The organism is Croceitalea sp. MTPC5 (assembly GCF_036985505.1).
Lineage (GTDB): Bacteria > Bacteroidota > Bacteroidia > Flavobacteriales > Flavobacteriaceae > Croceitalea.
Genome location: NZ_BTGQ01000002.1, coordinates 346,030 through 403,700, shown reverse-complemented (window position 1 = coordinate 403,700; position 57,671 = coordinate 346,030). Strand labels below are relative to the sequence as shown.

Sequence of the window (57,671 nt, the reverse complement as noted above, 5' to 3'; positions counted from 1 at the left end):
CGATTGAATATTTTATATTCAGATCCAACGCCCCGTAACTATATTACGCCCGTAGAACCTTTTCCAACATCCGCCGCATCACCAAATGGAAAACCTTTGGAAGAACGTATTCTTTTGGATGTGTTCAATTTAGATAGGCTGAACCTCTATAATGATGTGCAACCGGGCGGGGATGGATTCTTTGATTATGTGCCGGGCATTACGGTCGATACCCAAACAGGTAGGATTATCTTTACGAAGGTAGAACCATTTGGTGAATTTCTGTTCGACTTACTAGGTGGTGGGGTGTATGATGTTGATAATGACCAAGGTTATAATGCCAACCAAACACGCTATGTATTTCGTAATATGTATGCCAAAACGAAAGCGGCCTCGCTACAAGATGCACAGAAGAACCGTTTTCAAATCAAGGGTAGGTATAAGTCACAGGGCAATAATGGCATACCCATAGGTGCTTTTAATGTGCCCCGCGGATCTGTTCGTGTAACGGCGGGTGGTAGACAGCTGCAAGAAGGTATTGATTATACGGTCAACTATCAAGCAGGTACCGTGCAATTGTTGGATCCCAGTTTGGAGGCATCAAATACCCCGATAAATATTTCCGTAGAGAACAATGCCGTTTTCGGGCAACAAACCAGGCGTTTTACGGGAATCAACGTAGAGCATAAAATAAACGAAAATTTCGTGCTAGGTGCCACACTCTTGAACTTAAATGAGCGACCCTTGACCCAAAAATCAAATTTTGGCGTTGAACCGGTAAACAATACGATATTTGGTTTTAATGGTAATTTTAGTTCAGAGGTGCCCTTTTTAACGAGACTGGCGAACAAACTACCCAATATTGATACTGATGTACCCTCAAATATTTCCATACGGGGTGAAGTGGCCGTTTTGAAACCAAATTCACCTAGAAATGCCGATTTTGAGGGCGAGACCACTACGTACTTAGATGATTTTGAAGGTGCCCAGGCATTAATCGATATTCGTTCATCTTTAGGTTGGTCCCTTGCCAGTCCGCCTGTAGGTGTTCCGCAAAGTGAGGATGGAATCAATATAGGTTTTGAAAGGGCTAAAATGGCTTGGTATACCATTGATCCTATTTTTTATACCAATCAACGCCCAGATGGTGTTACCGATAATGATATTTCATTGAATACGACCCGTAGGGTATTCATAGATGAGGTCTTTCCGCAAGTTGACATAGCCCAGGGGCAAACTACGGTTCAGGGCACGCTGGATATTGCCTATTATCCGAATCAAAAAGGACCGTACAATGCCAATGATCAATTTGGGCAAAACCCCCAAGATAACTGGGCGGGTATTATGCGTTCGTTGAGCAGTACGAACTTTGAGCAATCGAATGTCGAATTTGTTCAGTTCTGGGTTTTAGACCCTTATGTTGATGGAGAGACCACCGGGTCAAATTCTGGGGAATTGGTATTGAACCTGGGTAATATCTCTGAAGATATTTTACCCGATGGCCGCAAACAATATGAGAATGGGCTGCCGAGTTCTACTTCGACAGAGACCCCAAGGGCGACCATATGGGGTCAAGTGCCCTCAACGCAATCTTTGGTATATGCTTTTGACGCCGATGAAACGAATAGGGCATTGCAAGATATCGGTTACGATGGCTTTGATGATGCCGCTGAAGCAACAATTTACAACGGCCCTGCAGAAGATCCAGCATTGGATAACTATGTGTACTACTTAAACCGCGAAGGAGGGATATTAGAACGTTATATTGATTTCAATAACCCTGATGGTAACTCGCCAGTTGAGGTTACCAATACCAATCGTGGTTCTACCACATTGCCCGATGTTGAAGACGTGGATCGTGACCTAACTATGAATACAATTAATAGTTACTTCGAATATCGCATACCAATAGGGCCGAATACCACTATAGATGATCAGTATGTAACCGATATTCGTGTAGGTCAAACGCCAACCTTACCCAATAATACTCAATTGAATCGAAGATGGATACAGTATAAAATTCCCTTGAGCAATTTTACCAGTGAAGTTGGGGATATAGCGGATTTTAGGTCCATCAGTTTTATGCGAATGTATATGACTGGTTTTACTGATGATATTGTATTGCGATTTGCAACATTGGATTTGGTGAGAGGTGATTGGCGAACATTCACGAGAACACTTCAACCGGATGGGGAAGATCCTGCGAATGATAATTTAACCAGCGTTGATGTAAATACTGTAAATATTGAAGAAAATAGTGGGCGCACACCAATTCCTTATGTGTTACCACCAGGTGTGATTCGTGAACAGCTAAATAACAATAATACCATAATCCGTCAAAATGAACAATCACTTTCTTTTTTAATAGAGGGCCTAGAACCTACAGATTCTAGAGGGGTTTTTAAAAATGTAAATATTGACGTACGACAGTATGAACGTATAAAAATGTTTATGCATGCCGAAAAGATTAACGAAAACGATGTGCTTGGTAGTAACAATGAAACAGAAAACCCGCCTCTAGTTGGGTTTTTAAGAGTTGGAACGGATTTTTCTGAAAATTTTTACCAAATAGAACTGCCATTGCAATTCACCTCATTTGGTTCCTCTTCTGCAGAGGATATCTGGCCAGATGTTAATGAAATTGATATTTCTTTGGCTAATCTTAATAAAATAAAATCATTACGGCTATCGCAAAGTATAAACGGAATTCCTCTGAGTGAATTAAGATTTTTTGATATTCTAGGAAGAGACGTTATAGAGGTTAATGAATTTGATGATCGGGAATTAGGGGTGTTGAGAGTCGGGATTAAGGGTAATCCATCGCTTGGTAGTATTCGCTCAATGATGATAGGGGTGAAAAACAATGCGGATTCCGATGTAAGGGGTGAGGTCTGGTTCAATGAGCTTAGATTGGCAGGTCTTGAGAATAATGGCGGTTGGGCGGCAACTGCGGCTATAGATGCAAATATGGCCGATTTTGCGAATGTCACTGCTACGGGTAGTATAAGTACTTCGGGTTTCGGCTCCATAGATCAGATGCCTAATGAAAGGGCGCGTGAAGATGCCATGTCTTACGACGTGGTAACCAATGTAAATGTTGGGCAATTGTTTCCTAAGAAATGGGGTCTTCAAATTCCCTTTAATTACGGTATTTCAGAAACATTGATTACCCCAGAATTCGATCCGGTATATGACGACCTTAAATTAGACGATTTGGTTGCGGCCGCTGCTACCCCTGACGAGGCTGAAACAACACGTGAGCAGGCAGAAGATTACACCAAGCGTACCAGTATCAATTTAATTGGGCTTCGCAAGAACCGTGGCGAAGAAGCAGACGAGAATTTCTATGATATCGAAAATTTCACGTTTAACTACTCTTATAATGAGACCGATCATAGGGATTTCGAGATAGCCGATTTACAAGATCAAAATGTGACTACGGGTTTTGTTTACAACCATAACTTTAAACCGGCACCGGTAGCCCCTTTTGCTAAAAAAGACTCTTTGTTTACCGGCGATTATTGGAAATGGTTAAAAGAATTGAATTTCAATCTATTGCCTACGAGTGTATCGTTGAATGCGAACTACAACCGATCGTTCAACCAGCAACGTTTTCGTGATGTTTTGGAACCTGGGGTCGAATCTTTGGATTTACCGCTATTGCAACAACGAAATTACCTGTTCAATTGGCAATATGCATTGAACTACAGCCTTTCGAAGTCTTTACGGGTCAATTTGACGGCATCGAATAACAACATCGTTAGAAATTATTTCAATATTGACGATGATCCCGACTCAGGTATTAATGAGGTCCTTGATTTATGGGACGGTTTCTTCGATGTTGGTGAGCCCAATCGCCATGCCCAGCAAATGCAGTTGAACTATGAATTGCCATTTGATAAATTTCCTTTTTTAAATTTTATCAATGCGCAATATACGTACACCAGTAACTTTGATTGGCAACGGGGGGGTGACGCATTGGCAGAGGTAGCCGAGGTTGAGTTAGGGGAAGGGGCCCAGATTAATACGGTACAAAACGCAAGTACCCATAATCTGACCGCGAACCTTACCATGCAAAGCTTTTATGATTTCTTGGGATTGAAAAAACGTACGGGCAAAGGTGCAACGCGTCCGGCAGTGCGAAGGGACAAAGCTGGCAATACGGCCGATGGCAAAGATGAAAAACCAAAAAAGAAAACCAGTAAGGGCTTAAATACGGCCATCGATATATTGACTATGGTCAAAAGGATCAATGTCAATTATAGCGAAAATAGGGGTAAGGTATTGCCTGGTTATACCCAATCAATCGGTTTTATCGGTACGACCAGGCCATCGTTGGGTTTTGTCTTCGGTAGCCAAAGTGATGTGCGTTTTGAAGCTGCCCGAAGGGGTTGGCTGACCACCTTTTCCGGATTTAATTCGCAATTTTTACAGAATACATCCAAACAACTTAATATTACGGCTACGGCCCAACCAACACAAGACCTGACCATTGACCTCACGGCAGACCGGCAAATTACGAACAGTTTACAAGAGACTTTCGAGGTGATTCCTGATTTGGAAAATGGAGGCTTGCAATACAATCCATTATTAGGTAACAATTTTGGTAACTTCAGTATCTCTACGGTTATGATCGGTACTGTATTTTCGAAGAGTGATGAATTCAGTTCGGCGATTTTTGATGAACTTAAAGACAATAGGTTGACCATCGCAAATCGAATTGTTTCCGATCGCAATGTCAACGTAACCGAAGTTGATGAAGATGGTTTTCCGGTAGGGTATGGTAAAACGAGTCAAGATGTATTGCTGCCCGCCTTTTTCGCGGCTATAACGGGGCAAGACGTCAATAGGGTCAATCTTGATGCTTTTCGTGAGATACCTATTCCCAATTGGAATATCAAGTTCACCGGTTTTATGAAGAACAAATGGTTTAAGAAAAAATTCAAACGTTTTTCGATACAACATGGGTATCGTTCTGCCTATAGTATAAATTCTTTTCAGACCAACTTAGAACGCAATCAACTGCTCAAAGACGGTTTAGCCCCGGTAAATTCAGAAACTGGAAATATTTTATCGGAAAACATTATTAATAACGTGGTATTGACCGATCAATTCAATCCGCTGGTTAGAATGGATTTTGAAATGAAGAATTCCCTTAGCCTATTGGCAGAGGTACGAACGGATCGAACCTTCTCTTTGAGTTTTGACAATAACCTATTAACGGAAATCAATGGTAAGGAATATACCCTTGGCTTGGGGTATCGTTTTAAAGATGTCAAGTTCGTTACCAATATTGGTGGGGAGCGAACACGATTAAAGGGGGATTTGAATTTAAAGGCAGACCTGTCGTTAAGGGATAATATTACGATTATCAGAAACCTTGATATTGACAACAATCAAATAACGGCAGGCCAAGATCTTTGGTCCATTAAATTCACGGCCGATTATGCGTTGAGCAAAAGTTTGAATGCCCTGTTTTTTTACGATCATTCTTTTTCGCAGTTCAAGGTGTCCACGGCATTTCCCCAGACTACGATAAATGCGGGCTTCACTATTAGGTATAATTTCGGCAACTAATATTGGGCGTCATTTGAATAAGCACATTCATGCTTTGTAAACAGGCAAGATAAGTTTATAGATACTACATTTAAACCCATTTTGTTGTAAATAATGGATTTTGCCTTCGGGTAAAGCTTTAAAAAAGTCGTTGCTTATCGGTGTTGTTTTTAATTCATCAAAAATCTTTGAGACGAATTTTTAATATTTTACATTTGCTTTAGTGCTAAACCATGCAAAAATGAATATACCCTCAGAATTAAAGTACACCAAAGACCACGAATGGATTAGAATCGAAGGAGATATTGCTGTAGTGGGAATTACGGATTTTGCCCAGGGAGAGTTGGGTGATATTGTTTACGTTGAAGTGGAAACCGTAGATGAAACATTGGACAAAGAAGAAGTTTTCGGTACTGTTGAAGCGGTGAAGACGGTTTCAGATTTGTTCTTGCCCTTGAGCGGTGAGATTATGGAGTTCAATGAAGGTTTGGAAGATGAACCCGAAAAGGTCAATACAGATCCTTATGGCGAAGGTTGGATGATCAAAATCAAAATTTCTGACACTACCGAAATCGATGATTTAATGACCGACTTGGAATACAAAGAATTAGTGGGTGCCTAAAAAGCATTTTTTTACGATTTTGTTTATAAGCTGGATGGTGTTGATTACACTGCTCAGCTTATTTTCTTTTCCCGGGGATGGAGAACAAAAAATATGGTTTCCCCATTTGGATAAATTTGTTCATGCCGGTTTTCATTGTGGTATCGTTATTTTGGGTTCTTTGTCCTTTAAAAAGAGTGGGGCCTCATTAAACACCATTTTTCTTGGAATTTTCATCTTTTCAGCCCTTTATGGCATACTAATTGAGTTTTTACAGTATGTCATGCCTTATGGTCGGGCCGCTGAAATTTGGGATGTTCTGGCGAATCTAACAGGGGCTTCGTTAGGTGTTTTACTCATTAAAAAGTACTTTTCACGCATTGGGAAGTTAAAATGACTCATTATAATTGCCTATATTTCGAATTAATAATTAAATTAGCGAATACTAAAAATTAAAGCACATGGAGCCAAAGAAAAATCCAAAAGCCGATGTAGGTAGAAATAGCAGCCTTTACTTTGTTATTGGCCTTGCAGTGGTAATGTTAATTGTTTGGAGGGGTTTAGAGTGGAAAAAATATGATAAGGGCAATGATTATGATTTTGCCTTGAACGTTGAAGATCAGTTGGACGAGGAAGTTCCAATGACGGAACAAATCAAAACGCCACCACCGCCACCGCCACCTGCCGCGCCGGAAGTAATCGAGGTTGTTGAGGATGAAGAGGAAGTTGAGGAAACGGTTATCGAATCAACCGAGACTAGCCAAGAAGAAGAGGTGATGGAAGTGGAAGAGGTAGAGATGGAAGAAGTGGAAGAAGACATCTCCGTTCCGTTCGCAGTAATTGAAGATGTTCCTGTGTTTCCGGGTTGTGAAGGCGCCAGTAATAAGAAAGCATGTTTTCAGGAAATGATTCAAAAACACATCCGTAAAAATTTCCGTTATCCTGAGATTGCCCAAGAAATGGGTGTTCAAGGTCGTGTTAGTGTTGTTTTCGTGATTCAAAAAGATGGAAGCATCGGTAACATTAGAATGCGTGGACCTGACAAGAACCTTGAGGCAGAGGCATTACGTATTATCAACAAGCTGCCTAAAATGACGCCAGGTAAGCAACGTGGTCGTGCCGTAAAGGTTCCTTTTAGTATTCCGATCAATTTCAAATTACAGTAGCAAAAGCTATTTAGTTCTATAACAGAAAGCCCTTGTCAATGACAAGGGCTTTCTGTTTTTTTGATAATGGCATAAAGACCGTGAATCGGTTGCAAATGATACGTGCCGACCTTATCTTTGTGGGCCCTTTAGGGATGCTATGAAATAGGTTGGGCCTGACATTATGGTATTGTCGATGGTTTGAAGAACCATTACTGACCTAGAGAAAAGAGATATAACGAATGAAGACTGCCACTGGCGAAATAAAAAAATCAAACTGGTCCTTGGTTTTTGCTGATTTTAAAGAGCTCACGAAAGTGAGGCTTGCGGTGAGTGTCGTTTTTTCTTCAATTGCAGGTTACTTTCTTGGTGCCTACGAAGTCAGTTTGTTTTCCATACTGCTTTTGGCTTTTGGGGGATATTGCATGGTTGGTGCCTCCAATGCCTATAATCAGATTATAGAAAAAGATCTCGATGCATTGATGGACCGAACAAGAAATCGGCCGATACCGGCTGGTAGGATGTCGGTGAACACTGCCCTGACGATAGCGATTGTTTTGACGGTATTGGGGGTTTTCGCATTGTATTTCCTGAATCCTCAAACTGCATTGTTCGGTGCGATTTCAATCTTTCTATATACGAGTGTATATACCCCTTTAAAAACAAAAACACCACTTGCCGTATTTGTTGGTGCGATTCCCGGTGCCATCCCTTTTATGTTGGGATGGGTGGCTGCTACCAATGATTTCGGTATTGAACCGGGAACATTGTTTATGATTCAGTTTTTTTGGCAATTCCCCCATTTTTGGGCACTAGGTTGGATGTTGGATGATGATTATAAAAATGGGGGATTTAAAATGTTGCCCACTGGTAGAAAGGACACCGGCACGATTTTACAGATTATTTTATACACTATTTGGATGATCGTGATTTCAATAATGCCCGCTTTTGGTTTTACGGGAAGGCTGCAATTATCCGTAACGGCAGCCATAGTTGTTTTTGTAATGGGGTTTGCAATGCTTGTTTTTGCCTTTGGTTTGTATGGGAAAAGGGATAATAAATCGGCACGTAAACTAATGCTGGCCAGTGTTATCTATATCACATTGATGCAAATCGTATTTGTGGTGGATAAGTTTGGCACTACCCTATTTTGAAGACTTGAAATAATTGATTGATCGGAATTTTTCGGAAAAAAGGAATCGAATTAGTTAAGAATTAAAGATTATGGATTTAACCCAAGGTACCATAGAAGAGAAGAACAGAAGGGCAAAAAAAATGATGCTTTGGTTTGGTATAGTCAGCCTTATCATGGGGTTTGCCGGTTGGACGAGTGCCTATGTCGTTAGCAGTAAAAGAGAAGATTGGCTTGATAATATTGCTTTGCCAAAAGCTTTTTTCATTAGTACCGTACTAATAGTGTTGAGCAGTTTTACCTATATCATGGCGAAAAAGGCTGTACAGGGGAATCAACAGAAGAAGTCTGGAAACTGGTTGCTCTCGACTTTAATACTTGGTATTGCCTTTATCGTACTTCAATTTATAGGGTTTTCACAAATGTTGGATAGTGGTTACTATTTTACAGGGCCCACCAGCAATATAAAAATGTCTTATGTTTTCTTAATTGCCTTTGTCCATATTTTGCATGTGGTCGCAGGTTTGATTTCATTACTGGTGGTTATCGTGCAACAGCATAAGGGGCGGTACACCCCAAAAAATCTTTTAGGCATGGAATTAGGTGCTACGTTTTGGCATTTTTTGGATATTTTGTGGGTTTATCTAATCCTATTTATGTTTTTTGTGAAATAATTTTTAGAAACATCGGTTTTCTAAACAAATTGACTTTTTCCAATACGTCAAAAGATGTATTTTTGCTAAAGTTTTATTAAAACGAATGTTTTTATGGATACAACGGTAACTACCGATAGTGAAGAAAATGTTTGGGGAGGTGGAAATAGGCCACTAGGTGCTAGTTATGGTAAACTGATGATGTGGTTTTTCATCGTTTCCGATGCACTTACGTTTTCTGGTTTTTTGGCCGCTTACGGCTTTTCAAGGTTTAAGTTTATTGAGACATGGCCAATCGCTGATGAGGTTTTTACCCACGTGCCGTTTTTTCACGGTAATTATCCGATGATCTATGTGGCCTTCATGACTTTTATTTTGATCATGTCTTCGGTGACGATGGTTTTGGCCGTTGATGCCGGTCATAAGATGAAACAGAATAGGGTTATTATCTACATGTTCTTAACCGTTATCGGTGGGGCAATATTCGTCGGTTCGCAAGCATGGGAATGGGCAACATTTATAAAGGGTGATTATGGGGCCCTCGAAACCAAAGGAGGAAGAATTTTACAATTTGTAAAGGCAGACTCCGGTGAACGGGCCGCAGTTGGAGAGTTTGCAGTTGCCTTAAAAGAAGAAAGGGTGCGCAACACCAGGGATAAAGGGGTTTGGTATACCGATGAGGCCGCCTTGACCAGTGTATCCTTAAATGAGGTTATTGCCGGTTTCAAAGCGGATCCCAACATTTTAATTCGCACCGAGACGATTAATGAGGAAGGGGAGAAGACCTTACTGACCAGAGAGCAGTCCTTAAATAAATTGAAAGATGCCGTCAGGGTAGTTGAAGGGGCAAACTTGGTCAGAAATGAGTATGGTAGCCGATTGTTTGCAGACTTTTTCTTTTTTATAACAGGTTTTCATGGCTTTCACGTTTTTTCAGGTGTGGTAATCAATATCATTATTTTCTTGAATGTGATATTGGGTACTTATGAAAAACGAGGGCATTACGAAATGGTCGAAAAGGTTGGTCTCTACTGGCACTTTGTAGACCTTGTTTGGGTTTTTGTATTTACATTCTTTTATTTGGTATAAAGCACGCATCCGTTTCTGAATATAATTAGGAAACCGATACACATATTTTGAAGACATATGGCACACGAACATAAATTGGAAATTTTTAGGGGCTTACTCAAATTTAAGTCCAATACCCAGAAGATTTGGGGGGTTTTGATTTTTTTATCCATTGTAACCGCCGTTGAGGTAGTCTTAGGTATTTTTAAGCCTGCGTTTCTAATAGGCACCTCCTTTTTGGGGATGAAACTACTAAACTGGATTTTCATTATTTTAACACTCGTAAAGGCTTATTATATCGCTTGGGACTTTATGCATTTACGCGATGAGAAAAGTTCTTTACGAAGGGCAATTGTCTGGACGCCTATTTTCTTGGTATCCTATTTAGTATTCATTTTACTGTTTGAGGCGACCTATATATACGATATATTCAAAACAGGTTTCTTAGCTTGGGAATTTTAGTTAAGATTTCTTAATAGAAGGTATATAAAGGCAGTTTTTTGACTGCCTTTTTTTATTTTTGCTAAGGCGAAAATTTATTTTGATAGCTGTATGGATTTGGTAGTGTTTTAAACCCTTCTTGTGAAAAAAACCATTGTTCTCGTTGCCTTATTTATCTTACCATTGGTTGCTTATCTTTTTTTCGCCTCAGGCGTGAACAACTTTGGAAAACTTCCTGTTTTAACAAAAGAAATTCCTGATATCATTTCGATTGATGGTGCAACGACATTTGAAAACAAGATTACCATACTTGGTTTTTTGGGTGCTGATATCGATAACATAAAGGGTAATGCTTTTAACCTAAATCAAAAAATATACAAACGTTTTCATGAGTTCAACGATTTTCAATTGGTAATGTTCGTCCCCTTGGGTAATGAAGCCAAGATTACAGAACTTAAGGGGGAACTGGGTAAGTTGTCACCAATAACCAATTGGAACTTCGTCTTCGCTTCGACAAGTAAGATAGAAGAAGTGTTCGCCAGCTTAAAAACGGATTTATCCTTAAATAAGGATTTTGGGGTTTCTGAAGTGTTCATCATAGATAAAAATAGAAACTTAAGGGGTAGGGACGATGATGAGGATGTGGGGGTCAAATATGGGTTCAATACCACATCGGTTGCAGAGCTTAATAATAAAATGGAAGATGATGTTAAGATCATACTTGCCGAATATAGACTTGCCTTAAAGAAGAACGATGCCAACAGGAGCAAATAAGAAGCAACAATATACCTACGTTTGGGTTTCTTTGATAGTATTAATATTTGGGGTCTTTGCCGTATATGAGATTACAAAAAGACTTAAAACGGGTACGGTAATAGAGAATGATCGCATGGCCGGCACAACATCAGTTATGCCATTGTCATACGTAACCTCAAATGGCAAAAAAAGGGCAGTACCATCCTTCTCTTTCTTGAACCAAGATAGTGTGCTGATTTCAAATAAGGATTATCTGGGTAAAGTATATGTAGTGGATTTTTTCTTCACCACATGCCCGACTATTTGCCCGGTAATGAGCAGTAACCTAGAAGAACTGCAAGCTACCTTTAAGGATGAGGGCGAATTCGGAATCGCTTCATTTACCATCAACCCCAGATACGATAAGCCAAGTGTTTTGAAAGACTACGCAAAAAAGTACAATGCTTCGAATACCAAATGGAATTTTTTGACCGGTAATCAAGAAGAAATTTATGACCTGGCCCGCACGGGTTTTTATATTTTGGCAAATGAAGCAAATGATGCACCTGGTGGATTTGAGCATTCTGGAATGTTTGCTTTGGTGGATAAACAAGGTTTTATCAGGTCAAGAACCGATAGTTACGGAAATCCGATAATATACTATAGGGGAACCATCACCGAGAAACAAGGGGTCAACAAAGAGGGAGAGGCACAACAGATTACCATATTGAAAGAAGATATCAAAAAATTATTGGCAGAATAGATGGGAGTATTAGCTAAAGACGAAAAGAAGATTAAAATCTGGATTACGGTTTTGTCCATAGCAATACCATTGGTAGTGGCATTCCTATTTGGGTATAAAATACCCGACGCCGAACCATTGACTTTTTTGCCACCGATTTATGCAGGTATAAACGGCTTGACGGCTGTCTTGTTGATTGTTGCCGTAACCGCCATTAAAAACGGTAAACGTAAATTGCACCAAAACCTGATGATGACCTGCATTGCCCTATCCGTACTTTTTTTGGCAATGTACGTCGCATACCATATGACCGCTACATCCACATCCTTTGGGGGCGAAGGTATGATACGGTATGTATATTTTTTCATTTTGTTAAGCCATATCGTACTTTCAATAGTAATAATTCCCTTGGTTTTGATAACGTATAGCAAAACCTACTTAAATGATTTTGAGTCCCATAGGTTATGGGCGAAGTATACATTTCCTATTTGGCTATATGTTGCGGTGACGGGTGTTGTGGTATATTTAATGATTTCCCCATATTATGTACACTAAAATGGTCTTATGAAAAAACAGATAGCTTTTTTTGTCTTGGTAACGTTGGTGTTTTTTCCACAAGAAATAGAGGCACAATGTGCCATGTGCAGGGCCGCTCTAGAAAGCGAGGCCGATAACAGTCAAGCTGAAGGTATCAATAATGGTATTGTATATTTGATGGCAATACCCTATATATTGGTAGGGGGACTCTTTTATTTTATATATCGCAAAGTACGGAACTAGTCGGTTTATTTTATTTTTTTATAAAAAAGTGTAACAAATAATTGAGTTTGAAGTCTTACTAAAAGTACGCTTGCGTATTTCATCAATCAATTAAATCCAACCCAATGTTTGACATCGAAAGATGGCAAGAGATTTTCGACACTATCCGCAAGAATAAATTGCGGACTTTCCTCACGGGTCTTTCTGTTGCTTCAGGTATATTCATTCTTGTTATTTTATTGGGTTTCGGTCAAGGAATGCAAAACGGGATCGCGGCAGAATTTAAAGAAGACGCTGCTACGAGTATCTGGGTTTGGCCAAGAAGGACCACAATAGAATACAAGGGGCTTAACCCCGGAAGAAGAATCCAACTTAGAAATGAGAATTTTGATGCGATTGCAGGGCAAATGGGTGATGGCTATGAGAAAGGCTCCGTACTGTACTTTCCTCGTGATGTAAAAGTGGTTTATAAGAATGACCTATTGGTTTACAACATTGCGGGTACTACCGCTGATCTACAGACCATAGAAAACGAATACTTGTCCGAAGGGCGGTACATCAATGAGACCGACGTTCGTACCAATGCCAAGGTTGCGGTAATAAGCAATAAGATAAAAAGGGAGGTCTTTTCAAAATTGGATTCCCCATTGGGGGAATACCTGAATATTTCAGGGGCCAATTTTAAGGTGGTCGGGGTGTTTGGTGAGTATGGTGATGATGAAGGGGAAGAAGAACGCATTTTTATTCCGATAACAACGGCCCAACTTGCTTTTAACGGTGGAGATAAAATAAACAATCTAAATTACCTGTTACCAGAGCAAGGCTCACTTGACGAGACTGTTGCGAACACGGATAAGTTCATAGCTGAAATGAAGGATTACCTGCACGAGTACCATGGGGTCTCACCAGAAGATGATAGGGCAATCCGTGTTTGGAATCCGATTGAAGAGGCAAAGCGTTACTACGGACTGACCAACAACATCAAGTTTTTCTTCTGGTTCGTCGGTATCTGTACCATTATTGCCGGTGTTGTCGGGGTAAGCAATATCATGTTGATTGTCGTGAAAGAACGCACTCGGGAAATTGGCATTCGAAAAGCATTAGGGGCAAAGCCTTGGAGTATTGTGGGAATGATTTTGCAAGAGTCCATATTTGTCACCGCGATATCCGGTTTTTCAGGATTGATATTAAGCATGGCCATTTTAGAGGTAGTGGGCCCGAATGTGGAAATTGATTATGTGCTCAACCCTTCGGTCAATTTTACGGTCGCCTTCTCTACTGTAATCGTTTTAGTTGTTGCAGGTGCGATAGCCGGCTTTTTCCCCGCATGGCGGGCAGCGAGTATCCACACCATTGATGCCTTAAGAGATGAATAGTTATGTTCAATAGAGATCGTTGGAAAGAAATTTTAGAGGTATTGACCAGCAACTGGTTCAGAACCTTGTTGACCGCTTTTGGGGTATTCTGGGGTATTCTGATCCTGATTATCCTACTTTCAGCCGGTAAAGGTCTTGAAAATGGAATTAAACAAGATTTTAATGGGGTCGCCACGAATACCATGTTCATGTGGACCCAGAGTACCACAATGGCCTATCAGGGATTACCAGAGGGAAGAAGCTTTAATTTTAAGTTGGAGGATGTTGATTTGATACGTCAAAAAGTACCGGAGCTTAAAATTATCTCCCCAAGAAACAGTTTGAGGTCCGCCAGTGGTGTGGATAATGTCATCTATGGCACTGAAAGTGGTTCTTATAGGATATTTGGCGATTACCCAGAGATCATCATGCAAAATCCGATGTATGTGGCAAAGGGACGGTTCATAAACCATAATGACATTAAAGAAAAACGAAAAGTAGTCGTCATTGGTGATGGCATACGAAAAGACCTTTATGAAGATGATGAAGAGGTTCTAGGTACTTACCTGAAGATTTCAGGTGTGAATTTTATGGTCGTCGGCACATATAAAGAGAAAACAAGTAATGGGGGTAACCAAGATAGCGAGCGTCAGATATATGCACCATTCACTTCGTTCTCACAAGCATTCAATAGGGCTGATAATGTCGGTTGGATGGCACTTACAGCTAAAGACGGTAAGTCTATCAGTACTTTGACCGATAAGATAATCAGCACGGTAAAGCAAAGTCGAAAAGTACATCCTGATGATGAAAGGGCCATTGGTTTTTTTGATTTATTCAAGCAATATAATCGTGTAGAGACCCTTTTTAGTGCTATGCGATGGATTGCAATTATCGTTGGAACGTTGGTATTGATCTCAGGTGTTATCGGCATTAGTAATATCATGCTCATCGTTGTGAAGGAACGTACCAAGGAAATTGGGATAAGAAGGGCACTGGGTGAAAATCCGTGGTCGATAAAAAAACAGATTCTTATGGAATCGATTTTTTTGACCATTATTTCTGGAATGATGGGTATTATCATCGGATCCTTGTTTATATATGGCATCAATACACTGTTGGACAGTGTGGGGCCAGTCGATATGTTCATGAACCCAAGTGTTGGTATCGGGGTGGTCACGTTGGCCTTGGTGATATTGATAGTGTCAGGTTTGTTGGCTGGTTTTATACCCGCGCAAAGTGCTATAAAAGTAAGGCCGATAGATGCTTTAAGAACAGAATGAATAAATCAAGGTCAATCAAAGGGTATCAATTACAAAACCTTGGAACCAATGTTCCAAAATATTAAATCAATCAAGAATGAAAAAATCAGTAACCATTATTATTTTATTGCTCATTGTGCTCAGCTTCGGTGGGGCAATGTATTACCTATATCAAAAGAACGCGGAAGACCCTGTTGTTTATGAGACCGAAGTGCCATCCAAGCAAACGATCATTAAGAAGACGGTAGCTACTGGAAGTATTTTGCCCCTTGAAGAGGTGCTGATCAAACCAAACATTTCTGGGGTTATTGAAGAAGTTTATGTTGAAGGTGGGGATTATGTGAAATCAGGCGATTTATTGGCAAAGATCAAAGTGGTGCCAAATTTAAATGCCCTGAATGACGCACGTAATGCCATTGAAGACGCTAAAATTAATTTAGACGACCAAAAAAGGAATTATGAAAGACAGCTGTCCATTTTCAACAAAGGTGTGATATCCCAAGCTGATCTAGAAAGGGCACAGGTGACCTATGATCAAGCAAAGCAGGCCTATAGGGCAGCTAACAAACGTTTTGATATCGTGAATACGGGTACCACTGACGGTTTTAGGAATGCAGCGAACAACTTAATCCGCTCCACAGTCAGTGGAATGGTGCTTGAAGTTCCGGTTGAAGTGGGTAATCAGGTCATTGAAAGCAATAATTTTAACGAGGGAACTACTATAGCGGCTATTGCCGACGTTGAAAAAATGATTTTCGAGGGTAAGGTAGACGAATCTGAAGTAGGTAAGATCAAAGAAGACCTACCCCTTGAAATTACGGTCGGTGCAATTGAAAATCAAGTTTTTGATGCCATATTGGATTATATCGCCCCTAAGGGTAAAGAAGAAAATGGGGCCATTCAATTTGAAATCAAGGGAACCTTAAAAAAACAAGATACTACGTTCATACGAGCAGGCTTAAGTGCAAACGCCTCTATAATATTAGCAAGGGCGGATAGTGTATTGGCACTAAAGGAAGCCTTGGTGCAATTTGACGATGAAACGAAAAAACCCTTCGTTGAAGTAGAGGTATCGGAACAAGAATTCGAGAGAAAGGATGTCGAATTGGGTGTCAGTGACGGTATATATGTAGAGGTGAGATCAGGTGTTTCAAATGCCGATAAAATCAAAGTTTGGAACAGTGTGGAGCCTGAAGAAAATGGTAATTGATCATTTAACAAAACTTTTTAAAAATTCTTGTAACAATTTAACAACTTGTAAGTCCTATTGTCGGACTGAAAAGTCTTATAGCTAACAAACCAATCATGATAGAAATCAAAGATCTTCATAAATCCTATAAAATGGGAAGTAATTCACTTCACGTTTTAAAGGGAATCAATTTTTCTTGTGAATCAGGTGAACTTGTTGCCATAATGGGATCATCAGGTTCCGGAAAATCTACCCTTCTGAACATTCTGGGTATGCTTGATGAAGCCGATTCAGGCGAGTATACGTTAGATAGCGTGCCTATCAAGAACCTTACGGAAACAAAAGCGGCGCAATACCGAAATAAATTTCTAGGTTTCGTATTTCAATCCTTCAACCTGATCAATTACAAAAGTGCGATGGAAAACGTTGCATTGCCCTTGTATTATCAGCGTGTTCCGAGAAAGGAACGTCAAGAAAAGGCCATTGAATATCTTGATAGGGTAGGTTTGAAAGAATGGGCGACACACTTGCCCAGTGAGTTATCAGGTGGTCAAAAACAACGGGTCGCTATCGCAAGGGCAATGGCAGCAGAACCCAAGGTATTATTGGCCGATGAGCCAACAGGTGCCTTAGATAGCAAAACCTCGTATGAGGTGATGGACTTAATACAGAAAATCAACGATGAGGGTAATACGATTTTAGTGGTAACCCACGAGCCCGATATCGCCGAAATGTGTAAAAGGGTAATCCATCTGAAAGATGGGGTCATCGTTGAAGATAAAAAAGTAGAACAAGTTAGAGCGGCCCAATATGTTCAGTAGGGATACTTGGAAAGAAATATTCGAGACCATTCAGAAGAACAAACTACGTACTTTTCTGACAGGTTTTACGGTAGCTTTGGGCATATTCATCTTCGTTACCCTATTTGGGATGGGAAATGGCCTGAACAATACCTTCGCAAAGTTTTTTGGCGATGACGCTACCAACGTCTTCTTCGTGTTCCGCGGCAGAACCACGATACCTTACAAAGGCTACAAAGCCAATAGGCAAATAGAGTTTGAAAATCAAGACTTGGTCGATATCGAAGACAACTTTGCAATGTTGATGGAATACATCACACCTCGTATATCAAGAAACAATCTGGTCACTTACAAAGAAGAATCCGATAATTACAATACCAGGGCCGTAGGTCCTGCCCATTTATTCGCCGAAAAGACCATTATAATGAAAGGCCGCTACATCAACAGTCTTGATGTCAAGAATAAAACGAAGTATGCGGTTATCGGTAGGTTGGTGGAGCGTGATTTGTTTTTGGGCGAGAACGCCATTGGTAAGTTCATTGATATTGGAGGCAGTAATTTCAAGGTGATAGGGGTTTTTCAAGACGATGGGGGTGATAATGAAGAACGTAACATATACATACCCTACACCACCCGACAGCTTATAGAAAAGAACACTGATAAAATAGACCAGATCATATTGGCCTTTAGACCCGAAATCGGTTATGCGGGTGCCATGGCCTTTGAAAAAAAGCTAGATCTTTTTCTTAGGGACAAGAAATTTATTAGTCCAGAAGACCCTAATGGCATATTCATTCGAAATGTTGCCGACAACTTAAAACAAAACCAACAATTTGCCGGCGTACTGCAAATCATAATTTCGGCAATTGCTTTTGCGGTCATCATATCAGGTATTATAGGTATCAGTAATATAATGGTATTTGTGGTGAAAGAACGTACCAAAGAAATAGGTATTCGCAAAGCTTTGGGGGCGACGCCAAAGAAAGTGATAAACTCCATACTTTTTGAGTCTATTTTCATTACAACGATCTCAGGTTTTGTGGGTATGATCATAGGCGTGGTCGTATTAGCACAGATAGGGGGCAAGACCCTAGAGGATGATTATTTTATTACCAACCCATACATAGCAACCGGTACTGCCATATTTGCGACGGTATTGCTGATTATTTGTGGAACAATCGCAGGATATATTCCTGCAAAAAGGGCGGCCAAAATCAAACCTATTGTGGCATTAAGAGACGAATAATATGAGACAGTTATTTGATAGAAATACATGGCAAGAGATTTTTCAATCGATCTCAAAGAATAAACTTCGAACCTTTTTGACCATGATCGGGGTATTCGTCGGAATCTATATTTATATAGGTCTATCTGGGGCCTCTCAAGGTCTTGATAACGGTTTTGAACGTCAGTTCGAGACCATAGCCAAAAATAGCCTGTTTGCCTGGGGGCAAAGTACAAGCATGCCTTATGCCGGTTTCAAGACCGGACGGCAAATACAATTGAAGTTGAGTGATGTTGAAGTACTTTATAACAGGGTGCCTGAAATCGAGACCATTGCCCCTCGCAATGTTAAAGGTATTTTTGGTTCCAGTCCGGGAATCATTACCAGGGGCTTAAAATCTGGAAGCTATGCAGTCTATGGGGATTTTCCTGATTTCGCCGAGATTGCTACCAAGAAGATCTATGAAGGGGGGCGTTTTATCAATAAGGCGGACATTGAACAAGCCCGAAAAGTCTGTGTTATTGGTGAACGTACGCAGAGAGAGCTTTTTGATGAAGAAGAAGATCCTATTGGGGGCTATATCAAAATTGATAATATCAATTTTCAAGTAGTAGGGGTGCATAAGTTTACACCTGGCGGCGGTTTTGAAAGTGATAGTGACATCTTCATTCCCTTTGCGACATTTCGCAAATTGTACAATACCGGAAATAATGTCTCTTGGTTTACCATTGCGGCCTATGATGATGCCGACGTAATCAAAGTTGAAGAAGACATCAAAGCCGTGCTTAAGAATATCCACAGTGTAGACCCGAAAGATGAAAGGGCTTTCGGTTCGTTCAACCTTGGTGAAATATTCAACAAAATCATGGGTTTCTCACAGGGTATGACCTTTTTATCCCTTATTGTTGGTATTGCTACAATTCTTGCAGGGGTTATAGGTATTGGAAATATACTTTTGATATCGGTCAAGGAACGTACCAAAGAGTTGGGGGTTCGAAGGGCATTGGGTGCTACGCCTGCTGAAGTTAGAAACCAAATTATAATTGAATCCTTGTTTTTGACCATGTTGGCAGGAATAATCGGTATCATCGCGGGAGCGATGACCTTGAAGGTAATCGATACGTTTACCCGAGGTGGGGATTTTCCCTACACCAACCCAACAGTACCTATTCCGTATGTGATAGGATCCTTGTTGCTAATGGTCATCTTGGGCGTTTTGATAGGGTTGATTCCCGCGCAACGGGCGGTCAGTATCAAACCTATTGATGCATTGAGGGAAGAATAATTAGAAATAAAAAACCATTTTCACATAACTAAACAATCACTAAAATGAAAAAAATTTTAAAATGGGTCGGTCTAGGGGTATTAATCTTAGGGGCACTCTGGGCCGCGGTATTTTTCATGAAATCCAATAGCAAGTCTGCCATTGAATATGAAACACACAAACCATTTATTGCAAGCATCGAGAAAAAGACCGTTGCCACAGGTAAGGTCATACCAGAAGATGAGGTTGCCATAAAACCTCAAATTACCGGTATCATCGATAAGATCTTCGTAGAGGAAGGAACCCAAATCAAAGCCGGTGATCTCATTGCCGTTATCAAGGTGGTGCCCAATGAGCAATCTTTGAACCAGGCCCAAGGCCGTGTACGCAATGCGGAGTTGGCATTGAACAACGCCAAAATCGAATACGATAGAAATAAGACCTTGTATGACAAAGGTGTGGTCTCTAACCAAGACTTCATTAATCGAAAGTTGACCTTTGAGCAAGCAGAGCAAGAACTAAAGAACGCCAAAGCAGATTATCAAATTATCCGCAGGGGCTCTATAGGTGGTTCTTCGGCGGCAAATACCGATATCAGGGCCACGGTATCAGGTACCATTCTTGAGATTCCCGTAAAGGAAGGTGATCAAGTAATTCAAAGTAACAACTTTAACGATGGAACTACCATCGCCTCCATTGCCGATTTAGGCAAGATGATTTTTGAGGGTAAGGTTGATGAAGGTGAGGTAGGTAAGTTGGAAGTAGGGATGCCACTTGAAATCAGCCTGGGTGCAATCGATGACAAAAAGTTTGATGCCAAATTGAAGTTTATTGCCCCTAAAGGGGTTGAGGAAGCTGGTGCCGTTCAATTTAAGATAGAGGGTGACGTGGTCGTTGAAGATGATATTTTGATTCGTGCGGGCTATAGTGCCAATGCTTCATTGGTGCTTGAAAAGAAAGATAGTATCATGGTCATTTCCGAATCATTGCTGCAGTTTGATAAAAATACGAACAAGCCTTATGTTGAGGTGGCTACGGGCGAACAAGAGTTTGAAAGAAGGGATATCGAGATCGGCATTTCAGACGGTGTCAATGTAGAAATTGTTTCCGGTATCGAAAAAGATGATCAGGTGAAACAATGGAATAAAACAGAGCCTATCAAGAAAGGTTTGGATGAGGAAGAAGGCGAAGAAGAATCAGCTGAATAATCAATCAAATAACCAAAAATCAAAAAACGGATGAAATTTAAAATCACCCTAATAGTAGTGGTTTGTGCTGTATTCATCACAAATGCACAAATGAAAAAGTGGACGCTTGAAGAATGTGTCTTATATGCGGTAGATAATAATCTTTCAATAGAACAGTTCGAGCTTGATCTTGAAAATGCCAAAATCGATAAGTCTGACGCTATCGGAAATTTATTACCCTCTTTAAATGGTGATGCCAGGCTCACTGAGAACCTTGGTCTTTCGTTTAACCCAACATCACAAGAACCGGTGAGTACACAGCTCAATTTTACGGGTAATGTAACCTCGGTATTGAATATTTTTGACGGGCTTAGAAATATCAAGCAGTTTCAAAGGGCTAAGTTAAACGCGATATCGAATCAGTATCGGTTAGACGATTTAAAAGATGATATTCGATTGAATGTGGCGACTGCTTACCTTCAAGTATTGTCAAATAAAGAATCATTAAAGGTTTCAAAGGCACAATATGCAGTAACCGAACAAGATTTGAACCGTACTAAAGAGTTGGTAGAGTCTGGGGTGTTGCCTCGTGGCGATTTACTTGAGATAGAGGCCACGGCAGCTACCCAAGAACAACAAATCGTAAACGGTGAGGGTTTGGTGCTGATATCACGAATAAACCTTGCGCAATTATTGCAGATTACCGATTATGAAAATTTTGACATTGCCGATGAATCATTTGACGTTCCGCCGTCAGATATTGTGAACAATTCCCCTAAGGTGATTTTTGAAAAGGCCTTGACGTTTAGAAATGATATTAAGTTTTCACAATCTGGGGTTGATTTAGCTGAAAAAGATCTCGAGATCTCAAAGGGGGCCTATTATCCTACCCTTTCCGCATTTATCAATTACAATACCAGATATTCGGATCAGAACCTTGTACCAACAGCTTTTGATGCCAATGGTAATCCCACAGATTTTTCAATTATACCTTTCACCGATCAATTGTATCTATTTGATGGATTGGCTTATGGTTTTTCACTGAACGTACCACTTTTCAATGGTTGGAGTACACGTAATGGCGTCAAGCGTTCAAAAATTGGTGTCGAGCGTGCAAAACTGCAGTTAGAGCAAGATAAATTGGCATTGGAGACCAACATTCAACAGGCACATGTAGATGTAACCACTTCTTCGAAAACGTATGAGGCGGCCCAAAAAACCGTTGACGCACGAAGATTGGCCTATGAGTACGCCAAAGAACGGTATGATGCGGGTCTCTTGAATGCTTTTGATTTTGGTCAAGCCCAAGCAAGGGTGGATAATGCAGAGGCTTCACTCATCAATGCAAAATATGATTATATCTTTAGAATCAAGATTCTGGAATTCTTTTACGGTATTCCGCTATCTTTAGATTAAGAATTAATTTTTAAAAACAAATGAAGACCTGTTGGTAGTATCCAACAGGTCTTTTTATATTCGCCCATATGGCAACCATTTTAAATTTAGAGACAGCTACCACAAATTGTTCCGTCAGTATAGGTAGAGATGGAGCGGTAGTTGCGCTAATGGAAGAAAATACGCCCAATTATTCCCATTCAGAACAATTACATGTTTTTATAGCCGCAGTCTTGAAAAAGGCCCGTTTGGATTTTTCGGATTTGGATGCTATTGCAGTAAGTAAAGGTCCTGGGTCGTACACCGGACTTCGAATAGGTGTTTCTGCGGCCAAAGGACTGTGTTTTTCCCTAGACTTACCCCTCATTTCCATTGCCACCCTAAAGAGCATGGCACATCAGATAACCGCTAGTGAGAAGACTATCATTATACCCGTACTCGATGCACGTAGAATGGAAGTATATTCTTGTGTTTTCAATACTGCCCATGAAGAACTTCGTGAGACTAAGGCAGAGATAATCGGTAACGATTCCTTTAAAGAATTTTTAGCTTATGATAAGGTTCACTTAGTTGGTAGCGGTGCCGAAAAGTGTAAGGGGATTGTAAAAAGCCCTAAGTTTGATTTTCAAACGGAAATTATCCCCTCTGCCAATGAAATGACCAAGCTATCCTATGAAAAATTCAAAGTAGGCGACTTTGAGGATGTTGCCTACTTTGAACCGTATTATTTGAAAGATTTTGTTTTGCAGTCTAAAAAATCTTAGCTGCGGTTGTGTATATCGCGTTGCGGGAAAGGTATTTCAATTTCCGCCTCATCAAATCTCAACTTTGTTTCTTCATGCACAAAAAATTTGGCATCCCAGAAGTCTTCATTTTTGGCCCACCATCTAAGGGATAAGTTAACCGAACTATCCCCAAGACTGTCCACCACTACCTGCGGCATGGGGTCGGTCGAAATCTTTTCGTTATCGGCACAGATTTGCAGCAGAATATCTTTTGCCTTTTTAATGTTTGATCCATAACCTATACCTACCTTATAATTATCCCTGCGAATGGGTTCTGCGTTATAATTGATAACATTGCCGTTGGAAAGTTGGCCATTGGGTATGATGGCCAGTTGATTGCCGAAAGTGTTCAGTTTGGTGTTGAAGATGGAGATTTCCTTTACGGTACCGTCCACACCTTGGGCAGATATGAAGTCACCGACCTTAAAAGGTTTGAACAACAATATCAAAACACCGCCCGCAAAATTTGCCAACGAACCTTGTAGGGCAAGACCTATGGCCAAACCTGCGGCCCCTAACATGGCTACAAGTGATGAGGTTTTGACACCGAGCTGTGTTACCACAAGAATGAATAAGATGATTTTAAGGGCAATGCTGATAAAACTTTGCAAGAACGTCTCGAGGGTCTGGTCGTAATCTTTCTTCTCGAAAAACCTTCGCACCATTTTGTTTAAAAATCGAACCACCCACAATCCCACAAAAAGAAGGATGATGGCCAAGATCAAATCGGGTAACATTTCCCAAAACCATTTTATGGCATTATCAACATGTGCTTGTAAATCCGTAATTTTTTCCATTTAATATATTTTTTACTTTCCTAAAGATGCTACAAATAAAAGATATCGTTTACATTGACCTTAGTGCATTTGCACTAAAGATTAATCGTAATACTGGTTGGCGAACTTCGTTATGATATCCTTTTCATATTGAAGTACATCTCGTTTAAACCTAATCCATTTCGATAAAACCAATAAAGCCTTTAAAGCCGCATGGTTTTTTGATCCTTTAAATTGAGTTTAAGGCCTGTTGTGCCTCTACGACAGGTAATTTGCAAGTTCCTTCTATGCAAACATAAATTAGGGTTTGGCCTTCATTGTATCGATTCTTCAATAAATCGATTCCCCCTTCCTTTTCGGAAGCTACCAAAATACTATTGGGAATGTAATGGCTCGCAATTTCTTGCCCCAGTTTTTTATATTCTTCCCCAACAATGGCTATCTCATAGAAGTTCAGGTTTTCATATAATACCAGATGCATCCAATTGGCGAAGCTTTGCCCATTCTTATCAAAATTGTCCTGTACATTTTTTACCATCCGATGGGCACGTTCCCCATACCCTTCCTTGGGGAACACCTTATGTAGTTTCAATAGGTTATTTGCCATTATCGAGTTGGAGGCCGAAATAACATTGTCGTTGGTCTCGATAGTACGCCGAATCAGTGATTCGTCCTCATCCGAAGTAAAAAAGAACATTCTACTGACATCATCATTAAAGTGGACCAAGGTATAATCTGTAAGCCCTTTTGCATGGTCAAGCCACTTTTGATCAAAAGTTACCTCATACAATGCGATAAAGGCTTCAATAGTCGCGGCATAGTCTTCTAAAAAGCCGTTGATGGTACTCTTTCCGTTTTTATGATTTCTGAACAGGCCCCCTGAGGTGCGAAGCATTTTTGATTCGATAAAACGGGCGTTTTTTAGGGCCATATCCAAATGATCCTTGTCTCCCATATAGCGATAGGCATCTACTAAACCTTTTAGTAGCAACCCATTCCATGAGGTCAATATTTTATCATCAAGTCTTGGTTTTTTTCGTTTTTCACGTGCTTGCTTCAACACCGAAAGTGACTTTGAAAGGCGTTCTTTTAATTTTTCGACCGAAATGGAGTGTTTGTCGGCTATTTCTTGGTCTGATTTATCGCGTATCAATACATAATTTTCTTCCCATTCACCATATGAATTGATATTGTAATAGTCTTTAAAAAGGGTAAAATCAGCTCCTAATAGTTGTTCCAACGCTGCTTTCGTCCAAACGTAATAGGCTCCTTCTTCAAGTTCATCATTTTCATTTAAGCTATCGGCATCAAGGGAAGAATAGAAACCGCCACTCTCATCACTTAACTCTTCTTGCACAAAACCAATGCTTTGTTCAACTACCTTTTTGTATAGCGGATTTTTGGTTACGGCAAAGGCTTTTGCGTAAAGACTTACCAATTGGCCATTGTCGTACAGCATTTTCTCAAAGTGGGGAACATGCCATTTGGTATCGACTGAATAGCGTGAGAACCCACCCCCAATATGGTCGTATATGCCGCCGTAAGCCATTCTCGTCAAGGTGGTATTCACATATTGAAGCACGGTACTATCTTTTTGACTGGTGCCATAATGAAGCAGAAAATCAAGGTTGTTCGGCATCATGAATTTTGGGGCACGTTTGTATCCACCGAGGTAGGTATCAAAATAAGCGCTCCATTCCCCAACGGAGTTCTTAAGTTGTTCTAGGGAATACGTATTTGCTTCCGCATTATTTTCTACAAGGTTTATAGATTGTATACCTCGTTCTAAATCACTTGCATAGCCCCTAATTTTTTCTGGGTCCTCTTTGTAAAGCTTGGTAAGTTGCTCTAATGATTTTACCCAATTTTCTCTTGGTAGGTACGTGGCCCCCCAAAAAGGTCGACCGTCTGGTAATGCGATGATATTCAACGGCCAACCACCATTGCCGGTCATCATTTGAATGGCATCCATATAAATCTGATCTACATCGGGCCGTTCTTCGCGATCTATTTTGATATTGATGAAATTTTCGTTCATCATTTGGGCTACTTCCTCATCTTCAAAACATTCCTCTTCCATAACATGGCACCAATGACATGCCGCATAACCAATACTTATCAAAAGGGGTTTATCTTCTTTTTGGGCACGTTCCAAAACTTCGGGGTGCCAAGCCTGCCAATTAACGGGATTATGGGCATGTTGTAATAAATAGGGGCTGGTCTCCTCAATTAAGGCATTGGTATGTTTATGCGTCATTTCTCTCTTTTTTTGTCCGCAACCATATATGATGACGGTCAGTATCAACAAAACATGTATACTCTTATTCATAAGCAAACTTCAGAAATAAAAAAAGCGCCGATAAGGCGCTGTAAATTTAAGGTATAACCTATTAGGTTACTTCAAATGTAATCTTAACATTAACCCTGTAATCGGTGATTTTGCCATCTTTTACGGTAGCACTTTGTTCGTTCAAATATACCGAACGAATATTCTTGACTGATTTTGATGCTTGTGCAACGGCATTCGCGGTTGCATCTTCCCAACCTTTTGCTGAGTTTGCCAATACTTCAATAACTTTTAAAACTGCCATAGTCAGTGTTTTTATGTTTTGTTGAATTTATGAAATTCTGAACGATTTGTTGCTTAATGAAACCTAAAAATCAACCATTGAGGGCAACAACTTCGTGTACCTTATCGCCCAGCATATTCTTTAGCATGGTCTCAATACCGTTTTTAAGGGTAAATGTAGAAGACGGGCAGCCACTGCATGCACCTTGAAGAATGACGTTGACCGTCTTGCTTTGCTCTTCATAAGACTGAAAAAGTATATTTCCACCATCACTGGCAACCGCAGGTTTCACATATTCCTCCAAAATGTCGATAATCTGTTTTGAAGTGTCATCGTGAACGACCTCTTTTCCCTCCAAATCGGGATTGCCATTGGTCGGTTCAGCTTGTTTCGCTTCGGCGGAAACGACTTCTTTTCCCTCAGCGAGAAAATCCCTGATAAATTCCCGTACCTCCATGGTAATCTCATCCCATTCAGCAACATCGTATTTCGTTACCGAGACATAGTTTTGGTCAAAGAAAACCTCTTTCACGAATGGAAAATGAAAAAGTTGTTTGGCCAATTCGGAATCTTTGGCCTCATCAATGTTCTTAAATTCAAAAATGGAGGGTACGATTGCCTTATTGGCGACAAATTTCATTACTGCGGGATTTGGAGTGACCTCTGCGTAAACCGTGACCGCCACTTTCTTTGAGGTTTCAGGTTCATTTACGATAGGTTCACCAGCATTTAAATACTCTACCAACTGTTGCGCCACTTCATCTTTGACATCATTCCACTGCACGATGTCATAACGCTCCAAGGCTATGAAATTACCTGAAATATATACCGTTTTTATGAAGGGTAGGTAAAACAACTGTTGGGCCAATGGCGAGTTTTTAGCTTCGTCTATGTTTTTGAACTCATAGTTCTGTTTTACCAGAAAATGGTTTGCCTCAAATTTCAATATGGCGGGGTTATTGGTTTCTATTAGTGTAATATGGTATTCTTTCATAGCCTTAATTTTAGCAAAAATACAAAGTAAAAGTGGGGATGAAAAGATATAATAATGTTACATTTAAACCGTTATACTAGTTGTTTGAACAGCGCAGTGCTTAATTTTTAGCCCCTTATCCTTGATGAAAAAACTGCAGACACTATTGATTATCGCCCTATTGGTAGGTGCAAATGCACGCGCTCAAGAGGGAATCCCCGTTTATTTCGATTACTTAGCGGATAATTATTATCTGGTATACCCTTCAATGGCGGGTATTGGTCAAGGTGGTAAAATACGTTTGACCGCAAGAAAACAGTGGTTTAATGTTGATGAAGCCCCTAGTTTACAAACCTTCAATGCCCATTTTAGGGTTGGTGAGAGTAGTGGTATTGGTGGGATTCTATTCAATGATAGTAATGGATTCCATTCACAGACCGGATTTAAAGGTACTTATGCACATCATTTACGCCTAAGTGGTGATTTTAGAACGTTGAACCAATTATCTTTTGGTTTGAGTGCCGGGGTGATTTTGAGTAGCCTCGATGAGACTGAGTTCAGGTCCGTAATTCCCGATCCGATAATAACGGGTACTAAGAATACAACCAGTTATTTCAATGTTGATCTGGGTGCATCGTACAATTATTTAGAATTCTATGCACATGTTGCCGTGTTGAACCTTTTAGGTACTGGCAGGGATTTGTATACCGCTGCCGAATTTGACAATTTAAGAAGGTATTTGATATCTGCCGGTTATGTTTTTGGTAAAAGCAAGTTTCGCGTAGAGCCTTCCGTATTGTTTCAATTGACCGAATTCACCGAAGAACGCACCATAGATTTGAATGCAAAGGTGTATCGTGATATTGGCAATGCAACAGTTTGGGGTGGGTTGTCGTATCGCAGAAGCTTTGACGGTGCACAATTTCAGCAAGATGGAACTTTTGGTGAACAGCGCCTACAATTATTCACGCCCATTGTTGGTGTGAACATCAATCGTTTTTTGATTTCATATAATTATTCTTATCAAACGGGCGACATCCGTTTTGATAATGGTGGTTTTCATCAAATCACCTTAGGTATTGACCTTGGCGAGAAACCCGAGAATCGTTACGATTGCTATTGCCCGGCCGCAAATTATTAACGAATTGAAAAGCCCGTCGATTTCGACGGGCTTTTCGCTACTTCAACTATTATTCCCATTTGTAGTTTTTGTTGGATGCTTGATTTTTTATGGCATTTAACATGGCATTTTCCAATTCCCCTTTTTGCTGCTTTTGATTTTTTGCGATATAGGCCTGACGCTTTTTGTTCAGCTCTTGAATTTCTTTCTGGATTTTAGTGCGTTCTGCTTTTTTGCCTGCAATGTACTTCTCGATTTCCTTGGTTGATTTATTCCGTAACTCTTTTGGTAAATCTTTTTCATTCAATGTTGAGACATCAAATTCATCTTCTTCCGAGGCGTCCACTAAATCCCATTTGGCGTTGTTGTATAGCCTCGAACTTTTACTGACTGCCCTTTTTACGGCAACCTCTTCATGAAGTCCATAGGCTTCATTGTCTTGACTTGATTGGGCCGCTACCTTCGAGGCACCCAAAGCACCATACGATACATAAGTCTTATTCAGTTTTGAGTTCAATTGAATGATGACCTTATCATAGGGGGTTTCAATATGGACAACTTGACGGTTATGGTCTATGGCCATGTATTCCCCACCCGTACTGATTGCACCATCTTTCCATTTGCTGTTTATGCCCTGTTCGTAATTGCCACAGAAAATCGTATTGACCACTACATCTTTTTCTTTTGCTGCCAAAGAGGCATCTTTATAGTTTAATTTACCTTGGGTGAACGGTTCATTGCCAGCTATGAAAATCATTTTAAGATCGTCCTCATTTTTGCCCCATTCCAATTGCTTTAATGAGGTATGTATGACTTGTCCGCAGTATTCCTCACCACCGTTGGTGGTCAGGGAGAATAGCTTTTCAGAAATCTCATCAAGGTCGCCACTAAAATTAATGACCTGGCGAATATAACCCTCCCTTGAGGAAAGGTCGTCATTACCATATTCGTATAAAGCTATTTGTAGATCGGGCCGGCTATCATTACCACATTTTGCATGGGTGAATTCGTTGACGATATCCCAAAGTTGGGCTTTCGCTTGGTTGATAAGACCATCCATGCTATTACTGGTATCCAATAACAACGCAATCTTCACATATTGCTTTGCAGGTTTTTCGGTTTTGGGCGTTTCTACTTTTAAAAGCCTTTGTTTCCCAAAAACGGGTTCAGGTTTTGTGTTATGTGCAAAACAACTATGTAATGCCAAAAGTGCAATACCGATTTGTAAAGTGTTTTTAAAATTTTTCATATCTATTTGTTATTTAATTTTTGAATTGAAGTAATCGTTAAGTGGGCAAGGAACATAAGTAATGAAAGTATTGCCAATAGTTTGAGATACACCGTCAATGTCCAACCAAGGGCCGAGTATATTTTGTCAAACTGCGAAAGGGGTATTTGATTTTTTTCGTTCAAAACGATCTTGACCGTACAGAATTCGTTTTCGGTATCAAAGTTTCCCAGGTTGACCCCTAACATTTGTAACTCTTGCTCAATTTCCAAAATCCTATTTTCCAATTGGATAAAGTCATTGATCGTACCTCCTTTTGATTTGAGTTCCATCAAGGCGTTTTTGACCTTTTCCAAGGTTTCCCTTTTTGCATTTAATTCACGGTACTCATTTGTTTTATCGTTTTTAGTTACCTGTTTAGAGACGGTATGCCCAACTTGTATCAGGGATTGATAGATGGAATCAAAGTTTTTTGGTGGTACCCCAACGATTAATCTAAGTGTACGATGGCCTTCGTTCCCAAATTTATTTTCAAACTGAACAAGGCCTTGATACTTTTCAATTTCATTTCGTAACACTTTTTCTTTTTGGTCAAAAAAGGTCGTGTAGCTGATAATGTCCGCTATTTTTTCATATTTCTGGTCGCTTTGAACGATGGAAGGGCCGTTATTGTTCAAAACTTTTTCTGTGGCATAATTTTTTCGAAGTGCTACATCAGCAACAAAACCACTGGTATCCCCTGTATGTGTCACATTATTCTGGTGGGTGGTATCGGTGTTTGAAAAATTACCGTATAACAGCCTCGAAATAAAAAGGGCTGCGAATACCAAGACCAAAACTAAAATGACTTTTAGGTACTTCTTTCTCAATGCTTCTTTCATAATTCAATGATTGAGTGTCAAAACTAGAATTAACGAATACTGAAAAAAATTAGGAATGAGCAAAAGGGTATTTCCATTGAGCGTGTGAGATTGGTGTTTTAGTAAACCAGTAAAAATGCTGGGTTCAAGACCACCTTTTTAGAAATCCCCATTTTTTAAACCGCATTAAATCAAGTAAGTTTACCTGAGGTTACAACAACTATGCAGCGATTTCTATACATATGGATGCTATTTTTTCTTTTGCCGGTATTGGGTCTTTCGCAAAATTCAAATGCAACTGGCGAAGTTCAAATAAAGGGTTCGGTTCGGGCCAAAGAAACCTATAAGCCCATTTCTGGTGTTGAGGTCTCTACGGATAAAGGCATTTATGTGACCACCAATGCATTTGGCGAATTTGTGATCAATGCCCGAATTGGGGATATCATTATTTTCAAAAGTCCTGATTTTGAGACGGTGCGGCATCGCATAACTTCAGATGAAGCTATTGTCGTAGAGGTCGAGGATTATGAGGTGTCGTCTAAAAATAGGGGGGCTACCCCGAATAGGTATCGAATTGGTCTTGATTCTGCCAACTTCTATAAGAAAATCGATATTGAAAAAAGTATAGATTTTGTGGCGCAGTCCATGGCTACCTTGGGTGTTCGAGGTAATAAAAAAGAATTAGCTGAGGCTTTGACACTGCTTGGGGAGATTTATATATACCATAAACAGTATGATTTGGCCATAACGAATCTACAAGACGCCATTACCGCACAAAAAACGACAAAGTCAGTGTTAGCCCTAGGAAAAGCATTTTTATTGAATGAAGATTTCGAGCAGGCCGAAGAAGTATTTCTACCTGTATTGAAGCTGCGAAAATTGGTGCCTTACCAAAGAATTTCGCTGTATGAAGGATTGGGGGATACCTATAAAGGTATGGGGAATCTAGAAAAAGCCCTCGATTTTTACGGTGAAGGATTGAAAGTTGCCGAAAAAAATCAGATATCACCAAAAGTGATTGATTTGAATTCTAAGATTGCAGATGCGTATGCAGCCGCAGACAGGGAAATTGAGGCCCAAGGCTACTATGACAATTCATTATCCCTTTCAAAAAAGCAAACACCGAGACGGGCGATACAAGAGAGTGAAAAGGTAGCTGATTTTTACAACCAATCAAATCGATTTAAAGACGAGATACAATTACGGAAACAAACCTTAAAGGAATTGGAGCAATTACCACCCGAAAAGGTGTCGAGTGAAGCAAAAGGTATTGTTGAAGGGGATTCCATTACTTCACAGCGCATCAATTATAAAATTGCCAATGCCTACCTTTCGCAAGATAAACTAAGTGAGGCAATACCCTTTTTAGAGCGCAGTATCGTTGAGGCTGATAAAGACAACGACTTGGTGGTTCAGAAGGATGCAACCCGTAAGCTATCAGAAGTATATCGGTACAAAGGTGATTTTGAGAAGGCCTTTGAAAACTATCAAAAATACGGTGCCATCGTAGATAGCCTATACTCAAAAAAAGAGCAAGAAATATCTAGGTTGGCACGTATGAATCGTGAAATTTTGACCAAACAAAATCGAATTTCAAGTTTGGAACAAGAACGAGAGCTTTCTCAAAGCAAGTATAGTCTTGCGGTAACCGAGCAACAATTATTTGAAGAAAGTAACAAGCGCCAAAAATTGATCATCTATTCCCTATTATTTGGTATGTTGCTATTTGCCTTGGCCACATTCTTTTACTATCGCAGTAATAACCAGCAAAAGCTGGCAAATAATCTGTTGGCTTTGAGGTCTTTGCGTTCGCAGATGAACCCTCATTTTATTTTTAACGCACTCAATTCGGTAAACAACTATATCGCAAAAAGTGATGAACGTAGTGCCAATCGTTTTTTGAGTGAGTTTTCCGTTTTGATGCGGACCGTACTTGAAAATTCTGACGAAGATTTTATCCCGTTTTCAAAAGAGTTGGAATTATTACGACTTTATACAAAACTCGAGCATTCCCGTTTTCCTGAGAAATTTGACTATGAGGTCATCATCGAAGACGGTATCGATATAAACGCCTTTGAAATTCCCCCTATGTTATTACAACCTTACATAGAGAATGCGATTTGGCACGGCTTGCGGTATAAGGAGGAAAAAGGATATTTAAAGATCAATGTAAAACAACTTACCCCCGAATTACTGCAGATTGAAATTACCGATAACGGTATCGGTCGCCGCAAGTCAGCCGAATTAAAAACCCAAAACCAAAGAAAGCAGCGCTCAAAGGGCATGGGCAACATAAAGAAGCGTATAACTATTTTAAATGAGATGTACCGTAATAAAGTCGCTGTGAGCATCCATGACCTAAATGAAAACGGAACCGGGACAAGGGTGGTATTAAAATTAAAGAAAGATTAGGACCAATAGCTAAGATTTGAGCATGAAACTAAAAACGATACTAGTAGAAGATGAGGCAAATAGCAGGGAAATATTACGAAACTACCTGACGAAGTATTGCCAGAATATAACGCTGCTGGGTGAAGCTGCTACCATTAAAGAAGGTCTCGAGCTGATAGAAAAGCACCAGCCCGATTTGGTGTTTCTAGATGTTGAAATGCCATTCGGAAACGCTTTCGACTTATTGGATCAGGTACCCGAACGTACTTTTGAAACGGTTTTCGTAACCGCTTACAATCAATATGCCATGGATGCCCTGAACAACCATGCCGCCTACTATTTGATGAAACCCATCAATATTGATGAGTTGATCAAAGCGGTTGACTATGTACACGATATCAAAACAGGTGAAAATGCCTTGGAAGGTAAGGTGTTACAAGCAAGACTTAAAAAGGCCGAAGGTAAGATCACGCTGCCCCAACAAGATGGTTTTCAGGTTTTGGAGGTTGCCGATATTTATTTTTGTAAAGCCGATGATAATTATACCGAGATTTATTTACAAGAAAAGAAAATAGTAGTAAGTAAAACCTTGAAATACTTTGAGGATACCCTAAAGGAGTTTCCTTTTGCAAGAATACATAAATCGTATTTGGTCAATGTGAACGAAATACATAAGTATAAGAAAGGTAAGGGAGGTAGTGTCATACTTTCAAACGGTAAGGAATTGTCGGTCTCCGCTTCAAGAAAAGCGGAACTTTTGGCCTATTTTAAATAGTTTTAAGGAGTAAGGAGTAAGGAGTAAGGAGTAAGGAGTAAGGAGTAAGGAGTAAGGAGTAAGGAGTAAGGAGTAAGGAGTAAGGAGTAAGGAGCAGTAAATAGTGGACAGTGGTAAGCTAGTAGTTTGAAAATATGAAGGATAGTTTTGATAACTTGCGAATTCATTAATTTCCACTAACCACTAACCACTAACCACTAACCACTAACCACTAACCACTAACCACTAACCACTAACCACTAACCACTAACCACTAACCACTAACCACTAACCACTAACCACTAACCACTAACCACTAACCATGATCATACGTTCAGTCAACGGTAAATCACCAAAAATAGGAGCCGATTGTTTTATAGCAGAAAATGCCACCCTAGTAGGTGATGTCGAGATAGGCGAGAAATGTAGTATATGGTTCAATGCCGTGCTAAGGGGGGATGTCCATTTCATTAAAATGGGAAACCAGGTAAATGTGCAAGACGGGGCAGTGATCCATTGTACCTATCAAAAATCCCCGACTACGATTGGCAATAATGTTTCTATAGGTCATAACGCCATTGTTCACGGTTGCACCATTGAAGATAATGTTTTGATAGGCATGGGGGCCATAGTTATGGATGATTGTATCATAGAAAGTAATTCGATCATCGCGGCAGGTGCTGTCGTCACCAAGGGTACCCATGTTTCATCGGGAACGATCTATGCAGGTATGCCTGCAAAAAAACTAAAGGATATCAGTCCTGAGTTAAGCTCAGGTGAAATTGACCGTATTGCCAATAACTATGTCAAATACAGCGGATGGTTTAAATAATTGGCTATTTTAGCCCCATCAAAAAATACAAAATGAACGCTTATATTTTTCCAGGACAGGGAGCCCAATTCGTGGGAATGGGACTTGATTTATATGAAGAATACCCCCTTGCACAAGAACTTTTTGAAAGGGCCAATGCCATTTTAGATTTCTCCATTACCGACGTTATGTTCGAGGGTACACCAGAAGACCTGAAACAAACAAAGGTTACCCAACCCGCTATTTTCTTGCACTCGGTCATTTTAAGTAAGGTATTGGGCGCTAATTTCACTCCGAATATGGTGGCGGGACATTCCTTGGGTGAATTTTCGGCCTTGGTGGCAAATGGTACTTTGAATTTTGAAGACGGACTAAAGTTGGTTTCCCAACGCGCTTTAGCCATGCAGAAGGCCTGCGAGTTGCAACCAAGTACTATGGCCGCTGTTCTGGGGTTGGATGATGAGGTGGTTGAGCAGGTATGTGCGGCTGTAAACGGTATTGTCGTGCCGGCGAATTATAATTGTCCGGGCCAGCTGGTCATTTCTGGTGAGGTGGAAGCTGTAAACGAAGCTTGTGAAAAATTGAAGGAAGCCGGTGCGAGAAGGGCATTGTTATTACCGGTAGGTGGGGCATTCCATTCTCCATTGATGGAACCTTCCCGTGAAGAGTTGGCAGCTGCTATTGAGAATACCACTTTTAACGAGCCGGACTGCCCTATTTATCAAAATGTAACGACGACCGCCATCACGAATTCCGTGGATATCAAACAGAATTTAATCGCACAATTAACGGCTCCCGTCAAATGGACACAAAGTGTGCAAAATATGGTGAAAGATGGTGCATTGAACTTTGTTGAGGTAGGGCCCGGAAAAGTGCTTCAAGGTCTGGTCAGAAAAATAGAACCTATTGCCAATACCGCATCTGCGGTAATCGCATAAACACGAATTGGTATTTTGTCCTAATTAAAAGTGGTTTTGGCTATCATGTTGGTGAAATGGATGTTTTTTTAGTAATATTGACTTTCCCCAAAACCAATCTAAATTAACAGGGATTTATTGAGAATCAATGGTATTGAGCATGGTTTCCTATTTTAAAAAGAACGCTTGTTCGTTTTTATTTTTTTTCATAATAAGTTTTTATTGTGGAGCACAGCAAATAGCAATAAATTCACCAGCTTCTGTTAATGAAGGTAATACCGCGACTTCTTCCATTTCCTTTACCATTTCATTAGATCAACCTGATTTTGTGGCTCCGTTTCAACAAGTAACGGTCAACTACTTGATTTCGGGAGGAAATGAAAATGGACTGTCGGGAACCATCGTATTTCCGATTTTTACGAACAACGACCAATTTGTCGAAGTAACGACCAATGGTGATTTCATTGCGGAACCCGATGAGGAAATTACGGTGACCCTATCGAACCCATCGTCAAATGCGACCATATCAAATGCAATTGGTGCAAGCTCATTCTTAAATGATGATACTGTCGGTGTCAATGTTTCTTCATCGATTGGTGACACCGCAGAAGATGGCGAAGTAGCTACCTTTAGGTTTACCTTAAATTCACAGCCTTCAGCCGCGGTCACCATTCCGATATCAGGTTATGTTCCTGCCGAGGGTAGTGGCGCTAATGAAATTATCTTAAATAGTTCTAACTGGAGTGACGGTGTCGATTTAGTGGTTACGGGGGTAGATGATTTCATTGATGATGGGGACCAAACCTATACTTTGACCACGGGCACTACAAGCTCAACGGATCCCTTTTATAACGGATTGGATGGCAGTACGATTCCAGATTTGGAAGTCACGAATATTGACGATGATACTGCAAGTATCAATGTATCGACAACTACAGGTACGACTACAGAACCAGATGGAACGGCCCTGTTTACCTTTACCTTGGGCAGTGAACCATTGGCACCAGTGAACATTCCCATAAGTGGCTATGACGATACAGAGGGGTCTGGTGCGGAAAACATAATATTGAACAATACCAATTGGCAGTCCGGAGTTGTATTGACCGTCACCGGCGAAGATGATACCTTGGTCGATGGTGATCAGATATATTTCTTATTTACTGGCAATCCAACTTCAGCAGACCCCATTTATGATGCTTTTTCTGCAATATCCGTTGCTGATTTGACGATTACCAATCAAGACGATGATGTCTTTGAGGCCAATATTGAGGCTACGGTGAATACCACAAATGAATCAGGTAGTGTTCCCGGTACGTTTACGGTAAGCCTTGATCAAGTAAACACTACAGGGTCTTCCGTATTTGTGATGTATAGTATCGGTGGAACTGCCGCTACGAACGATTACACGACCATATTAGGCTCTGTTGAAATAGGGAATGATTCACAAACGGGTATCATCCAAATTATTCCCAACAATGATGCTATAGTGGAGCCCGATGAGACGGTAGTACTCACATTGACCCCAGCTGCAGCCTATACTGTCGGTTCTGACGGAAGTGATACGGTGACCATTGTCAGTGATGACCTATATTCGATCAGTATCGATGACGTGAGACTCGAAGAAGGAAACAATGGAACAAAGGAATTTGTTTTTACGATCGGTATCGATGGGGGCTTTAATGCCATCAACGATATTGATATTACCGTAAATACCGTTGATAATACCGCAACTTCGGGAAGCGATTATTCTGCTTTGGTCGATGTCGACGCAACAATTACGGCCGGAAGTAGCGATACCGAGGTGACAGTTCAGGTTATCGGTGAAAATACACCTGAACCTGATGAGACCTTTTTTGTAAACCTAAGTGCCGTAAGCGGTGCGACCATTTCTGATGGCCAAGGTATAGGTACTATTGAAAACGATGATCTAGATGCTATTAGTGTCAATGATATTAGTCTAGACGAGGATGACAATGGAACAACGGCCTTTGCTTTTACCGTTAGTATTGATGGCGGTTCAAATGCCTTGAATGATATCAACTTTACATACGGAACCGGAAATGGGTCCGCCACTTTTGCCGATGGTGATTATGCACAAATCGTTTCGGGCAATGCGGTCATTCTTGCCGGAAGTCCATCAACTGAAATTACGGTATCGGTAAATGGGGATGTAAAGGTAGAGAATAACGAAACCTTTGAAATTAACCTTCGTACGGTAACAGGTGCAACTATAAACGATGGCCAGGGAATAGGCCAAATTTTAAATGACGATTCAGCTTCAGTGACCATAGAAGATGTTTCAGGTATAGAAGATGCAGGCCCGATAACCATATCCGCCATTCTGGACAACCCTGTCGCTAACGGCTTTAGTATAGCGGTTTCCACATCGGACAATACCGCGACATTGGCTGACAATGATTACAACCCTGTGGTCAATCAACAATTGATTTTTTCCGGAACGGCCGGTGAAACGGAATCCTTCATGATTACCCCTACATCAGATGGTCTTATTGAACAAGACGAAACCATAGGGGTAGCCATTACGGGTCTTGGTAATACGGCATTTGCCATTGATATTTCAGATACTGCTTTGGTGACCATTTTGAATGATGATGATTGTTCGGCAGGCACCAGTGCCCCGATACGTAATACTGATGAGCCCACCACATTTTGCGATGTATTCAATAAAGACTTGAATGATTATACCTTGGGTACGGTACCGGTGGGTGCGGTTTTGAGATGGAGTGAGTCGAGTACGAATTTAGACGATGCGAATACGCATTTGCCAAGTAGCGTTGTGAGCACGGCTGGAATTTATTATGGTTTCTTTTTTGATAATGCCAATAGTTGTGCCAGCCCAGCTTTGGAAATTGAAATAACCGCCTCCAGCACACCTGCTCCAGGCACTACAACGAATGCAGCCATTTGTAACGTAGCGGGTACTGGCGAGCCTACTTCTATAGATTTGGATAATCAATTGAACGGTGCGGATCCTGGTAGTTGGTCTTTAATCGACGATCCTTCCAATGGAGGTGTTTCCATAGGAAATGGCAATATTGTGGATTTTGAAGGACTGGCCGAAGGTAATTACATATTCCGGTATACGACCACTGATGCCGTATCCCCTTGTATCAATCAAAGTGTGGATTTGACCATTACGGTAACCGATTGCTCCGTTGTTTGTGATGCAGGGGATGTGGCACCCACATTGGATACCACCTTACCCACCAATTTTTGTGATGATATCGATGTCGATCTAAACGATTACATATTGGGGAATACACCCGCAGGAAGCGTACTAACTTGGAGTACGAATCCCGACCCATTACAGGTAAGTGCACATAGAAGCAGCATAGTAACCGTTGCAAGTACTTACTTTGGGTTTTATTTTGATGATGCCGACACTACCAATGCTGTGGATTGTGCAAGTCCGACGGTAAGCATCACCTTGGTCTCGAATACAACGCCGACAATCGAGGACACAAATGGTGCCACAAGATGCGGAGAGGGAACAGTGGATTTGATGGCTAGTGCCAGTGTCGGGGCTACCTTGAACTGGTATGCCACTGCTACGAGTACTACCATTTTAGGAACGGGGAACACCTTTACAACGCCCATCTTAGAGGCCTCAACGTCTTTTTTTGTCGAGGCTACGGCAAATGGATGTCCCTCTGAAAGGGTTGAGGTGATGGCTACGGTCAATATTGAACCTTCAACCGGTGTTCCTACGAATGTTTTTGGGTGTAACAATGTTGGCCCTAACGATACAACCATTTTAGACTTGGATAGTGCCCTTACAGGTGCTGATGCAGGGGTTTGGTCCATAAAAACAGACCCTTCAGGTGTCTTGGTGATCAATGCTGAAAATGAGGTCGATTTTGATGGATTGTCCGAGGGGGCCTATGAATTTACCTTTACGACAACCGGTGCGATTGCACCATGTACAGATCAATCGATTGATGTAACCATCATGGTCGTCAACTGCTTACTTGATGCCGATTCTGATGGTCTTAATGATGATATAGAAGAAGAAATAGGTACAGATCCAAATAACCCGGATACCGATGGCGATGGTGTTGAGGATGGCCAAGAAGTCAGCGATGGCACCAATCCTTTAGATGATTGTGATTCCGTGGGGGGAACACCACTTGCAGATAGTGATTGTGATAATGACGGGCTTACTACCGCTGAAGAAAACGATTTAGGTACCGATCCCAACAATCCTGATACCGATGGTGACGGTCTTACCGATGGCGAAGAGGTTCTCATCGAAGATGATCCCGCCACCGACGCCATACCAGAAGAAGCCACTGATCCCTTAGATGCTTGTGACCCCTTCTTGACACCTGATTGTAATCCTGATCCCGTTGATATTCAAGTTGAAAAAACGGTTGATATTATCGCGCCACTGCTAAATACAGAGGTTACCTTTACGATTACCGTGACCAATCTTAGTATGTCCCGAGCCATAAATGTTCTGGTTGAGGATATCATAACCGCTGATATGGGATTTGAATTCATATCAAGTACGGCATCAAAAGGCACGTATGATAGTGGCACGGGTTTGTGGTCAATAGATGAATTGTTGCCAGAAGAAGAGGTGACCTTGAATATCACCGTTGCCATTAGAACAGTGGGCACCTTGACCAATGTAGCTACCTTGGTCGACTCTTTGCCGGCTGATATTGAAAGTGGTAATAATAGTTCAAGGGTCGATTTAACGGCAAGCCGAAGTGAATGCACTGACATCGGTACGATTTGCAATTTGTTCTCGCCAAATGGTGACGGGGTGAATGATAATCTGATTTTGGTCGGTTACCAAAACTTCCCGAATAGTAGACTGAGCGTTTTTGATAGATATGGCAATATGGTCTTTGAACAAACGGCTTATGACAATACCTGGAAGGGTACTGGCGATGATGGTGATTTACCGAGGGGAACTTATTTCTATCTTCTTGACCTTGGCGATGGGTCAGAGGTGACCAAAGGTTGGATTCAAATTATTAGATAATACGAAACGGTAAGAATGAAGATGAACATAACGCGCAGGTCAATTATCGTATTAGCCTTTTTGTTTGCTATTGGGCAAAGTAACGCACAAAAAGAACCGCAATATACCCAGTATATGTATAATATCGGTAGTTTCAACCCTGCCTATGTAGGTTCTGTCGAATCACCTGAGGTTTTAGGGCTATATCGTGCACAATGGATTGATGTGCCCGGCGCACCCAGAACCATACGTTTTGGTGCCAATGTGCCCTTGGGCAACGAAAAAATGGGCTTGGGTTTCAATGTTATCAATGATGAGTTGGGGCCAGTAGCCCAGACTTTTATAGACCTTGCCTATTCTTATGAGATCAACCTTTCTGATGATTCTTGGCTTTCTTTCGGGGTAGATGCTGGTGGTTCTATATTAAATGTGGATTACTCAGAGGGCAGTTTTCAAAACCCTGGAGAGCCGCTTTTATTTGGCCAAGAGGTGAATAATTTTTACCCCACGGTCGGAGCGGGATTGTTCATGTACGGCACCGAATGGTATTTGGGCGCGTCCATACCCAACTTTTTGACTAATGGTATTTATAATGACGAAGTAGCCAGTTTGGTTGAAGATAAGATCCAATACAATTTTATCGGGGGTTATGTTTTTGAGCTTTCCGATAGGTCTAAATTCAAGCCAGCTTTTTTGATCAACTATTTGCAAGGTGCGGGTACGACCATAAATTTATCGGCGAACTTTTTGTTTTTAGATTCCTTGACCCTTGGTGCGTCTTATCGATTTGACAATGCGATAAGTGGTTTGGCAGGTTTTCAAGTGGCCCCGAGTACTTTTTTAGGATATGCCTATGATTATAACACCAATGTTTTAGGGGAGTTTAATAGTGGATCACACGAAGTAATATTGAAGTTTTATTTAGGGCGTGGGGGTGGTTCCAACAAGTCGAGTAATAAAAACAAAAGCCTAAAGGGAAAACCTAAGCAGATTGATTCACCAAGATTTTTCTAATAGCAATGCCATGAGATACAGTTTATTGATTTTCTTTCTTACGATTACGGTGGTATACGCGCAGAAGAAAAAATCCAAGGGGGATGATTATTTCTTTCAATACGCCTATCAAAAAGCGATTACCGCCTATGAAAGTGATAAAGACAAGGGTATCTTACTTACATCAGGGCAATATTTAAATTTGGCCGATGCTTACTTTCAAATCGAGAATTATGAAAAAGCAACGGATATGTACTCCCAGTACTTTTCAAACGACTCCATTGTTGATAACTTTCGTTTAAACAGATATCTTCATGGATTGACGAAAATCGGGAATGATAAACGCATTGACGATGTACTGCAAAAGACGGAAACGGCAATGGATAAAGAGTTTTTGGAAAATATAGCCTTCAATAGAACTATTTTGGGTTCAGATAGCGAGACCGTGGCACTCGATTTTAAAATATTCAATTTAAACGTCAATAGTCCACAAGCCGATTTTTCCCCAACATTCTACAAATCCAATCTCTTGTTTTCAAGCAGTAGGCCTAACGGTAAGAAAACAAGCTATGGCCCAACGGGCGAATCGTATCTTGACATTTTCAATGGGCAAATCAATGCCGAAGGCCAGTTAACGGACATCAAGCCTTTTGGTGATATCAAGGCGTCTGACTATCACAAAGCGACCCCGTACTTTTCTGAAGCGTTGAACAGTGTTTTCTATGTACTCTCCAATACTACCGAGGGCAAACTGGAATTTGATGAAAACGGAAAAAATGCCTTGGCCATTGGAATACAGAAAATAGATGGTGATTTTAGGTTTTTATGGCGTGATCTAAGTACTTCATTTTACTATCCTTTCTACGACTCAAGTACGGAAAGGTTGTATTTTGCAGCTAATTTCGAAAATGGATTTGGTGGCACCGATATTTATTATGTCAACACCAATCGCGGTAGTATAATGTCCGCACCGATTAATCTAGGACCAAGGGTCAACTCCCCAGGTAATGAGATCGCCCCTTTCATTTTTGAGAACAGCATGTATTTTTCCTCAGATGTGTTTTATGGGCTTGGGGGTATGGATATCTATCAAACAAAGATTGATGTAAATGGTGATTTTAGTATTCCGGTAAACTTAGGGGAATCCATTAATTCAACTGAAGATGATTTTGGCTTTGTAATGCGCGATGCGGGATCCGGGCTTTTGGGGTATTTTTCCTCCAATAGAAAAGGCGGCAAGGGTTCAGATGATGTCTATGGCTTTATGGTAGATGAGAAACCAGGAATAAAGACACTGGTCGTGAAGGGAAAGGTCGTCAACGAAAATCAATCCACCGTACTTACGGGCGCCAAGGTGACCTTAAAAGACAGTGATAAAAGCGTGCTCAAAGAAGTGTTGACTGCCGATGACGGTACGTATCGTATCGAAGTGCCTTGGCAAGAAGAAGTAACCCTTGAGGTTACCAAAGAAAAACATTCCCTTTTTAAGCAAAACTATGGTGGTGAAGCACTGGATGAATTGAAGGATTTGGAGGCCAATGTGGGGTTGGTCGCCTACGAAGATATCGTTGAGGATCGTGAGGGGCAAAAAGTGATAAAGCTGAGACAGTTCTACTTTTCTAGAAATAAAGCGACCATAACCCCAGAGATTGCCATAGAATTGGATAAAGTGGTCGAGGCGATAAAACTATTTCCAGAAATACAATTAAGGATAGAAACACACACCGATAGCCGTGGGGGTAGCGCAACAAACTTTAGATTGACACAACTTCGGTCTGACGCCATCAAAAAATACTTGATTGATATGGGCGTTTCGAACTCAAACATTCTCTATTCCGTAGGGTATGGGGAAGATAAAATACTCAACAATTGTAAAAATGGGGTGTATTGTATCGAGGTGTTGCACAAAAAGAACCAACGTTCCTTATTCGTGGTATTGAACGATAATTTGCTATTCAAATAACTACTTCAGGTCCTTGGGGTCTATGATAGCGTATCATATGAGTATTATCCAACAATAGTAAAGGGCAAATGCAGCAAGAAAGATCATTCCGACATAAGCTAGAATCCTAAGCGCAGATGAAGGTTTGTATCGGGCTTGAACATCATCACTGGTAACTGTCCTTAAATTCATCCAACCTATTAAGGGTGCCATTACGAATGAGACAAAGGTGGCCAAGGCTACTAGATTTGCCATATTTCCGCTAAATAAAGCAATGACCATCCAATTTATAACCGCTAACAGTACAACCGTTATGGCGAAAGCAGACTTGATGGTAAAGCCTTTATACGTTGGATAAAGTTTTGCCAAAACATCAAGGCTTACCCTTGAAACCGCATCATGAGCGGTCATACAGGTGCTAAACATGGTAGCGAAAGCTGCAACGGCAATCAAAATATAAGCCCAGCTACCTATATGCAAGGTAAACATACCTACTACCTGGTCTGCAAAAAGCACCGCATTTCCGCTTAGTTCGGTTCCAGTGCCATATAGGGTCATCCATCCTATAATCAAAAAGAATACGGCCAATAATGCCGTCAAAAAATAACCGAGATTAAATTCATTCAATGTGGCCGTTAAAGAGGGTTTTTCTGATAAGGATTTCAGTTTTTCCATACTCCACATACTGACCCAGCCAGAAGCTTCAACAGCCGTGGGCATCCATCCAACGAGACCGATAAGGAATAGTACACCGACCTCATTAAATATTTTAGGGGCTTCGAAATCTGCGATAGGGACGACCTGCCCCTTATGAATAACAACTATTGTGGTAGTAATCAAGGCCAAAAAGAGTATGCTGACCACGAATTTCAATGAAACCTCTAAAAATCGATAACGCCCAATGATCAAGAGCAAGCTTATAAATGCGAATAGGGCCAATGTCACAGTATTGATACCCACATTTGATACTTTGAAAAGATTCATAAAGAGCCCCGCGGTAACGACGTAAAGCGCGGCCAATATGGTGAAAACGCTTACGACGGTAATGAACGCATATAACCAAAGGTATTTTCTGCCTAGATTTTGATATCCCTCGATAAGTGTTTTCTCTGTAACATGGGTATAGCGTACCCCAAACTCAAAAAAGGGATATTTCAAAATGTTAGCCAAAACGATAGGGATGATCATTACCCAGCCGTATTGGGCGCCAGCTTTTGTCGATAGTACCAAATGTGAGGTCCCGATTGCCATGCTGGCGAACAAGAGTCCCGGACCTACTATTTGTAAGAGCTTTTTCATAATTAATTTGCGCTTGAATTTACCATTAATTTGATTCACCTGAAAAATTGTATTTTTGAAATGCTATGAAAAAGAATAAATTCTACTATCATTTCTTAACGTGTATGGTATTGCTCTCTTGCTCCTCTGATGCCACCGCTACTGGGGAAGAACAGGAACAAACCAACACACCCCCGGTACCTGCCGTAACGGCAATAGCGGATTCCGCTTTTGAACAGGCTTTGATAGATGCAAACTTAGATGACGCTCTAGATGGCCAGGTATTGGATAGCCGTATCAAATCGGTAACGAACTTGATCATTGACGATAAAGGGATAACGGACCTTAGTGGTATCGGTAGTTTTGATGCATTGGAAAATTTAAACGTTAGGGGAAATGAACTGACATCTTTGGATGTTTCTAGAAATAGAAGCCTTAAATTTCTATGGGCTGAAGATAATATGCTCGAAGAGCTTACCCTTGATGGCATCTCAATCATAGAAAAAGTGGGCGCGGATCGTAACGAATTAACGTCGATTGATGTCTCTGACAATACCGCACTACAACTATTATCGCTTTCCGACAATAAGCTCAGTGCCATCGATGTATCGGTAAATCTGGCATTGACGGATTTTATTATCGGTGATAACCCTTTAAGCTGTATTCAGGTCAACCAAGAGCAACTCGAGAACCCTCCAACGGATTGGACTAAGGATGAAAATGATACTTACGCAATTGATTGTAACTAAAGAAGGCAAATGGGAATAGTTTCCAAAATCGTAAAAGGCTTTCTCATCGTTGTTGCAATTTTGGTAGTAGCCTATTTTTTAGGGCCAAAAGTGGAAGCCCCTGAATTGGATAAGACACTACCAGAGGTAACTGCTGATCTACATGCTTTAGAAAACCAGATTAAAGCGCGGGAGAAGCAATTAAAAAATATTAGGCCTGATAATGAGGCCAGAATCATTTGGTTCGATAGTATTCCCAAAAAAACAGCATATAGTATCGTCTATCTTCATGGATGGTCGGCTAGTCAAGAAGAAGGTGACCCCATCCATCTTGAAACGGCAAAACGTTATGGATGTAATCTATACCTGCCAAGGCTGGCGGGGCATGGACTGAGTGAAGAAGAGCCTATGCTTGACTTGACAGCTGATGCGGTTATTGATTCTGCAAAAGAAGCCATCGCCGTGGCCAAACGTTTGGGTGAAAAAGTGATTGTAATGGGGACCTCAACCGGAGGGACATTGGCATTGCATTTGGCCGGTGGTGATGTTGACATAGCCGGACTGTTGCTATACTCCCCAAATATTGAAATTTATGATTCTAATGCAAAGTTACTGACAAAACCATGGGGACTTCAATTGGCTCGGTTGGTAAAAGGTGGCAACTATCATGAATTTGATACGGATATCGATTTGAAAAACCGATATTGGACCACCAAATACCGACTTGAGGCATTAACACATTTGCAGGCCATGGTAGACTATACCATGGTTCCTGAAACTTTCGAGAAGGTTGGGCAGCCAACATTTTTGGGATATTTCCATAAAAATGATTCCATTCAAGATAAGGTGGTTTCCGTACCCGCGATGTTAAGAATGTTTGATGTGTTGGGAACCCCGGCCGGCAAAAAAAGAAGTATTGCCTTTACTGAAGTGGGCGATCATGTGATGACCTCCCACGTCTCTTCAAAAGATTTGGAGTCCGTTCAAAAAGAAACCAATCGATTTATTGAAGACGTATTGGGAATATATCCGGTTTCACAAAGTGAAAAGTAATACAGTGTTCCCCCAAAAGCGGATATCGGGTTTCAAAAAAGTATTGCAATCATTGATGCACTGCCTTTTTCGTAATTTTTAGCCTAACAAAAATTGTAAATTGAATTTGAATAAATTATCTTCAACCGTTTTACGAAATTCGTACTAAGTGCACCACTTTGGTGACGGGTATGTAAAAAAGTACATCATAATTTATAATAACCAAACTAAAACCAACTCTTTATGGGAACCTTATCCATTATTTCTTTTTTGGGTTTTACATTATTGGTAGCAGGCATAGCCTGGTATGCGACACGAGGTACTAACGAAAAGTCCGCGGACGGTTTCTATTTAGGGGGCAGAAGTTTAGGAGCGCTTACCATTGCCGGTTCCTTGCTTTTGACCAATCTTTCTGCTGAACAGATAGTGGGTCTAAACGGTCAGGCATTTACCGAAGGTATTCTAGTAATGGCATGGGAGACCCTCGCAGCTATTGCCATGGTCATAACCGCTGTCTGGTTTTTGCCTAAGTACATGAAAAAAGGTATTACAACGATTCCCGAATTTATACAAGGGCGTTTTGATGAAAACACAAAAGCGATTTTATCGGTTTTATTCTTGATTGCCTTTGGGATAGTGCTATTGCCTACGATACTCTATGCAGGGTCAAAAGCCTTTATTACAATGTTTCAGTTGCCCGAGGTCTTGGGTGTATCTGAGACCGTATGTTATTGGATATGTGTTTGGAGTATAGGTGTAATAGGTATTGTTTATGCAATCTATGGAGGTTTAAAAGCCGTTGCGGTTTCAGATTTAGTGAACGCAATAGGTCTATTGATAGGCGGTTTGTTGATTCCTTACTTTGGATTGACCATGATAAGTGATGATGGTAGTATTTCGGGAGGAATAGCTAAACTATGGTCTGAAAATCAAGATAAGTTTGATGTTACCGGGGATGTAACTTCTTCCATACCCGTCGGAACTATTTTTACGGGAATGATGATTGCACAAATGTACTATTGGGGCACCAATCAATCCATATTGCAGCGTGTATTTGGGGCAAAAAGTTTAAAAGAAGGCCAAAAAGGGGTGCTGTTGGCAGCTTTTGTTAAGTTTTTAATCCCGGTTATAGTAGTTTTACCGGGTATTATAGCTTACAACATGTTTGGTGCGGAGCTCACGGATGCAGATGCTTCTTACCCTGAATTGGTTCGAAGGGTTTTACCAGGCAGCCTGTTAGGGTTCTTTGCGGCTGTTTTATTTGGGGCTATTTTAAGTTCATTTAATAGCCTGCTTAACAGTAGTGCAACGCTATTTGGTTTCGATTTATATAAAAAATTCTTTAACAAAGAGGCTTCTGAGCTTCAAACGGTGAAGTCAGGTAAGCGTTTTGGACTGGCCCTTGCCGTTATTTCAATGACCATAGCACCGTTTATCAGGTATGCACCAGACGGCTTGTTCTCTTATATTCAACAAGCATTAGGGAGTTTAAGTGTACCTATTTTAGCTGTTGTCCTTATCGGAATCCTTACAAAAAAAGTTCCTGCAATTGGAGCAAAGATAGTTTTGATAGCTGGGGTGCTCATGTATCTTATCAGCTTATTGTTCATTGGGCCTAGTATGGTCGGAAAAGCATTGGAAAAAGCCGAAGCAAATGGAATTACGGATATTGCACAACTGGCCGTTATAAAGGCGGAGGCTTACCCTCACTTTTTACATATTATGGGAATTCTGTTTGTCGTCAATATCGTTATCATGCTCGTCGTAGGCTTAGTTAAACCTAAGACGGACGTATATATACCTAAAGTTACGGATGTCATAGATACTACCCCATGGAAATATGCGTGGATCGTAGGCGGTCTAATAGCGTTATTAGTATTGAGCACGTATTTGATCTTTTAGGTCTTAAAGGTTTCTTTCTTTTTTAGGATAGAATAGAAAGTGGAATACGTTTAGAACACAAAGGTATCTGGTTTTAAACAACACTACTTTAGGTAACCCTGTCTTAAGGTTATCGGCTTTTATGGAGAAACAACTTGTACGTACAAGTTTATTTCGTATTTTTAGGGAACACCTAAGCTTATTCCTAAACACATAGATGAGCAACCATGAAATCAGAATATAATCGTAGAAAGTTTATTAAAAACACGGCAAAGGCATCGTTGGGCGGCATAGTACTGCCTAGTATGTTTTCTTCCAAGATAGATAGCAACAATGATTTAGTAGCTAATGTTGCCATCTGTGGCCACCTTTGGGTGTATGCCAGTAAATTTCCCCCAAACTGGGATTGTACCCCGAATTTAGAACAGGTTTTCGCCGATATGGCGTACGCGGGTTTATATGGTGTGGAATTGATGGAAGTCGTGCTACGTCGCGATGATGCGGTCAAACGTATCGCTGCACTTAGTGATACTTACGGAATCAAGGTTTCAGGCTCTTCCTATGGAGTGGGTTTTCAAATGGCCGATAAGGGGCAGCATCAAAAAATATGGGAAGACATTCAACTAGTGGTGCCCAGGCTTGCAGCCTTGAACGCAGAAACGTTTGGAATATCGGTAGGTCACTTGGGAAGAATGAAAACCGAAAGCGAACTGGATGCGCAAGCAGAATTGCTAAAACGCATTTTTACTATTTGTGAAGACAACGGCATTCAGCCCAACCTGCATAACCATACCTATGAGGTAGAGAATGACCTTCATGACCTAAAAGGTACGCTACAACGCATACCCAATGCTAATCTAGGCCCCGATCTGAATTGGTTGATCAGGGCGGGTGTTGACCCTGTGGATTTTATCAATACCTATGGCTCCCAATTGGTGTACCTTCATATCCGTGATCAGTATGCCGATGGCACATGGACGGAATATGTCGGGCAGGGAGCTACTGACTTTAAGGCCATAAGCGAAGCACTCCAGGCTGCTGATTTTATGGGCAAAGCTGCCATAGAATTGGCCTTTCCAGATGGTTTTGAGCCTAAGAATGCGCTGAAAGAAGATTGGAAGAAAAGTAAAGTGTTCGTGCAAGAAACCTTTGGTTGGTAACACCATCAAACTAAAGCTTCATGTGGAGCGCGGAACATCTAACGAAATATAGCTAACTTATCAAAAAAACAATCAAGTAAGATGAAAATTGCCATGTTGGGCTCGGGCTTTATCGCGAGGTTTTATGCCACCTCATTGCATGACCAGCGTAGAAAAGACCAAGTTGTGAGTGTTTATTCCAGAAATAAGGAAAATGCGGGGCGGTTCGCCAAAGATTACGGTTTAGACCATTTTACCGATGATATGCTTGAAGCTATTGAACATCCAGAAGTTGATGTGGTGCTCATTTCTTTGCCCAACCATTTGCACAAAGCAGCTGTTGAGGCTTGTGCCAAGGCCAAAAAAGGAGTACTTTGTACAAAACCATTGGGCAGAACGGCGAAAGAGGCCAAAGAAATGCTGGATATGGTCGAGGAAGCACAAATTTTTGCCGGGTATTTAGAAGATCTCTGTTATACCCCCAAGTTTTTAAAATCATTGGAGAGCGTTAAGAATGGTGCTATAGGTAAAGTGCTTTGGGCAAAATCGCGGGAAACACACCCTGGTCCGCATAGCGATTGGTTTTGGGACAAAGAAAAATCAGGAGGCGGTGCCATCATCGATTTGGCATGCCATTGTGTTGAAATAAGCCGCAATTATATTGGCAAAGAAGTACGGCCCTTAGAAGTAATGTGTTGGGCAGATACGCAAGTACATCCTATTGATGCCGAAGATCATGCCATTGCCTTGGTGAAGTACGCCAATGGGGCCATAGGCCAATTTGAGGTTAGTTGGGCGTTCAGGGGCGGTATGGACCTTCGTGATGAGGTAATGGGGACTGAAGGTACGATTTGGATCAATAATTTTTTGAGAACCGGATTTGAAATGTTCACAACAGGTGATAGGGATAACTATGTAGCGGAAAAAGCCGAGGTTGATAAAGGTTGGTTATTTCCAGTAGGGGACGAGGCCCATGATTTGGGGTACCCCAATATGTTTACCGACATGTTCGAAGCTATGGAGACCAATCGGCAACCTAGGGAGACTTTTTATGATGGTTATGTCGTAAATGCGGTTTTGGATGCAGCCTTTAAGTCGGCTGAGACCAAAATGTGGGAGCCGGTCATTTTAGAGGATTGGCGTGGGGCGGATGTGGAAGAAGTTTCAAAAACAGCGGTCTCGTTCGACGAAAATTACAATTTGATCAAAGAAGAGGTATTGCCCAATGGCGATATCAAATACATACTCAAACATAAAACTACGGGTGACATCGTCCAAAAAATCAAATCTTAAATTGTTTTAGATGAATGAATCAAAAAATGGGGCATTTGCTTCCGTGAATATTAATGCCAAAGCCCAAGAAAAGCACACCTATGATGCCATCGTTATCGGATCTGGAATCAGTGGTGGATGGGCAGCCAAAGAATTGTGTGAAAAAGGATTGAAGACATTGGTGCTTGAACGGGGGCGAATGGTCGAACATATCAAAGACTATCCAACCGCGAGTAAACATATTTGGGAGTTTCCGCACCGCAACAAGGTGACCCATAAAATGAAGAGCGAAAATCCTATTTTGAGCAAATGCTATGCGTACGAAGAAGCTACGGAACATTTTTTTGTGAAGGATGATGAGCATCCCTACGTTCAAAAAAAGCCTTTCGATTGGATCAAGGGATATCAAGTAGGCGGAAAGTCGTTGTTATGGGCAAGATGGACCCAACGTTGGAGTGATCTTGATTTTGAGGCCAATGCCAAAGAAGGGGTTGCCGTTGATTGGCCCATCCGTTATAAAGATATCGCCCCATGGTATAGTTATGCTGAAAAATTTGCGGGTATCAGTGGTAATCGTGATGGCCTGCCCCAAATTCCCGATGGGGAGTTTCTACCTCCAATGCAGATGAACTGTATGGAAACTTATTTTAAAGACACCCTAAAAACAAATTACAATGACCGGCACTTGGTCATTTCTAGAACGGCCAACCTGTCGCAACCGCATTTGGGCCGCGGACCATGTCAATACCGGGATATGTGTTATCGCGGTTGCCCATTTGGTGGCTATTTCAGTAGTAACTCCGCAACATTACCTGCTGCTGAAAAAACGGGAAATTTGACGATTCGACCATTTTCAGTGGTGCATTCCATCATTTATGATGAACAAACTCAAAAGGCAAAAGGGGTTCGCGTCATTGATACGAATACCAAGGAATCCATGGAATTTTACGCAAAAATCGTCTTTGTCAATGCGGCTACCTTAAACTCCACCTTGATTTTGATGAATTCCACTTCATCGCGTTTCCCAGAGGGAATGGGCAATGACAGCGGCGAATTGGGCCATAACCTGATGGACCATAACTACAATGCAAGGGTAAAGGCAAAGTCAGATCAGTTTAAGGATAAATATTATGAAGGCCGAAGGCCAACCGGAACGTATTTGGCAAGGTTCCGAAATTTCGGTGATGACAAGCGGACAGATTTCACTAGGGGATTTGCCTATTCCGTTGCAGGAATGCGTCCCTCGGCAAGTGAGGTCAGCGAGACAGCGATCGGAGCGTCCTTAAAAGAAGATTTGACCCGTCTAGGGCCTTGGGAAATATCATTGATGGGCATGGGCGAATGCCTTCCCTATCATAATAACAAAATAACCTTGAGTAAAGACAAGACCGATGATTGGGGTATTCCCTTATTGGAAATTGATGCGGAATTTGGAACCAACGAAACCAACATGACCAAAGATATGATTGGGTCTGCGGTTGAAATGTTGGACAAGGCGAAATTCTACGATATTGAAATTGTTCCCGAGAATAGAACGATGGGCTTGAACATTCATGAAATGGGAACCGCCAGAATGGGTAAAAGTCCGAAAACATCAGTGCTCAATGCCAACAACCAAGTTTGGGGCGCTGAAAACGTGTTTGTGACCGATGGGTCTTGCATGACTTCAAGTGCCTGCCAGAACCCTTCTTTGACCTATATGGCATTAACGGCCCGGGCCGCAGATTATGCGGTAGCCGAATTAAAACGCAGAAACCTTTAAAGTTCAACTTAAGACAAAAACGACCGACGATTATGGATAGAAAAAGTTTTGTAAAAAATATAGGCGTTATCGGTGGCTGCACCTTGGTATTGCCCACCACCTTGTTACAATCTTGTGAGTATGAACCTAGGGTTTGGAGCGACCTGAACGCAAACGATGTGGCATTTTTAGATGAGTTGGCCGAGACCATAATTCCAGCAACACCGGGCCTACCCGGAGCCAAAGCCGCTGAGGTAGGTAAGTATATGGTGACCATGGTGCAAGACTGTTTGGCACCCGAGGACCAAGATGTTTTTTTAACAGGGCTTACCTCAATAGAAGCCTTATGTGTGGAACGACATGGCAAGCCATTTGAAAAGTTGGAGGATACCGCGAAATTGGGATTGTTAGAGGACATACAGGCTGAGGCCATAGATTTTGCAGAAGCCAATGAAAATGCGGAGCCACCTGTAATACACTATTTTTTCATACTGAAAGACCTCGCTGTATCGGGCTACTTTACCTCTAAAATTGGAATGACCCAAGCAAGAACCTATCTTCCTATTCCCCAAAAGTACTTGGGGTGTATCGATTATGATGAACAGACCAGCAATCCTTGGGCCATTTAATCGAGTGTAGTGAACTTTAAAGGAACCTGCTATATCATCATGGGTGGCACATCGGGCATGGGTTTGGCTGCGGCCGTGGCCCTCAATGAACATGGTGCCGATTTGGTGTTGGTGGGTAAAGACGAAGAAAGTTGTCAATCGGCAAGAACAATTATTGGGGAGCAGCCCATAATTTTTAGTGGAGATGCCATTGAACCAGAGACCATACTAAAAGCGATTTCCTTGGCGAAATCCGAATTTGGTCATATTAACGGACTTTTTCATGTTGCGGGCGGTAGTGGTAGAAAATTTGGGGATGGACCTTTGCACGAAATGAGTTTGGAAGGCTGGAACAAAACATTGCATTTGAACCTCACCGCTTTGATGCTGTCCAATAAGGCGATAATCAATTATTTTTTAGAAACTGGGCAAGCAGGTACTATTTTGAATATGGGGTCCGTTTTGGCATATTCGCCCTCACCAAAATACTTTGTGACCCATGCCTATGCCTCGGCTAAAGCTGCAATCATTGGGTTTTCAAAATCGATTGCAGCCTATTATGCCGATAAAAATATTCGGGTGAATGTTATTGCCCCAAGTCTATTTGAAACTCCCATGGCGCAAAGGGCAATGCAAGATGATACCATCCTATCTTTTGTAAAGACCAAACAACCCTTGGATGGTGGTCGCCCCGGAAAACCTGACGATATCAAAAATGCCGTATTGCTATTTCTGGCCCCAGATTCCACATTTATCACAGGTCAAGTATTGAGTGTAGATGGCGGTTGGGCAATTAGTGAAGGACAATATGAATAATAGCATATGAACTATTTAGGTGTTGATATTGGAGGGACGCGCATCAAATGGATGCTATTGGATGAAAATGCCAAAATACTTCAGAAAGAAGAGATAGCGACGTATTCCGATGATGGGGAATCGGACTGGAAGGCACGTATTTTAGAAATTATCGAAACGCAAAAAACCACAATGGGAGGAACACAAAAAGAGAAGTTGAAAGTGGGCATATCGGCTCCGGGACTTACGGATGCTGCAAATAGAAAAATCCTCCATATGCCGGAACGTTTAAAGGGTATCGAAAATTTTGACTGGTCCAAAGCCATTGATTTAGATGTTTCGGTAATCAACGATGGTCATTCCGCCTGTTTGGCAGAATACCACGCGAAATATCAAAAAAAGGGAATACAGAACTTTCTATTGTTGACTTTGGGTACTGGTGTCGGGGGAGGCGTAATCATCAATGGTGAACTCTACCAAGGAAACCTGAATCGCGCGGGGCATTTTGGGCATATTACCGTTGACCATGACGGTGTACCAACAATGACCAATATGGTAGGTAGCTTGGAATACGCCATAGGCAATTTTTCAGTACGCCAACGAACCCATCAAAAATTTGAAAGCACCAAAGCCTTGGTGGCAGCTTACCAAAATGGAGCTGTTTTGGCGGCACATTGGTGGTTGGATTCCGTACGCAAACTAGCCGTGGGTATGGGATCGTTGATCAATGCCTTTTCACCCGAATTGATTGTTTTGGGCGGTGGAATCGCCCATGGGGCCAAGGAGGCACTTTTAGGGCCATTAAAAGAATTTATGGCATTGTACGAATGGCGGCCTGACAGTTCAAAGACAAAAATTGAAATCGCCAAATATGGGCAATATGCAGGGGCAATGGGAGCGGCATTGTTCGCAAAATCAAGAGAAAAATAAACTATGAGTTATACGAAACAGTATTTAGAAAAAGGTAAAGCGATTATCGGCGTTATTGAAAAACAGGAAGCACAAATACAGAGGATAGCCAAGATTTTTGCTGATGCTATTTTAAAGGGTAGGATGGTGCATCTTTTTGGATCCGGCCATAGCCGTATGATGGTCGAAGAAATGTGGCCTAGGTATGGTTCCTTTCCGGGGTTCAATCCTATCGTAGAACTATCGCTTTCCTTTCATAATTTAGTGGTGGGCGCCAACGGACAACGACAGGCTATGTTCATTGAAAATGTCTCCGGTCTTGCCGTTAAGATTTTAAGAAATTTTGATATTACCGAAGAAGACACCGCATTGATCATTTCGTCAAGTGGCTGTAATGTAGTGCCCATTGAAATGGCCGAGGAGTTCCAGAAAAAAAAGGTGAAGGTCGCAGCATTAGTGAGCAGTCAACATTTAGAGGGTAGCACTTCGAAACGTGAAGATGGTAAGAAATTGATTGATTTTGCCGATTTTGTGTTGGATACCGGTGCACCACTGGGTGATGCCATGATACCTATTGAGGGTATGGACACTCCGGTGGCGCCAGGGTCAACATTAGGGGGCGTTTTATTGATTAATACCTTAAAAGCCGAAATTGCGGCTATTTTGCATCAAAATGGCAAAACACCCAAAGTATTGAGCAGTGGCAAGGTGGTAGGTGAAGAACGTGCCGCTGCCCTTTTTGAATCCGCCTATGACGAACATGCCCATAGAATGGCGAAACTTTTTGAAAATGTTGGTGTAAAGCAGTAGTATGGAGCATTTTTCAACAAAAATTCAAAAAACCTATACGACCGATATCTTGATTATCGGTAGTGGTAGTGCGGGATGCGCAACGGCGATTGCTGCTGGTCAGGGGAACTACAAAGTGACCCTCATTGAACGTTACGGTTTTGCAGGGGGAACATCGACCCAAATGCTGGATACGTTCTACGGATTTTTTACCCCCTCAGATACCCCAAGAAAAATTGTAGGGGGTATTCCCGATAGGGTCGTCAACGAACTCTGTAAAACCGGGGATGTTTTTTTGCGACCGAATACTTACGGTGCGGGAACAGGGGTCAATTATAATCCTGAAAAATTAAAAGAACTATGGGATCGATTTTTAATCGGAAATGGCATAGACACTTTCTTTCATACGACTCTGGTAGCTGTTGAAAAAACAGGGGAAGCATCCAGTTGTATTTGTTTTCATAAGGGATTGGGCTTCTTCCGGATACATGCCAAACGAATCATAGATGCTTCCGGCGATGCCGATTATTGTCATTGGGCCGAAATTCCCTACGAACTAGCTGGTGAGAAAGAGGCGGCCCAAAGCATGACCACGACCTTTCGAATGGCAAACGTAGATTTAGACCGGTTTGAGAAAAGCGGGGGGAAAAAACTCCTGAAAGAAAAAATGAAAATGGCTTATGAAAATGGAAGTCACCCGCTACCAAGAAAAGAAGGTTCCGCGCACGAAATGTGCCAGCCCAGTTGTATTTCTACCGTTGCCGTGAAGGTAGTCGATAAAAACCCGTTGACGCCCAAAGGGATTACAGAAGCGGAACAAGAGGGCAGAAGACAAGCCTTTATTTTTGAAGATTTTTTCAGGGATGAGGTACCCGGATATGAAAATGCAAAGATTATCGGGCTTTCCACACAGATTGGGGTACGTGAAACACGTCGGGTTTATGGTGAATACCGATTGACCAAAGAAGATTGTATGACCGCAAAACAGTTTGAAGACCAAGTTTTTTTATGTGGTGCCCCTATTGAAGACCATCGAAAGGCCAGTGGTTCCGGTTCAGAGACGTTTTGGCAATATGTGCCTAATGGAAAGGTCTATGGGGTGCCTTATCGCACTTTGGTACCTCAAAAAAGTGAAAATACCTGGGTGGTAGGGCGTTGCTTTTCGGCGACCCATGATGCACATGCTTCTTGCAGGTCAATGGCCCAAACTATGTCTATGGGGCAAGCCGCCGGTTTTGCGGCTGTTCAATCATTGGATGCTGATACCGGTGCAAAAGGATTGGATGTGCCCTACCTACAAAATACCTTGTTGTCAAAAGGGGCTATTTTGGAATTTCCGGATAACATTGCAGATACCTCAAGAAACGGATGGTTAAACAATACCTAAATGAACAAAACTTTTTTTCGTACGGTTTTAGGTGATAGGCCAGCAGATGAAATGGGTTTTACCTACTCACATGAGCATATCATTATTGAAGATAGTTATGTAACGGCTGGCTATCCAGAGTTTTTGTTGAATGATATTGAAAAAGTGGCTGAAGAGTTGCTAGGCTTTTATAAAGCAGGTGGCCGAACGGTAGTAGATACCATGCCCGCAAATTGTGGAAGAAATGTATTGAAATTGGCTGAGGTCAGTCAAAAAAGCAAGGTTCATATTATTGCACCCACCGGTATTCATCTAGAACAATATTATCCTGAAAATCACTGGCGTTATACCTATACCGAAGCGCAATTGACAGATCTATTTATTCAAGATGTCCAGTTCGGGATTGATAAATTCGACTACGGAGGCCCCATTGTACAAAGAACGACGCATAAAGCGGGACTCATCAAATTGGCAACGGGAGACGAACCCATTAGCAAACACCAAGAAAAGATTTTCCGTGCCGTAGTAAATACCC

The 57,671-nt window shown here is 41.2% G+C and carries 48 protein-coding genes (2 of these 48 only partly in view); 41 read left to right on the top strand and 7 right to left on the bottom strand.

The genetic code is table 11. From position 1 onward, the window contains the following. From sov to tsaB, 21 genes are all read left to right on the top strand, one after another. Window positions 1-5,556, top strand: partial view of a T9SS outer membrane translocon Sov/SprA gene (gene sov, locus AACM45_RS06975; protein WP_339141650.1) — the 3' portion only. The gene continues 1,662 nt to the left of window position 1, outside the view; the window shows 5,556 of its 7,218 coding nt (coding positions 1,663-7,218); its start codon lies beyond the left edge, outside the window; the stop codon is at window positions 5,554-5,556. Window positions 5,557-5,776: 220 nt separating this feature from the next. Then, the gene (gcvH, locus tag AACM45_RS06970) at window positions 5,777-6,157 is read left to right on the top strand and encodes a glycine cleavage system protein GcvH (RefSeq protein ID WP_339141649.1); all 381 of its coding nucleotides are present in this window, start codon (window positions 5,777-5,779) and stop codon (window positions 6,155-6,157) included. Further along, window positions 6,150-6,533, top strand: a complete 384-nt coding sequence (locus tag AACM45_RS06965; RefSeq protein ID WP_339141648.1) for a VanZ family protein — start codon at window positions 6,150-6,152, stop codon at window positions 6,531-6,533. Before gcvH ends, AACM45_RS06965 begins: the two co-directional genes overlap by 8 nt. 64 nt (window positions 6,534-6,597) lie before the next feature. Next, window positions 6,598-7,302: an energy transducer TonB gene (locus AACM45_RS06960; protein WP_339141647.1), complete on the top strand. Its 705-nt coding sequence runs from the start codon at window positions 6,598-6,600 to the stop codon at window positions 7,300-7,302. 221 nt (window positions 7,303-7,523) lie between these two features. Further along, window positions 7,524-8,435: a heme o synthase gene (cyoE, locus tag AACM45_RS06955; RefSeq protein WP_339141645.1), complete on the top strand. Its 912-nt coding sequence runs from the start codon at window positions 7,524-7,526 to the stop codon at window positions 8,433-8,435. A 70-nt stretch (window positions 8,436-8,505) separates the two neighbouring features. Continuing rightward, on the top strand, window positions 8,506-9,087 hold the full coding sequence (locus AACM45_RS06950; RefSeq protein WP_339141643.1) for a cytochrome c oxidase subunit 3: 582 nt from the start codon (window positions 8,506-8,508) through the stop codon (window positions 9,085-9,087). Window positions 9,088-9,180: 93 nt separating this feature from the next. Beyond that, a complete protein-coding gene (locus tag AACM45_RS06945) occupies window positions 9,181-10,155 on the top strand; it encodes a cytochrome c oxidase subunit 3 (protein WP_339141641.1) in 975 nt (324 codons plus the stop codon). Between the two features lie 57 nt (window positions 10,156-10,212). Beyond that, on the top strand, window positions 10,213-10,596 hold the full coding sequence (locus AACM45_RS06940; RefSeq protein ID WP_339141639.1) for a cytochrome C oxidase subunit IV family protein: 384 nt from the start codon (window positions 10,213-10,215) through the stop codon (window positions 10,594-10,596). A gap of 120 nt (window positions 10,597-10,716) precedes the next feature. Then, entirely contained in the window at window positions 10,717-11,349 is a 633-nt protein-coding gene (locus AACM45_RS06935; RefSeq protein WP_339141637.1) for a hypothetical protein, read from the top strand. Continuing rightward, window positions 11,330-12,073 (top strand): SCO family protein, encoded by a 744-nt coding sequence (locus AACM45_RS06930; protein ID WP_339141636.1) that lies wholly within the window; start codon window positions 11,330-11,332, stop codon window positions 12,071-12,073. Before AACM45_RS06935 ends, AACM45_RS06930 begins: the two co-directional genes overlap by 20 nt. Then, window positions 12,074-12,607, top strand: a complete 534-nt coding sequence (locus AACM45_RS06925) for a DUF420 domain-containing protein (protein ID WP_339141635.1) — start codon at window positions 12,074-12,076, stop codon at window positions 12,605-12,607. Window positions 12,608-12,616: 9 nt separating this feature from the next. Next, window positions 12,617-12,832 (top strand): hypothetical protein, encoded by a 216-nt coding sequence (locus AACM45_RS06920; protein WP_339141634.1) that lies wholly within the window; start codon window positions 12,617-12,619, stop codon window positions 12,830-12,832. 104 nt (window positions 12,833-12,936) lie between these two features. After that, entirely contained in the window at window positions 12,937-14,187 is a 1,251-nt protein-coding gene (locus AACM45_RS06915; RefSeq protein ID WP_339141632.1) for an ABC transporter permease, read from the top strand. 2 nt (window positions 14,188-14,189) lie between these two features. Then, on the top strand, window positions 14,190-15,449 hold the full coding sequence (locus tag AACM45_RS06910) for an ABC transporter permease (protein ID WP_339141630.1): 1,260 nt from the start codon (window positions 14,190-14,192) through the stop codon (window positions 15,447-15,449). 76 nt (window positions 15,450-15,525) lie between these two features. Continuing rightward, entirely contained in the window at window positions 15,526-16,638 is a 1,113-nt protein-coding gene (locus AACM45_RS06905; RefSeq protein WP_339141629.1) for an efflux RND transporter periplasmic adaptor subunit, read from the top strand. Window positions 16,639-16,733: 95 nt separating this feature from the next. Beyond that, entirely contained in the window at window positions 16,734-17,438 is a 705-nt protein-coding gene (locus AACM45_RS06900) for an ABC transporter ATP-binding protein (protein WP_339141627.1), read from the top strand. Then, entirely contained in the window at window positions 17,428-18,663 is a 1,236-nt protein-coding gene (locus tag AACM45_RS06895) for an ABC transporter permease (RefSeq protein WP_339141626.1), read from the top strand. The genes AACM45_RS06900 and AACM45_RS06895 overlap by 11 nt, the downstream gene beginning before the upstream one ends. A 1-nt stretch (window position 18,664) precedes the next feature. After that, window positions 18,665-19,927 carry an ABC transporter permease gene (locus AACM45_RS06890; RefSeq protein WP_339141625.1) on the top strand — a complete coding sequence of 421 codons (1,263 nt, stop codon included), beginning with the start codon at window positions 18,665-18,667 and terminating at the stop codon, window positions 19,925-19,927. Window positions 19,928-19,971: 44 nt separating this feature from the next. Then, entirely contained in the window at window positions 19,972-21,114 is a 1,143-nt protein-coding gene (locus AACM45_RS06885; protein ID WP_339141624.1) for an efflux RND transporter periplasmic adaptor subunit, read from the top strand. A 30-nt stretch (window positions 21,115-21,144) separates the two neighbouring features. Continuing rightward, entirely contained in the window at window positions 21,145-22,509 is a 1,365-nt protein-coding gene (locus AACM45_RS06880) for a TolC family protein (protein WP_339141622.1), read from the top strand. A 68-nt stretch (window positions 22,510-22,577) separates the two neighbouring features. After that, window positions 22,578-23,252, top strand: a complete 675-nt coding sequence (gene tsaB, locus AACM45_RS06875; protein ID WP_339141620.1) for a tRNA (adenosine(37)-N6)-threonylcarbamoyltransferase complex dimerization subunit type 1 TsaB — start codon at window positions 22,578-22,580, stop codon at window positions 23,250-23,252. On the opposite strand, the gene AACM45_RS06870 is transcribed toward tsaB, so the two are convergent. From AACM45_RS06870 to AACM45_RS06855, 4 genes are all read right to left on the bottom strand, one after another. Continuing rightward, window positions 23,249-24,070, bottom strand: coding sequence for a mechanosensitive ion channel family protein (locus tag AACM45_RS06870; RefSeq protein ID WP_339141618.1), 822 nt, complete (start codon window positions 24,068-24,070; stop codon window positions 23,249-23,251). The genes tsaB and AACM45_RS06870 overlap by 4 nt on opposite strands. Before the next feature lie 208 nt (window positions 24,071-24,278). Beyond that, complete coding sequence (locus tag AACM45_RS06865; RefSeq protein ID WP_339141617.1) at window positions 24,279-26,306, bottom strand: thioredoxin domain-containing protein; 2,028 nt, start codon at window positions 26,304-26,306, stop codon at window positions 24,279-24,281. Between the two features lie 133 nt (window positions 26,307-26,439). Next, window positions 26,440-26,640, bottom strand: a complete 201-nt coding sequence (locus tag AACM45_RS06860; protein ID WP_339141615.1) for a dodecin family protein — start codon at window positions 26,638-26,640, stop codon at window positions 26,440-26,442. Between the two features lie 70 nt (window positions 26,641-26,710). Then, window positions 26,711-27,613: a NifU family protein gene (locus tag AACM45_RS06855; protein WP_339141614.1), complete on the bottom strand. Its 903-nt coding sequence runs from the start codon at window positions 27,611-27,613 to the stop codon at window positions 26,711-26,713. A 124-nt stretch (window positions 27,614-27,737) separates the two neighbouring features. Here AACM45_RS06855 and AACM45_RS06850 point away from each other — a divergent pair, with 124 nt between their 5' ends. Continuing rightward, entirely contained in the window at window positions 27,738-28,733 is a 996-nt protein-coding gene (locus tag AACM45_RS06850; protein ID WP_339141613.1) for a PorP/SprF family type IX secretion system membrane protein, read from the top strand. 49 nt (window positions 28,734-28,782) lie between these two features. Here the strand turns inward: AACM45_RS06850 and AACM45_RS06845 are convergent, their stop codons facing one another. Then, window positions 28,783-29,961, bottom strand: coding sequence for a vWA domain-containing protein (locus tag AACM45_RS06845; protein ID WP_339141612.1), 1,179 nt, complete (start codon window positions 29,959-29,961; stop codon window positions 28,783-28,785). 2 nt (window positions 29,962-29,963) lie between these two features. Then, window positions 29,964-30,821 (bottom strand): DUF4349 domain-containing protein, encoded by an 858-nt coding sequence (locus AACM45_RS06840; RefSeq protein ID WP_339141611.1) that lies wholly within the window; start codon window positions 30,819-30,821, stop codon window positions 29,964-29,966. A gap of 201 nt (window positions 30,822-31,022) precedes the next feature. On the opposite strand from AACM45_RS06840, the gene AACM45_RS06835 reads away from it, so the two are divergent. From AACM45_RS06835 to AACM45_RS06805, 7 genes are all read left to right on the top strand, one after another. Further along, entirely contained in the window at window positions 31,023-33,212 is a 2,190-nt protein-coding gene (locus AACM45_RS06835) for a tetratricopeptide repeat-containing sensor histidine kinase (RefSeq protein WP_339141610.1), read from the top strand. A gap of 22 nt (window positions 33,213-33,234) precedes the next feature. Beyond that, the gene (locus tag AACM45_RS06830; RefSeq protein WP_339141608.1) at window positions 33,235-33,966 is read left to right on the top strand and encodes a LytR/AlgR family response regulator transcription factor; all 732 of its coding nucleotides are present in this window, start codon (window positions 33,235-33,237) and stop codon (window positions 33,964-33,966) included. A 301-nt stretch (window positions 33,967-34,267) separates the two neighbouring features. Continuing rightward, the gene (locus tag AACM45_RS06825) at window positions 34,268-34,777 is read left to right on the top strand and encodes a gamma carbonic anhydrase family protein (protein WP_339141606.1); all 510 of its coding nucleotides are present in this window, start codon (window positions 34,268-34,270) and stop codon (window positions 34,775-34,777) included. 32 nt (window positions 34,778-34,809) lie between these two features. Further along, the gene (gene fabD / locus AACM45_RS06820; protein ID WP_339141604.1) at window positions 34,810-35,694 is read left to right on the top strand and encodes an ACP S-malonyltransferase; all 885 of its coding nucleotides are present in this window, start codon (window positions 34,810-34,812) and stop codon (window positions 35,692-35,694) included. A gap of 307 nt (window positions 35,695-36,001) precedes the next feature. Beyond that, window positions 36,002-40,684 (top strand): T9SS type B sorting domain-containing protein, encoded by a 4,683-nt coding sequence (locus AACM45_RS06815; protein WP_339141602.1) that lies wholly within the window; start codon window positions 36,002-36,004, stop codon window positions 40,682-40,684. 15 nt (window positions 40,685-40,699) lie between these two features. Then, entirely contained in the window at window positions 40,700-41,677 is a 978-nt protein-coding gene (locus AACM45_RS06810) for a PorP/SprF family type IX secretion system membrane protein (protein ID WP_339141600.1), read from the top strand. 10 nt (window positions 41,678-41,687) lie between these two features. Beyond that, complete coding sequence (locus AACM45_RS06805) at window positions 41,688-43,619, top strand: OmpA family protein (RefSeq protein ID WP_339141598.1); 1,932 nt, start codon at window positions 41,688-41,690, stop codon at window positions 43,617-43,619. Window positions 43,620-43,652: 33 nt separating this feature from the next. On the opposite strand, the gene AACM45_RS06800 is transcribed toward AACM45_RS06805, so the two are convergent. Then, entirely contained in the window at window positions 43,653-44,897 is a 1,245-nt protein-coding gene (locus AACM45_RS06800) for an NRAMP family divalent metal transporter (protein ID WP_339141596.1), read from the bottom strand. 65 nt (window positions 44,898-44,962) lie between these two features. On the opposite strand from AACM45_RS06800, the gene AACM45_RS06795 reads away from it, so the two are divergent. The 12 genes from AACM45_RS06795 to AACM45_RS06740 form a co-directional block, all read left to right on the top strand. Beyond that, entirely contained in the window at window positions 44,963-45,625 is a 663-nt protein-coding gene (locus tag AACM45_RS06795; protein WP_339141594.1) for a hypothetical protein, read from the top strand. A gap of 9 nt (window positions 45,626-45,634) precedes the next feature. Beyond that, window positions 45,635-46,657 (top strand): alpha/beta hydrolase, encoded by a 1,023-nt coding sequence (locus AACM45_RS06790; protein WP_339141592.1) that lies wholly within the window; start codon window positions 45,635-45,637, stop codon window positions 46,655-46,657. Between the two features lie 222 nt (window positions 46,658-46,879). Continuing rightward, on the top strand, window positions 46,880-48,538 hold the full coding sequence (locus AACM45_RS06785) for a solute:sodium symporter family transporter (protein ID WP_339141590.1): 1,659 nt from the start codon (window positions 46,880-46,882) through the stop codon (window positions 48,536-48,538). Window positions 48,539-48,744: 206 nt separating this feature from the next. Next, window positions 48,745-49,677, top strand: a complete 933-nt coding sequence (locus AACM45_RS06780) for a sugar phosphate isomerase/epimerase family protein (RefSeq protein ID WP_339141588.1) — start codon at window positions 48,745-48,747, stop codon at window positions 49,675-49,677. An 81-nt stretch (window positions 49,678-49,758) separates the two neighbouring features. Continuing rightward, window positions 49,759-50,949: a Gfo/Idh/MocA family protein gene (locus tag AACM45_RS06775; RefSeq protein WP_339141586.1), complete on the top strand. Its 1,191-nt coding sequence runs from the start codon at window positions 49,759-49,761 to the stop codon at window positions 50,947-50,949. A 10-nt stretch (window positions 50,950-50,959) separates the two neighbouring features. Continuing rightward, entirely contained in the window at window positions 50,960-52,690 is a 1,731-nt protein-coding gene (locus AACM45_RS06770) for a GMC family oxidoreductase (RefSeq protein ID WP_339141584.1), read from the top strand. A 32-nt stretch (window positions 52,691-52,722) separates the two neighbouring features. Then, entirely contained in the window at window positions 52,723-53,298 is a 576-nt protein-coding gene (locus tag AACM45_RS06765; protein ID WP_339141582.1) for a gluconate 2-dehydrogenase subunit 3 family protein, read from the top strand. A 9-nt stretch (window positions 53,299-53,307) separates the two neighbouring features. Then, window positions 53,308-54,093: an SDR family NAD(P)-dependent oxidoreductase gene (locus tag AACM45_RS06760; RefSeq protein ID WP_339141580.1), complete on the top strand. Its 786-nt coding sequence runs from the start codon at window positions 53,308-53,310 to the stop codon at window positions 54,091-54,093. 6 nt (window positions 54,094-54,099) lie between these two features. Continuing rightward, complete coding sequence (locus AACM45_RS06755) at window positions 54,100-55,002, top strand: ROK family protein (RefSeq protein WP_339141578.1); 903 nt, start codon at window positions 54,100-54,102, stop codon at window positions 55,000-55,002. A 3-nt stretch (window positions 55,003-55,005) separates the two neighbouring features. Continuing rightward, a complete protein-coding gene (locus tag AACM45_RS06750) occupies window positions 55,006-55,791 on the top strand; it encodes an SIS domain-containing protein (protein ID WP_339141576.1) in 786 nt (261 codons plus the stop codon). A 1-nt stretch (window position 55,792) separates the two neighbouring features. Then, window positions 55,793-57,157, top strand: coding sequence for an FAD-dependent oxidoreductase (locus tag AACM45_RS06745; RefSeq protein ID WP_339141574.1), 1,365 nt, complete (start codon window positions 55,793-55,795; stop codon window positions 57,155-57,157). Continuing rightward, on the top strand, window positions 57,158-57,671 hold the 5' portion of the coding sequence (locus tag AACM45_RS06740; RefSeq protein ID WP_339141572.1) for a phosphotriesterase family protein. 452 nt of this gene lie beyond the right edge of the window; the window shows 514 of its 966 coding nt (coding positions 1-514); its start codon is at window positions 57,158-57,160; the stop codon falls past the right edge of the window. It abuts the gene before it with no gap.

Excerpts from the sequence above, each read along its gene's own strand:
- AACM45_RS06915 (WP_339141632.1), top strand. The coding sequence starts at position 12,937 with ATGTTTGACATCGAAAGATGGCAAGAGATTTTCGACACTATCCGCAAG.
- AACM45_RS06835 (WP_339141610.1), top strand. The coding sequence starts at position 31,023 with ATGCAGCGATTTCTATACATATGGATGCTATTTTTTCTTTTGCCGGTA.
- AACM45_RS06880 (WP_339141622.1), top strand. The coding sequence starts at position 21,145 with ATGAAATTTAAAATCACCCTAATAGTAGTGGTTTGTGCTGTATTCATC.
- AACM45_RS06850 (WP_339141613.1), top strand. The coding sequence starts at position 27,738 with ATGAAAAAACTGCAGACACTATTGATTATCGCCCTATTGGTAGGTGCA.
- AACM45_RS06860 (WP_339141615.1), bottom strand. The coding sequence starts at position 26,640 with ATGGCAGTTTTAAAAGTTATTGAAGTATTGGCAAACTCAGCAAAAGGT.
- AACM45_RS06775 (WP_339141586.1), top strand. The coding sequence starts at position 49,759 with ATGAAAATTGCCATGTTGGGCTCGGGCTTTATCGCGAGGTTTTATGCC.
- AACM45_RS06930 (WP_339141636.1), top strand. The coding sequence starts at position 11,330 with ATGCCAACAGGAGCAAATAAGAAGCAACAATATACCTACGTTTGGGTT.
- AACM45_RS06870 (WP_339141618.1), bottom strand. The coding sequence starts at position 24,070 with ATGGAAAAAATTACGGATTTACAAGCACATGTTGATAATGCCATAAAA.
- AACM45_RS06755 (WP_339141578.1), top strand. The coding sequence starts at position 54,100 with ATGAACTATTTAGGTGTTGATATTGGAGGGACGCGCATCAAATGGATG.
- AACM45_RS06905 (WP_339141629.1), top strand. The coding sequence starts at position 15,526 with ATGAAAAAATCAGTAACCATTATTATTTTATTGCTCATTGTGCTCAGC.
- AACM45_RS06830 (WP_339141608.1), top strand. The coding sequence starts at position 33,235 with ATGAAACTAAAAACGATACTAGTAGAAGATGAGGCAAATAGCAGGGAA.
- AACM45_RS06825 (WP_339141606.1), top strand. The coding sequence starts at position 34,268 with ATGATCATACGTTCAGTCAACGGTAAATCACCAAAAATAGGAGCCGAT.
- gcvH (WP_339141649.1), top strand. The coding sequence starts at position 5,777 with ATGAATATACCCTCAGAATTAAAGTACACCAAAGACCACGAATGGATT.
- AACM45_RS06855 (WP_339141614.1), bottom strand. The coding sequence starts at position 27,613 with ATGAAAGAATACCATATTACACTAATAGAAACCAATAACCCCGCCATA.
- AACM45_RS06785 (WP_339141590.1), top strand. The coding sequence starts at position 46,880 with ATGGGAACCTTATCCATTATTTCTTTTTTGGGTTTTACATTATTGGTA.
- AACM45_RS06765 (WP_339141582.1), top strand. The coding sequence starts at position 52,723 with ATGGATAGAAAAAGTTTTGTAAAAAATATAGGCGTTATCGGTGGCTGC.
- AACM45_RS06890 (WP_339141625.1), top strand. The coding sequence starts at position 18,665 with ATGAGACAGTTATTTGATAGAAATACATGGCAAGAGATTTTTCAATCG.
- AACM45_RS06960 (WP_339141647.1), top strand. The coding sequence starts at position 6,598 with ATGGAGCCAAAGAAAAATCCAAAAGCCGATGTAGGTAGAAATAGCAGC.
- AACM45_RS06810 (WP_339141600.1), top strand. The coding sequence starts at position 40,700 with ATGAAGATGAACATAACGCGCAGGTCAATTATCGTATTAGCCTTTTTG.
- AACM45_RS06805 (WP_339141598.1), top strand. The coding sequence starts at position 41,688 with ATGAGATACAGTTTATTGATTTTCTTTCTTACGATTACGGTGGTATAC.
- AACM45_RS06845 (WP_339141612.1), bottom strand. The coding sequence starts at position 29,961 with ATGAAAAATTTTAAAAACACTTTACAAATCGGTATTGCACTTTTGGCA.
- AACM45_RS06750 (WP_339141576.1), top strand. The coding sequence starts at position 55,006 with ATGAGTTATACGAAACAGTATTTAGAAAAAGGTAAAGCGATTATCGGC.
- AACM45_RS06885 (WP_339141624.1), top strand. The coding sequence starts at position 19,972 with ATGAAAAAAATTTTAAAATGGGTCGGTCTAGGGGTATTAATCTTAGGG.
- cyoE (WP_339141645.1), top strand. The coding sequence starts at position 7,524 with ATGAAGACTGCCACTGGCGAAATAAAAAAATCAAACTGGTCCTTGGTT.
- tsaB (WP_339141620.1), top strand. The coding sequence starts at position 22,578 with ATGGCAACCATTTTAAATTTAGAGACAGCTACCACAAATTGTTCCGTC.
- AACM45_RS06950 (WP_339141643.1), top strand. The coding sequence starts at position 8,506 with ATGGATTTAACCCAAGGTACCATAGAAGAGAAGAACAGAAGGGCAAAA.
- AACM45_RS06865 (WP_339141617.1), bottom strand. The coding sequence starts at position 26,306 with ATGACGCATAAACATACCAATGCCTTAATTGAGGAGACCAGCCCCTAT.
- AACM45_RS06840 (WP_339141611.1), bottom strand. The coding sequence starts at position 30,821 with ATGAAAGAAGCATTGAGAAAGAAGTACCTAAAAGTCATTTTAGTTTTG.
- AACM45_RS06945 (WP_339141641.1), top strand. The coding sequence starts at position 9,181 with ATGGATACAACGGTAACTACCGATAGTGAAGAAAATGTTTGGGGAGGT.
- AACM45_RS06940 (WP_339141639.1), top strand. The coding sequence starts at position 10,213 with ATGGCACACGAACATAAATTGGAAATTTTTAGGGGCTTACTCAAATTT.
- AACM45_RS06795 (WP_339141594.1), top strand. The coding sequence starts at position 44,963 with ATGAAAAAGAATAAATTCTACTATCATTTCTTAACGTGTATGGTATTG.
- AACM45_RS06745 (WP_339141574.1), top strand. The coding sequence starts at position 55,793 with ATGGAGCATTTTTCAACAAAAATTCAAAAAACCTATACGACCGATATC.
- AACM45_RS06920 (WP_339141634.1), top strand. The coding sequence starts at position 12,617 with ATGAAAAAACAGATAGCTTTTTTTGTCTTGGTAACGTTGGTGTTTTTT.
- AACM45_RS06910 (WP_339141630.1), top strand. The coding sequence starts at position 14,190 with ATGTTCAATAGAGATCGTTGGAAAGAAATTTTAGAGGTATTGACCAGC.
- AACM45_RS06900 (WP_339141627.1), top strand. The coding sequence starts at position 16,734 with ATGATAGAAATCAAAGATCTTCATAAATCCTATAAAATGGGAAGTAAT.
- AACM45_RS06800 (WP_339141596.1), bottom strand. The coding sequence starts at position 44,897 with ATGAAAAAGCTCTTACAAATAGTAGGTCCGGGACTCTTGTTCGCCAGC.
- AACM45_RS06925 (WP_339141635.1), top strand. The coding sequence starts at position 12,074 with ATGGGAGTATTAGCTAAAGACGAAAAGAAGATTAAAATCTGGATTACG.
- AACM45_RS06770 (WP_339141584.1), top strand. The coding sequence starts at position 50,960 with ATGAATGAATCAAAAAATGGGGCATTTGCTTCCGTGAATATTAATGCC.
- AACM45_RS06780 (WP_339141588.1), top strand. The coding sequence starts at position 48,745 with ATGAAATCAGAATATAATCGTAGAAAGTTTATTAAAAACACGGCAAAG.
- AACM45_RS06790 (WP_339141592.1), top strand. The coding sequence starts at position 45,635 with ATGGGAATAGTTTCCAAAATCGTAAAAGGCTTTCTCATCGTTGTTGCA.
- AACM45_RS06895 (WP_339141626.1), top strand. The coding sequence starts at position 17,428 with ATGTTCAGTAGGGATACTTGGAAAGAAATATTCGAGACCATTCAGAAG.
- fabD (WP_339141604.1), top strand. The coding sequence starts at position 34,810 with ATGAACGCTTATATTTTTCCAGGACAGGGAGCCCAATTCGTGGGAATG.